Consider the following 57,671-nt stretch of genomic DNA (forward strand, 5'->3'; position numbering starts at 1 on the left):
CGTCAACATGCAAACCAGCGGCGCACTGGATGTGCAGCAGAACATCGCCGCCCGTGACCGGATCAGCTTGAGCAGCGGCGGGCAGTTGACCAACAACGGCGTCATCGAAGCTGGGGTCAATGCGGACAACACTCGCAATGCAGGGGGCGATGTCAGCCTCACCGCGCAGAATCTCAACAACAGCGGCAAGAGCGTGATCGCCAGCCGCAACCTGACGGCCAATGTGGCGCAGACCCTGAACAACCAGGGCGGGACGATCAGCGGCGCAGCCACCATAGTCACCGTCGGAACGCTGGATAACCGCAACGCCGGGCGTGTTCTGAGCGACAACAGCTTGAGCCTCAATGCCGGTAGGATCTTGAACAATAGCGGTGTCATCAGCGGCGGTAATATCGTTGGTAACGTCGGGCAGCTCATTAACAGCAATGGCGAACTCTCCAGCCGAACCGATACCGTGCTGACGGTTACGTCGCTGGATAATGTCTCAGGCTTGATGACAGCAGGGCGTCTGTTGGATCTCACCGCGTTCGACACGATCAATAACAGCAACGGCAAGCTCGGTGCAAAACAGGCGTTAGCCGTTCGGGCGCAAAAGCTCGATAACAGTCAGCAGGGTCAGATCACCAGTGAAGGGACGCTGGCCACGCGAGTCGGCTCTCAGCTCAACAATCAGAAAGGCCTGATTCAGGCCAATGGCGCGATGGACGTTCAAGCCTCTCGCTTGGATAACCGCGCCGGAAAAATTTCCAGCCTCAATACCCTGGTCATCAACAGCAGCGGTGTCGATAACCGCGAGGGACTCATTCGCGCCGATCAGGCCGCGAAGCTGTTGGTTAATGAACTGGACAACCGAGCCAAGGGCCGCATCGAAAGCAAGGCTGCATTGAGATTCGAAGGCGATACGCTGGACAACCGTAATGGGGGGCTGATCACTTCGACAGGTGCGATGAGCCTGAAGGCCAAAGATGTGGCCAACGGTGCTGGGCGGATTTCCGGCAAGGGTGATATCGAAGCGACTATCGACACGTTGACCCAACAAGGTGGCGAGCTGGTTGCTGAGGGCAATCTCGCCCTTACCGGTAAGAATCTGGATAACCGCCAGGATGGTTTGGTCGGATCGCTCAAGACGCTGACGATGAACGTCGATCAAATCGACAATCGCGGTGGCTCGCTGTCCAGCCAACTGGAGCTGCATATCCAGGGTGCTCGCCTGGACAACAGCGAAGGCGGCAAGGTGCTGTCTGACACTATGCTGGGCCTGAAGGTCGAGCAGATCATCAACGCCACCAATGGCCTGCTCTTCAGCAAAGGCGCAAGCACGCTCAGCGGCATCGGATTGAGCAATATCGGCGGTCGGATCGTCAGCCAGGGCAGCCTGGTGCTGAACTTTGATGACTTCCTCGATAACCAGCAAGGCCTGATCAGCGGTGAGCGTCAGATAACCTTGAACACCGGTCGTCTCGACAATCGTCTGGGCAAACTGTCGAGCCTTGAGGCGATGTCACTCACATCCGTCGGCTCGGTGCTTAACCAGGGCGGTCTGATCGCATCGCAAAAAGGCCTGGCGTTCAGCAGCGCCAGCCTCGACAACAGTGACCAAGGCCTGATCAGCGCGAAGGCTAATTCAACATTAACCACCGGTGAATTGAAGAACCGTCAGGGCGGTAGTCTCGCCACTGACGGCTCGTTGTTATTAACAGCGACGCATCTCGACAACTCGGGCGGGAAAGTCGGCAGCCAGCAACAGCTTCAGGTGTCAGTCACCTCGCTGGAGCAGGACGGTGGTGAGCTGTTCAGCAACGGCGATCTAACCCTGGATCTTAATCATGGTCTGCTGAACAACCAGCGCGGCAATATTCATACGCCGGGTCAATTGCTTCTGAAAAACCTCAATGAGGTGAACAACAGCGGCGGAGAGATTTCCGGCGCAAAAGCCTGGAGCATCGAGGCGCAGAGCCTGAACAACGATGGCGGAAAATTACTGAGCAATGCAAAGCTGACCTTCGTCATCGACCAGGCACTCAGCAATATAAAGGGGTTAATCGCCTCAGCAGGTCTCGACAGCCACAGCGCCACTCTGGACAACACTCACGGAGAAATTCGTAGTCGTGGAGATAGCGATCTCACTATCGCCGATTTTTTTGACAATCAGGCAGGCGTGGTTATCGCCGATAACGGTCTCACGATCAAGGCGGCCAAGTTGGATAACCGCCTGGAGGGATTGGTAGGTGCGACAAAGGCGCTGAACCTGACCGTCGGTCGTCTTGATAACCGTACCGGTGAACTGTCGAGCAAGGCCGACGTGATCCTGTCGGGTGACTGGCTTGATAACAGCGACAGCGGCTACATCCTGGCTGGCGGGAATCTGGCTTTGGCCGTGGGACAGATCATCAGCCGAAACAAGGGATTGATGTCCGGTGATACGGGGCTGACGTTAACAGGAGCTGTTCTGGAAAACGGCGGTCGGTTGATGACTCAGGGTGACCTCGCGATCAGTCTCTCCTCGGATCTCAATAACGATCAGGGCGGCCTTTTTAGCGAAGGCTCGCTAAAGATCAACGCCCAAAGCCTCAGCAACGACGGCGGCACGCTCTCCAGCGCCAAGGACTTGGTGATCGAAACCCGCGATACCGTCAGTAACCGTGCAGGCCAAATGTTGACCGATACGACCCTCACGATCAACAGCAGTGCGCTGGACAACCAACAGAAAGGCATCCTGAGCAGCAAGGACAAACTCAACATCACCACCGATGTACTGAACAATAGCCAGGGCAATATTTATTCCGGTGACCTGTTGGAAGTAAGCGCCGGTCAGGTGATTAACGCCGCTGGCAGCATAGGCGCGGCCAATTCGTTAGTGGCCACTCTCCATGGGTTGGATCAAAACACCGGAAAGTTGTTCAGCAAGGGCAACCTGAGTGTTGACTTGAACGGCGGCCAGCTAAATAACCAAAACGGCTTCATTGGCGCACCGGGCCAGTTGTTGCTGAGAAATCTGGGTGAAGTGAATAACCGTGGCGGTGAAATTTCCAGCGACCTGGCTTTCGATCTGGTCGCCAAGTCGCTGGACAACAATGGCGGCCGCTTACTCAGCAATCAGAGACTCACGCTGACCATCGACAACGCGCTGACCTCGGTCAAAGGCAAGATCGCTGCCGCTGCGCTGCAAATTCGCGCAGCGAGCCTGGATAACAGCGGTGAGGGTGTACTGCTCAGTGACACCGATCTTGGCGTGACCGTTGATGGATTGCTGGTTAACGACAGCGGCACGATCAAGGCAGCAACACAACTGAATCTCGATAGTGTCGGTCTGAACAACCAGGGTGGAACGCTGCTGGGCGGTTCGGGCATCGACATCGATCTGGGACCGACAACGGCAGATCTGAATAACCGCAATGGTTTGATCAACACCAAAGGTGTGTTGAGCATCGCCCATCTGCATGACCTGGATAACCAGGTGGGCGAAATCTCCAGCGTCAACAGCTACAACCTGACCGGCAACCGCCTGGACAACCGTGGCGGTAACCTGATCAGTAATGATCGGCTTAACCTCACCGCTGTGGAGATAAAAAACCAGGGGGGCTTGGTGTCCGGCTGGAATGGTTTGCTGGTCGGTGGCGGCGCGCTCGATAACAGTCAGGAAGGTACGGTTTCCAGTTTGCTCGGTAATCTGACTATCGACCTCAGCGGCGCGTTGATCAACCACAGCAAAGGCGGTGTGGCCGGCAAGGGCGAGCTGAGCATCACGGCGGCCAGTCTCGACAATACCAGCGGTATTGTGACCAGCGGTGGCAAACAGACGCTGACTCTCACCGGCGGAGCACTCACCAACACCTTGAGCGGCGTGATCGAAAGCGGTGACATCCTGAATATTCGTGCAGCCGGTTTGGATAATACGTCAGGCCGTATCTCCGCCAGCAAAGCGCTGACCGTCACGGGTTCCCAACTGAATAACACCAACGGCACTCTGGTGGGAGCAGATAGCATCACCCTCGACTTGCTTGGGGCCCTGACGAACGTCAACGGCGCGCTGGGCAGTACCGGCCCACTGGTCATCACGCGTTCCAGCGGAGTCGACAACCAGGGCGGCCAACTGATCAGCCAGTCCATGTTGAGCCTGCTGACCTCAGGTGATTTGAACAACAGTGGAAGTGGGACAATTTCGGCTGTCGGTCAATTGAGTCTTACCAGTGGCGGCATTGTTCACAACGATGGCGATGGCCTGATTTCCAGCCGTGACGCTGGGATGACCCTTACCGCTGCAGGGCTGAACAATGCCAAGGGCGCAGTGCAGAGCTACGGTGCGCTGAGCGTGAATGCGGGTAATGGAGCCGTCGACAACCAGGGCGGCAAAATCATCGCTCAAGCCGGCGACTTGAACCTTACCGCCGCCAGCCTCGACAGTCGGAGCGGCGTGCTGTCCAGTTTGAGAGGCCTGTTGCAAACCCGCCTGACCGGAGTGCTACGCAACGGCCAGGGCGGCAAGCTCGAAGGCAGCCGTCTCGACCTGCGGGCGTTGGGCGGTATTTACAGTGACGCCGGCCGTATTGCGGCCAACACGGGCGACATCCTGCTCGATGCCGGCGGCAACGCCCTGGACAACGGTGGCGGCGGGATCTACGCCAGAGGAAGGGTGAACGTCGCGGCCGGTTCGTTGAACAACAACGCCGGTCAAATCAGCGGCAGCACTATCGAACTCGGCGTCAATGGCAGCCTTACCAACGCTGGCGGCTTGGTAGAAAGCGCCACCACTCTCGCCGTGCGAGCCGCCAATCTCGACAACCAGGGCGGTAAGTTGCGGGCGTTAGGTAGCAGTGGCAAGACCGATTTCCAGATCGGTAGCCTGTTCGATAACCGTAACGGTCTGCTGGAATCCGCCAACACCGACCTTACCCTCGCAGCGCCGAGCTTGCTCAACGCAAGTGGATCCATCACGCACGTTGGCCAGGGTGAGTTCGATATTTCCACGACCAACGTCATGAATGCCGGTGGTTCGTTATTGACCCGCGGTGGGTTGACGCTGAATGCAGGCAGTTGGACCAACAGCAGCGTGATCCAGGCCGGGCGCCTGACGCTCAACGTCGACAACTTCACTCAGACTGCCAGTGGCCAGTTGTTGGCTGCGAACCAACTGATAGGCAAAGGCGGAAGCTGGATTAACGACGGGTTGATTGCCAGCGATGGCAGTCTGGATATCCAACTGACTGGCGGCTACAGCGGCAACGGTCGCATGAGCAGCCTGGGTAATCTGACCTTCAAGGCTGCGCAGCTCGGTTTGACGAGCGTTTCGAGCATTGGCTCGGGCGGGCTCGGCACGATCAACGTGGACGGTCTGCTGAATAACGTAGGCGGTCGCTTGACGTCCAATGGGGACTTGATGCTCAACGCCGGGGCGGTGAGCAACACCGGTACGCTCGGCGCCGCCCAGGCGCTCACGATTAACACGAACAGCCTGATCAATAACGCTGGGCTGATCTTTAGCCGCGGCAATATGAATCTGCTCGCCAACGACTTCACGAACCAGACCGGTGATATTTACAGCATCGGAAATCTGACGATCGCTGGGAGGGATGGCGGTCGGGCGAATAACGTCAACAACCTCGCCTCATCAATCAACGTCGATGGTGATTTTTCGTTGTCGGCGAATAGTTTCAACAATAAGACCGAAGGCGTGGTCGGTGAAGAGAAATTCATTTCTGGAGACATTACGTTTGACGGGGCTGCTACGTTCTACGTTAACGAAAGCTATGAGTCGACATCCACAATCTCCGGGCAACAAGCCTCTCTTAACGTAGCAGGTAACCTGATCGGAAATGTTGGGGCCTTCACTAATACTGCATCTCTGATATCCGCGGGTAAAAACATCAAGCTCGACGTCGATACTTTCGACAACTTCGGTCTTCAGTCGGGTAGCTTCATCCGCTCACGGATTTACAAGCTTGGCGGGTTACCCGGCAAGCAAACAAGCTGGATTAGTGCAGACCTACAACAATATGCAGATCGAAATTCCAAGAACCGATATGACTACATCGAAACCTGGCATGAGCCGGACAAGGGCGGAACTCATTGGGATTACACTGCGCTTAATAAACAGATGCTCAACAAAATCAACGCCAAGTTCGGCATTGGCCCTGAAGTCGCGATACCTACCCAGATTCTGGCTGGTGAACTGAAAAAAGATGACCGCATTTTCACCAACGGCGGCGGCAGCGTTTCGTCCGTCGTGCAGGCTGGACAAGCGGTAGAGATCAACGCCAAAACCACGATCAACAACGGTAACCTCAACCCTTACGCCAACTTTGATGGCACGGCCAAGGCCACGGCTGATACAGGCGTCAACAGCACCGTCAAACCGACCATCGTGTTCTTGAATCCGCAATTGCCGCCGGACTTGGCCCAACAGCAAGTCAACCCGTTGGCGCTGCCTGGTTTTTCCCTGCCGGTAGGCAACAACGGCCTGTTCCGCCTCAATGGGAAGGGCGCTAGCGAGCAGACGAATGTGCCAGGCGAAAGCCGAACCATGGGTTCGGTTACCGGCACGACCGCCGAGCGCTCTGTTGGGGATCCAGCAAGATCCGCCACCGTTCTGCAGTTCGATCAGAACGATCCGGTTGCAGTAAACACACGCGACCTGATCCTGGCCGCTAGTCCGTCGTTGAACCTTAACGACAAGGTTGCCCTGATCAATGTCAACGCAAGCGCCGGCGATGGCCCGGTGGGTGTGTTGTTACCCAACCGTGACAAGAGTGTCTTCGACGTGCCACGCGTCCAGGGGCTTCCCGACACCAGCGTGCGCTCCAATCCGCAAAAATATCTGATCGAAACCAACCCGGCGCTGACCGATCTCAAGCAGTTCATGAGTTCGGACTATCTATTGGACAAACTGGGTTACGACCCGGACACCAGTGCCAAACGTCTCGGCGACGGCCTATTCGAACAGCGCCTGATACAACAAGCGGTAGTCGCTCGTACCGGCCAGCGGTTCATTGATGGCCAAACCTCCGATGAAGCGATGTTCAAATATCTGATGAACAACGCCATAGCCAGCAAGGAGCAGCTCAACCTGTCCCTAGGTGTGACGTTGTCCTCCCAGCAAGTGGCAGCCCTGACTCATGACATCGTCTGGCTCGAAGAGCATGAAGTGAATGGGGAGAAGGTGTTGGTGCCGGTGCTGTACCTGGCCCAGGCCAATAATCGCCTGGCCCCCAACGGTGCGTTGGTTCAGGGCGGTGATGTAACCCTGATTGCCGGTGCGGATCTGAACAACGCCGGCACGTTACGTGCGTCGAACAATCTGTCGGCGGAGGCGGGCAACAACCTCACCAACAGCGGCTTGATCGAAGCCGGCCAACGCCTGACGCTCAAGGCGGGTAACAATATCGTCAACAACGCCGGCGGCATCATTGCCGGCCGCGACGTCAGTTTGACCGCCACCAAAGGCGACGTGATCAACCAGCGGGACGTATACGGTTTTGATACCAACTACGGTGGGACGCTTCAGCACCGGGATATCCTGAACAGTGCCGCGCGGATTGAGGCGGCCAATGATCTCAAGATCGATGCCGGACGCAACATCAACAATATCGGTGGGGTATTGCGAAGCGGAGAAGATCTCAAGCTGATCGCTGGCCAGGATGTGAATATTACCTCGGTCCAAGACCGTCGCACGGATTCCCGTGGCAGCAACTTCCTCAACCAGACCATTACCCAACATGGGGCTGAAGTGACTTCGGGACGGGATCTGTCGATCAGTGCCGATCGGGATGTCGCTGTTGTTGCCAGTCGGTTGGATGCCAAGCGTGATCTCGTTGTCGATTCCGGTAATGACATTGTTATCACCTCGGCCGCCAACCAGAGCGACTACGTCTCGCGCAGCAAAAGAAGGGCGAATGAAACTCACAGTGTCACCCAGCAGTCATCGGTATTAAACGCAGGCCGCGACATTGCACTGAATGCGGGCAACGATCTGGGGATCATCGCTAGTCGGATCAAGGCCACTGAAGATATCAGCCTTGATGCGGTACAGGACATCACTGTTGCGTCGGCCAAGGATGAGAGTTCTTCCTATTACTACAGGAAGAAAAAGGGGTCGTTCGGTCGAAGCAAGACGACCCAAAAAGAAAGCTATGAAAGTGAAAACGTCGCTTCGGTCATTGAGGCTGGTCATGACCTGACCGTCAATGCGTCCATAGATGACGACGGAGCCGTCAGCCTCGATGGAGGACGCAATGTTGCCATTATCGGTAGTCAATTGAATGCCGGTAATGATCTGGTGGTCGGTGCAACCCAAGACGTAGCCGTTCTATCCGCTACGGAGGAGTCTGGCAGCTACACCAAGAAGACCAAGACGGGTCGGTTTGGTATGTCGAAAAGCGGCAGTAGTCAACTACAGACATCTGTCAGCCAGATTGGAAGCGAGTTAAACGGCGGGCACGATGCGGTCGTCATTGCCGGGCGTGACGTGCGCCTGAACGCGAGTGAAATCAATGCCAATCACGACGCCGAGCTGCACGCCGGGCTGGTGGACAAAGAAGGTGATATTACCCTCTCGTCTGCGGATGACCAGGCCTACAGCCGCGCCGAGAAATACAAGAAGAAAGTGGGCATGTCGCTCAAGGACACTATCGGTGCATTCGCAGGCACGCCAGGGTTAGGGGCAGATATCACAGTCGCCGCTTCACAAAGGGGCGGTCGAGAGGTAGTCAGCTCCACCAGTATTGGCAGCCAGGTAAATGCTGGGCACGATGCAATTCTCGATGCAGCCCGTGACATCAATGTTATTGGCAGTGGGATCAGCGCTGATAACAATGCTTCGCTAAAGGCCGGTCGCGATGTCAACGTGGTCGCTTCGATCGATCAGCAGCGTAGCAATACTTGGAAGACAGATAAAAGCGTAGGTCTGAAGCAGACCATCGACAGTAATGCATTCTCAACATTTGTTGGCAGTGAAACCATCCAACACGGCGTCAACAGCAAGGGATACTCCGCCGCAGGTAGCTCCATTGATGCGGGAGTGAACCTCAGTGTAGATGCTGGTCGCGATATAAATCAGCAAGGCTCCGATCTGGCGGCCGAGAACAATATCCGCTTAAAAGCCGGTCACGATATCAACATTGATGCCAAGGAGGAGGCCAGCCAGGTCACCATTACTGACAGCATTAAACGCAACGGCCTTACGGTGACGACCGCCTACAACATTGGCAACACGATTGACGGACTCAAGGGCACCGGCAAGGGAGAGGACGGAGTTAGCAAGGGCTCAAGCGTACTCAAGGCGGTGGATACCCTTGACCAGTTCTTCAGTGGGCCAAAGTTTGACGGGCATTTTGGTGCCTCCAGTGTCAGCTCCAGTCACACTCAGAGCTCCGTGACGCAACGTCCGTCCACGCTTTTGGCGGGCGGCGATATCGCGTTAGACGCAGGAAACGACGTCAGTGTCAGCGGTAGCCAGTTCAACGCCGGTCGGGACATCAACGTCAGCGGCAAGAACATCACGTTGGATGTCGCCCATGGCTCAGACAGCAGCGAGGGGCATTCCACCCAGAGTAAAGGTGGTGTCAAGGGCGGCACCACAGGTGGCTTCAAGCTTGGAGTAGGTGTCAGCAACGCAGGCACTGGGGATAAATCGTTCCAAGGTTCCTCTTCGCCGACGCAGTTAACTGCAGGCGGCAATGTAAACCTCGACGCGAAGAATGACCTGACCCTGATCGGAACCCAGGCGAACGCGGAGCGCGACATCTCCCTCAAAGCCGGTAACGATCTGAACATTCTTTCGGCGCAAAACGCTTATAGCAGTTCTCATGATCGACGCAGTTGGGGAGCAGAGGGCGGCATTATCGCTGGTCAGGATGGATTCGGGGTCTATGGCTCAGTAAACGTCGGGATCGGTGATCTGAACCGCGAAGGCGTAAGGCAGCAAGAGGCGTATCTGTACGCCGGCAACAAACTGGGCTTCGAGAGCGGACGTGATACCAACATTGCCGGCGCTACTTTGCGCGGTGATGAAGTCATAGGTGACGTTGGCCGTAACCTCACTGTGACTTCAGTACCCAACACCGGCAAGGTCGAGGGAAAGGAGTTCGATGCCAGCCTCACCGTCGCGGTCAGTTTCGGCGCGACCGTCAGTGGCTCGTTGGGTTATGGCGAGACTAATGGCAAGACCAATTGGGTTGAAAACCAGACGGTCATTAACGGTAAGAACAAAGTCGACATTCATACCGAAAAGCACACCCAACTCGATGGTTCGGTGATCACCGCCGATAACGGTAACTTGAAGCTCGATACTGACACCCTCGGGTACCGCAATATTACGGGTAAGGACAATGAGCACGGTTACTACCTCAATGTCAGTGGCAGTTACGGTGGCGGCAATGGTTCCCAGGCAGATAAGCCAAACAAAGGCATGGAAGGCGAGAGCAAAAACAGTTGGGCAATCGAGGGTTATAACTACAAAAAGGATCGGGAGCAGATTCTCAATGCCACGGTGGGCTCGGGCCAGGTTGTCGTGCGTAACGACAAGACCGTAGGGCAAGACTCTACGGCCGGTCTTAATCGTGATGTGAACCAAGCTTACGTTGTTACCAAGGATAAAGAGCATCGTACGGATCTGTATGTGAGTAGTTCCTCGGTCGATGCGGTCAGCCATCCGGTCGAGACGGTGAAGAAGTGGGGGGACAATGTCGTCAATTTCAAGAAAAACATGGTCAAGGAGGCCCAGGCCGGGGTTGATTTTCTTACAAATCTGGATCGAGCAATTAGTGCCCAATTGGTGGATGCTAGTGATGTTCCTCAAGCGCTTATCGATAAGTTGGGCAGTGAGCGAGCGCTTGCTGTTACCAAGAACTTTGTTCGACAGGGACTTGATCCAGAACAGATCAAAATATTGCCTGTCACCGTTCTGAATGGACTGGCGGAGTTTGCAAAGCAGGCGGCTGACTATGAGAAGCTGGTAGAGAGCTGCACCGCGAACAATGCCTGCCCGAATTTGATGGCTCAGGTGCCGGGTGAGGCTGATAAGCCTGGCTCTATTGCGCTTCCGCCTGTGGAGATTTCAGGGGATCTTATTACTCACGGGCAGTTGGCCTTGAATCAGGTCTTGGATCTGATCGATCTCACCAGAGAGATGCCCACGGAGACATTCGAAGCCACCGTAATTGGCATCCAAGCGCTGATGGGGCCCATGAAGTTCCTTTTGAGTATGACCGCCAATGGGTTGCTGAACGCCGCATATGGCCCTGAAATCGATGAATTGAAAGATCTGGCGGCGATCAAGGTGGCATCGGCATTGACCGGTGAATCCGAGGAGGATCTGGCGGAAAACCACCAGACGGCCAAAAGTGAGCATGAGAAGGGAAATGACGAATACCAGTACGACGGGGATGCTAACGTTGTTGCGAGTCGTTTTCTGATCGATGCGGTATTGGGAGAGTTTAAGTCTCTTGGTATAAAGGGTGGTGAAAGGGTATTGTCGGTTGTAGGAAAAAGAGGCGGCAAGCAGACAGTCAATGAACCACCATCTATACCTGATAGAACTCCAATAAAAATTGAAAAAATGGAAGATTTCTTCAATCAGCCTGGCTTTGGAAGTGAGTTGTCAGACGGGGTAAGAAAAACATCAAAAAGAGTTCAGGGACAGCCTGTTTTCAAAGCGACAGCTAAAATAGGTGAGAATATCAAGAAAGGTGATCAGGTGTATTTGGATAATTTGCACAAGGATCATCTTGAAGTGTTTGATAAGTTTGATAATGTAAAATTTGTCTTGAACTTGGATGGTTCGATAAATGTGGATAAGACTAAAAAAGTATTGGCGGAAGGGAGGAAGTTGAGGTGAGTGATCTGAATGACTTGAGGAAGGTTATTGCTAGGGTGGTAGCGGCGAAAAGAGGGGTGTTCGATGGCGCAGAGTGGGAGGCGGATTATAGTCTGGATTGGGATGATGAGTTTTTAGAAAGATACGAAAAAGGAAGAGATAGTATCGCTAGAGCGTTGGCGGCATTAAATGCTGGTGATTCTGTTGAGTTGCAGGCAGCTTTAGTAATAGGGCGTGCAAACTTTCTTGATCTGTCGAATTTTTTTAGGGATATATATGACGATCTGGACGTTTTGGCTAGATTAGATCTATAAGAAATTTACCACCCGTCCAGCCGTGCGCAGGAAGTGCTGTTGCGCTTGCTGGAAAGTTACCGTGGGTATTTCATGGTCGACGATTACGCCGACTATAACGCGTTGGCGTTGCAGCCAGGTATGGAACGTCTGGCGTGCATGGCCCATGCACGACGCAAGTTCGTGAATGCGCAAAAAGTGCAGCTCAAGGGTAAAAACGGACGGGTCGATATCGCACTGACAATGATCAACAAGCTGTACGACATCGAACGCGAGGTCAAGGACCATCGATGAACAGCGGTTTATCGGTCGCCAGGAGAAAAGCCTGCCGATCCTGGCGCAACTGAAAATCTGGCTGGATAAAACCCGGAACTGCTCGCCAGAAAATGCCACAGTAAACCGTTGACCCAGTGTTGGGCAGGTGGGGTTTATGGATCGCATACGATCCGCCGAGGTGTCAGGTTTAGGGGCTGCTGCGCAGCCCAGCGGGAGCAAGCTCCCTCGCCACAGGATTGCTGTGTCAGGAAGCGGAATGAGTCATTCATTTGTATCGGAAGGATCACCGGTCCCGAAACGAAACATCCCACAGCTTTTTAAGGTTGCCCCTCGGAAGTGGCCTCTCTAACCTCTTAACGTCGCTGCCTAATCAGCGACCGGGTGTGGAAACCTGAACCTTTTAGTAGTGGCCTAGCTGAACATCGTGTTGCCGACGTCCTGTTTCGTCTGCAAACTGCGTTCTGGCAGCTGTGCGTGGGCAGGCTTCGGTCTGGCCGGGTCCTACTAACCGGTATTTCCACCCCGCGTACCGCTGCCACCTTATTGTCGTGTGGAAACGACATAGGGATGGCTCCAATCTTCAAGTAGGAGCATTGAATATGGACAAGTTGATTCCCGATCCGCCGTTCAACAGAACCAACCCTCTTTCCAGTTTCGACACCGTCGAAGAACTCCTTAAAGACCGCGCCGCTGCCGAGCGGGTGCTCGATCATTACCTCAACCCAAAGCCTCCAGAGCCCAGCACCGATCCGCGCATCGACAGCCTTTTCTCCGTGACCGCCAAAGCGGACGCCGACACGCTATTGACCAGCACCTGCGAAACCCTGGCTTCGGTCAAGGCCATGGCCGAGGATCTGGCCTTTGAGGTGGATGGCACGCGTCGCAGCGTGGCGCTGGGGATTCATCAACTGGTGGAGTTGTGTCAGTTGCTGGTGGACAAGGCGCTGGATCAGCTTGAGGCGCCGGCCAGTCCGGTTGAGGTGTAGCGCAGGAGCGGTTCAACGCTAACCTGTGGCGAGGGGATTTATCCCCGCTGGGCTGCGTAGCAGCCCCAAAGACAGCGACCTCAATTAATCTGACACACCGAGGTGTCAGGTTGGGGGGCTGCTGCGCAGCCCAGCGGGGATAAATCCCCTCGCCACAAAATGTGTCACTGGGCTGGATATCTCGGTCAGCCCTTTTACTGCATCAACACCTCAATCGCCCCATCCGCCGTCATGCTCACCTTGCTGGTACCCGCTTCCACTTCTGGCGTGACGGACTCGGCGTCCATGGACCCGGCTTTCATCATCATCGGTGCGCGCAGGTAGGGTTGTGGATAACCGTTACTGTTGAGGTTCAGGTTGACGATTTTGTAGCCCTTGCCACCCAGGGCTTCGGTGGCCAGTTGGGCGCGGGCCTTGAAGGCGTTGACGGCGTCCTTGAGCAGGGCGTCTTCGCTGCTCTGGCGGGTGGCGGTGGAGATGGCGAAGTCCATGCCGCCCATTTTCATGTCGGTCAGCAGCTCGCCAGTGAGTTTGGACAGGGCGGCGAAGTCGGCGCTTTCCAGGCGCAGTTCGGCGCGTTCGCGCCAGCCGGTGATTTTCTGGCCCTTGCCGTCGTAGATCGGATAGCTGTTGCGGCTGCCCTGGCGCAGGGTGATGTCCTTGACTTCCTTGGCCTGGCCGATGGCTTTGTTCAGCGTGGTGCTGACGGCGGCGGCGAGCTTGGCCGGGTCGGTGTTTTGTTCTTCGGTGTAGAGCGTGACGATCATCAGGTCACGGGCCACTTCCTGGCTGGCTTCGGCGCGCAGGGAAATCTGGTTGTAGTGCAGTTCATCGGCGGCCAGGGCCGGCAGGCTGGCGACGGTGCCGAGGCTGAGGGCGAGGAGGGCGGCGGGGCGACTGAACGTGTGCATGAAAGCTCCTTGGGATGATGTGCAGGGATAAGGTCCGGGCCTGCGTGAACGATAAGACTCTAGCGTTTGTGGTGTGGTTCGCCCAGTTACAACTTCTATACAGATGCATAAGGCCAATGAAGATCCCCTCGCTACAAGGTGATAGGTAGCGTTCAGGGGCTGTGGCGCTTTGCCGCATAGCTGCCGCTGCAACCCGCGCCTTGGTTATACTCCGTGCGATTCGCCTGGAGCGCTCATCAGGAGAGCTCATGCTCGCCCCTTTGCAAATGACTTCCGCCTCGCGCCAGAATCTCTGGCGGCTGACGTTCATCCGGATACTGGTCCTTGCGGCCCAGGCCGGGTCCGTGGGGCTCGCCTATTGGTTCCAGTTGTTGCCGCTGCCCTGGTTGCAACTGGCGATTACCCTGGTGTGCGCCTCGGTGTTGTGTGCGCTGACGGCCATTCGGCTGCGCGCCTCGTGGCCGGTGACGGAGCTGGAATACGCGGTGCAGCTGGCCTGCGACCTGTTTATCCACAGTGCCTTGCTGTATTTCTCCGGCGGTTCGACCAACCCTTTCGTGTCCTACTACCTTGTGCCGCTGACCATCGCCGCAGTGACATTGCCGTGGCGTTATTCGCTGATTCTTTCCGGTATCGCCCTGGCGCTGTACACCTTGTTGCTGGCGCGGTTCTATCCCCTGGAAACTTTCCCCATCGCTCGGGAGAACCTGCAGATCTACGGCATGTGGCTGAGTTTCGCCCTGGCCGCGTCCGTCATCACGTTTTTTGCCGCGCGCATGGCCGAGGAGCTTCGCCGCCAGGAAGAGCTGCGGGCCATCCGGCGTGAAGAGGGCCTGCGGGACGAACAGCTGCTGGCCGTGGCGACCCAGGCCGCTGGCGCCGCCCATGAGCTGGGCACGCCGCTGGCGACCATGAGCGTGCTGCTCAAGGAGATGCAACAGGATCATCCCGACCCGTTGTTGCAGGACGACCTCAGCGTGCTGCAGGATCAGGTCAAGCTCTGCAAGGAAACCCTGCAATACCTGGTGCGTGCCGCCGAGGCCAACCGCCGGCTGGCGATCGACATGCAGGACGTCACCGACTGGCTCGACGAGGCCCTGAATCGCTGGCACTTGATGCGCCCCGAAGCCAGTTACCGCTTCCAGTGCCTGGGCCATGGCCCGGTGCCACGCATGGCGCCGCCACCGGACTTGACCCAGGCCTTGCTGAACCTGTTGAACAACGCCGCCGACGCCTGCCCCGAAGGCCTGGAGGTGGCGCTGGACTGGAATGCCTACGAATTGACCATCAGCATTCGCGACCACGGCGCCGGTGTGCCGCTGGCCATCGCCGAGCAGATCGGCAAGCCGTTCTATACCACCAAGGGCAAAGGCCTGGGCCTGGGCCTGTTTTTGAGCAAAGCCAGCGTGACACGCGCGGGCGGCTCGGTGAAACTCTACCCCCATGAGAGCGGCGGCACGCTCACCGAGCTGCGCCTGCCCCATGCCGACCGAGGAGACGAACATGAGTGACGAGATCCAAGTCGACGGCGAAGAACTGCCGCACCTGTTGCTGGTGGACGATGACGCCACGTTTACCCGCGTCATGGCCCGGGCGATGTCCCGTCGCGGCTTTCGCGTGAGCACTGCCGGCTCCGCCGAGGAGGGCTTGACCATCGCCCAGGCCGACCTGCCGGACTATGCCGCCCTGGACTTGAAGATGGACGGCGATTCGGGCCTGGTGCTGCTGCCCAAGCTGCTGGAGCTGGACCCGGAGATGCGCGTGGTGATCCTCACCGGTTATTCGAGCATCGCCACGGCGGTCGAAGCCATCAAGCGCGGTGCCTGCAATTATCTGTGCAAGCCGGCGGACGCCGATGACGTGCTGGCGGCGCTGCTGTCCGAGCACGCCGACCTCGACACCCTGGTGCCGGAAAACCCCATGTCGGTGGATCGCCTGCAGTGGGAGCACATCCAGCGGGTGCTGACCGAGCACGAGGGCAACATTTCCGCCACCGCCCGTGCCCTGGGCATGCACCGGCGCACCTTGCAGCGCAAATTGCAGAAGCGGCCCGTGCGTCGCTGAACCTGTGCTGAACGGATGTTGTCCACCCCCTCGCGACACAGCGGGCCGTTGCTCTATGATCGGCCCGACTCTTTCTCTTTATTGAGCTTTAACCATGAATCAGAACGCTGAATATTCCGCGGTCAACGATGCAGTGCGCGGCCAGTTTTTCCGCCGTGTCTGGCACATGACCACGCCGTACTGGCGCAGTGAGGAGAAGGGCAAGGCCTGGACGCTGTTGATCGCCGTGATCGCGTTGTCGCTGTTCAGTGTGGCGATTTCGGTGTGGATCAACAGTTGGTACAAGGACTTCTACAACGCCCTGCAAGAGAAGAACAGCGCGGCGTTCTGGCAACTGATCCTGTATTTCTGCGGCATCGCCGCCGTGGCGATCCTGGGCGCGGTGTATCGCTTGTACCTCACGCAGATGCTCACCATCCGTTGGCGGGCCTGGTTGACCGAGCAGCATTTTGCCCGCTGGCTCAGCAACAAGAATTACTACCAGCTGGAGCAGGGCGGCTACACCGACAACCCGGACCAGCGGATTTCCGAAGACCTCAACAGCTTCACCAGCAATACCTTGGGCCTGGGGCTGGGCTTGCTGCGCAACGTGGTCAGCCTGGTGTCGTTCTCGATCATCCTGTGGGGCGTCTCGGGCAGCATCGAAGTGTTCGGCTACACGATTCCCGGCTACATGTTCTGGTGCGCGCTGGTGTACGCGGCGGTGGGCAGTTGGCTGACGCACCTGATCGGCCGTCGTCTGATCGGCCTGAACAACAACCAACAGCGCTTCGAAGCCGACCTGCGTTTCTCCATGGTGCGGGTGCGCGAGAATGCCGAAAGCATTGCACTGTACAACGGCGAGCCCAACGAAAACCGTCGCCTGAGTGGGCGTTTCGGACTGGTCTGGCATAACTTCTGGGACATCATGCGGGTGTCCAAGCGCTTGACGTTCTTCACCTCCGGCTATGGCCAGATCGCGATCATCTTCCCGTTCATGGTGGCGGCGCCGCGTTACTTCGCCGGCAAGATCCAGCTGGGCGAACTCATGCAGATCAATTCGGCGTTCGGCAACGTGCAGGAGAGTTTCAGCTGGTTCATCAGTGCCTATACCGACCTCGCCGCGTGGCGCGCCACTTGCGATCGTCTGCTGAGTTTCCGCCAGGCCATGAGCGACAACGAAGAGCGCGTACCGGCTATCGACGTGCAAAACCAGGGTAACCAACTGAAGGTGCACAATCTGGGATTGGACCTGACTGACGGGCGACATCTGCTCAGCGATGCCGACATGACCGTTGGAGCCGGGGAGCGGGTGATGCTCAGCGGCCGTTCCGGTAGCGGTAAATCCACCCTGCTGCGGGCGATGGGGCACCTGTGGCCCACCGGGCATGGACGCATTGTGCTGCCGGCGACGCGCTATCTGTTCCTGCCGCAAAAGCCTTACCTGCCGATTGGCAGCCTGCGCGAAGTGCTGAGTTATCCACAGCCCGGCGACGTCTACCCCAACGAACGTTATGCACAGGTGCTCGAAACCTGCCGCCTGCCGCACCTGATTGTGCGCCTGGATGAAAGCAATCACTGGCAGCGCATGCTGTCGCCCGGTGAACAACAACGCCTGGCCTTCGCCCGTGCGCTGCTCTACGCACCGCTGTGGCTGTACATGGACGAAGCGACATCGGCGATGGACGAGGAAGACGAAGCGACGCTGTACCAGGCGCTCATCGATCAGTTGCCGGGAGTGAGCATCGTCAGCGTCGGGCATCGAAGCAGCTTGAAACGATTCCATCCACGACATGTACGTATCGAAAATGGCCAACTGCTGGAGCCTGCCGCAGTCACCTGATCGGTAGTCGAACACTGTTGTGGCGAGGGGATTTATCCCTGTTGGGCTGCGCAGCAGCCCTCGCCACAATCAGCAATCCTTGACGAGGCCCGCAGGGATACAGTGATCATACAACCACGTTACGCTATGATAATGCGCATTCAATCGCTTGCCGAGTAAGAAGCCCCATGGAAAACCCGATCGACATACCACGCTTTCCCCGTAAGCGCCGCAGCCTGGCGCAGGAGTTGGTGACGGTGCTGACCGAGCAGATCCGTGACGGCCTGCTCAAGCGTGGCGACAAGTTGCCCACCGAGTCGGCGATCATGGAGGCCCATGGCGTCAGCCGCACCGTGGTACGCGAAGCGATTTCCCGCTTGCAGGCGGCCGGCCAGGTGGAAACCCGCCACGGCATCGGCACCTTTGTGCTGGACACCCCCAGCCCGAGCGGTTTTCGAATCGACCCGGCCACGGTGGTCACCTTGCGTGATGTGCTGGCGATCCTGGAATTGCGTATCAGCCTGGAAGTGGAGTCCGCCGGGCTCGCCGCCCAACGCCGCAGCGACGAGCAACTGGCGACGATGCGCGCCGCCCTCGACGCACTGAACGAAAGTGCGACCCACGCCACCGACGCAGTGGCCTCGGACTTCGCTTTCCATCTGGAAATCGCCCTGTCCACGGGCAACCGTTATTTCACCGATATCATGACCCACCTGGGCACCAGCATTATCCCGCGTACCCGGGTGAACTCGGCACGCCTGGCCCATGACGACCAGCAACACTACATGGACCGCCTGAGCCGCGAGCACGAGGAAATCTACGAAGCCATCGCTCGTCAGGACTCCGATGCCGCCCGTGCCGCCATGCGGCTGCACCTGACCAACAGCCGCGAGCGGCTGCGCCAGGCCCACGAAGAAGCGCAAGCACAGGGCTGATCCCCGAGACCCCCTGTGGCGAGGGGATTTAGCGAAACGTTGCACCGCCCCGTTGGGCTGCGTAGCGGCCCCAAAAGTAGCGATGCCGTCCCTCTGACGCACCGAGGTGTCAGGGTTGGGTCTGCTGCGCAGCCCAGCGGGGATAAATCCCCTCGCCACAGGGTGGTCTACGTCCATGGCGACGTACCAGCAGCATGAGCTGGAGAACCTTACTTGACCTTCAAGCGAACCGGCGCCGAAACCATATCATCGCCATAGTCATCGGACTCGCTGAAATACCGATAGCGCAGTTCGACCACCTGGCCACGATACTTTTCCAGCCTGGCCTTGGGCACGGTCAGTTCCAGTTCGGTGAGTTTCTGGGCGTTGCCCTCGTCGTCATAGGTGACCAGGGACTTTCGATCGGACCATTCAACGGGTTCCGAACCGAGTACCGGGGCGACTTCCCACTCGTATCCGATCTTGTCCAGGTCCGGGATTGTGAATTTCAACCCGCCCTCCAGACCCGCCAGATCGATGGTGACTTCGTCTGTGTCCGGGAACTGGACGAGAACAGGCGTTTTATAGGTGCTCATAGTGTCACTCCTTGAGGGATCGACCGTGGCGGTTTGGCTTTAAAGCGCCCTTTGTGGAACTCAGGTTGCGGATTCCGACGGCACGCCATCAACCTAGTCTGTCCGGTAATCGACATGCTCGACACTGCCGTCGCTGTTCAGGTGGAATTCCTTGTAGATGACTTCGTAGGCGTGGTCGCTGCCTGGAAATACCACCCGATCGCCTACGTTGACGTGCAGGTCGAATTCGGCGAAATCCAGCGTCTGTTGTTTGGCTTCGTGGGTGTAGTGGAATCGATGTTGAGTCTTCATGGTTAGCCCTCCGCGACGGTTCAGGCTTTTTTAGGGCAAAGCCTGACGAGGCGAAACTGTCAAAGTCGACAGTGCGGATGAACGGCTCGCCGGACTTTTTCCCTCTCGATGACGAAATGCAGTTGACGTTCGTATTTTAAGTTGTACGATGACCTACAACTTCTGGCCGAAGCTTATCTCTCTCATACACATTTTGCGTCCCAGGGTGTTCGAATAATGAATCCACAAGAACTGAAGTCCATCCTCTCGTCTGGCCTGCTGTCGTTCCCGGTCACCGATTTCACTGCCCAAGGCGATTTCAATCGCGACAGCTACATCAAGCGCCTCGAGTGGCTGGCCCCGTACGGCGCCTCGGCCCTGTTCGCCGCCGGTGGCACCGGTGAATTCTTCTCCCTGGCCGCCAGCGAGTACTCCCAAGTCATCAAGACGGCTGTCGACACCTGTGCCACCAGCGTGCCAATCCTCGCCGGTGTCGGCGGTGCGACTCGCCAGGCCATCGAGTACGCCCAAGAGGCTGAGCGCCTGGGTGCCAAAGGGCTGTTGCTGCTGCCGCACTACCTGACCGAAGCCAGCCAGGACGGCGTTGCCGCCCACGTTGAAGCAGTGTGCAAATCGGTGAAAATCGGCGTGGTGGTGTACAACCGCAACGTCTGCCGCCTGAACGCCGTGCAGCTCGAACAACTGGCCGAGCGTTGCCCGAACCTGATCGGCTACAAAGACGGCCTGGGCGATATCGAACTGATGGTGTCGATCCGTCGTCGCCTCGGCGATCGTTTCAGCTACCTGGGCGGCCTGCCGACCGCTGAAGTCTATGCTGCGGCCTACAAAGCCCTGGGCGTGCCGGTCTATTCCTCGGCGGTGTTCAACTTCATCCCGAAAACCGCGATGGACTTCTACAACGCCATCGCCCGCGACGATCACGCCACGGTCGGCAAGATCATCGATGACTTCTTCCTGCCGTACCTGGATATCCGCAACCGCAAGGCCGGTTATGCCGTGAGCATCGTCAAGGCAGGCGCGAAGATCGTCGGTTATGACGCCGGTCCCGTGCGCACGCCGCTGACCGATCTGCTGCCGGACGAGTACGAAGCCCTGGCCGCGCTGATCGACAAGCAAGGCAAGCAGTAACAGACCCGACGAGCCGCTGAGCAATCAGCGGCTCGTTCCCATGCTCAGCGTGGGAGCGACCTCGGAACCAGACAGGCTATTTGTAAGGAGAAGCATCCGTGGCAGATGCAAAGCGTTTCGATAACTACATCAATGGTCAGTGGGTGGCCGGTGCCGACTATTGCACCAACATCAACCCGTCTGACCTGTCCGATGTCATCGGCGAATATGCCAAGGCCGACGCAGCTCAAGTCAATGCCGCCATCGAAGCCGCCCGCGCCGCGTTCCCGGCCTGGTCGACTTCGGGCATCCAGGCTCGTCACGATGCGCTGGACAAAGTGGGCAGCGAGATCCTCGCCCGCCGTGAAGAGCTCGGCCAACTGCTGGCCCGGGAAGAGGGCAAGACCCTGCCCGAGGCCATCGGCGAAGTGACCCGCGCCGGCAACATTTTCAAGTTCTTCGCCGGTGAATGCCTGCGCCTGTCCGGCGACTATGTGCCGTCGGTGCGTCCGGGCGTCAACGTCGAAGTGACCCGTGAAGCCCTGGGTGTGGTCGGTTTGATCACGCCGTGGAACTTCCCGATCGCCATCCCTGCGTGGAAAATCGCCCCGGCCCTGGCCTACGGCAACTGCGTGGTGATCAAGCCTGCCGAGCTGGTACCGGGTTGTGCCTGGGCCCTGGCCGAGATCATTTCCCGCGCCGGTTTCCCGGCCGGTGCGTTCAACCTGGTGATGGGCAGCGGCCGCGTGGTCGGTGACCTCCTGGTCAACAGCCCGAAAGTCGACGGCATCAGCTTCACCGGTTCCGTGGGCGTGGGCCGGCAGATCGCCGTCAGCTGTGTGTCGCGCCAGGCCAAGGTGCAGTTGGAAATGGGGGGCAAGAACCCGCAGATCATCCTCGACGACGCCGACCTCAAGCAGGCTGTCGAACTGGCTGTGCAAAGTGCGTTCTACTCCACTGGCCAACGCTGCACGGCTTCGAGCCGCCTGATCGTCACCGCCGGTATCCACGACAAGTTCGTCGCGGCCATGGCCGAGCGCATGCAGTCGATCAAGGTCGGTCATGCCCTGAAGGCGGGTACGGACATCGGACCGGTGGTTTCCGAAGCCCAACTCAACCAGGACCTGAAGTACATTGACATTGGCCAGAGCGAAGGTGCGCGGCTGGTCAGTGGTGGTGGCCTGGTGACCTGCGACACCGAAGGCTATTTCCTGGCGCCGACCTTGTTCGCTGACAGCGAAGCGGCCATGCGCATCAGCCGTGAAGAAATTTTCGGCCCGGTGGCCAACGTCGTCCGCGTGGCCGACTACGAGGCTGCGCTGGCGATGGCCAACGACACCGAGTTCGGTCTGTCCGCCGGTATCGCCACCACGTCGCTCAAGTACGCCAACCACTTCAAGCGCCATTCCCAGGCGGGCATGGTGATGGTCAACCTGCCGACGGCCGGCGTGGATTACCACGTGCCGTTCGGCGGGCGTAAAGGTTCGTCCTATGGTTCGCGTGAGCAAGGTCGCTACGCGCAGGAGTTCTACACCGTGGTGAAGACCTCCTACATCGGCTCGTAACACGCAGCACCGGTCGGCGCTGAAACCGGCGCCGACCGCACAAATTGATTTCCCGTATAAAAATAAATAGTGGAAGTAGATTAAATGCAAGAAACCAAGCCGACTCGCGTCCGCTATTTGATCCTGCTCATGCTGTTTTTGGTGACGACGATCAACTACGCCGACCGCGCAACTATCGCCATCGCAGGCTCCAGCCTGCAGAAAGACCTCGGCATTGACGCCGTTACCCTCGGTTATATCTTCTCCGCTTTTGGTTGGGCCTACGTGGCCGGGCAGATTCCCGGCGGCTGGCTGCTCGATCGTTTCGGTTCGAAAAAGATCTATGCGCTGAGCATTTTCACCTGGTCGCTGTTCACCGTGCTGCAAGGCTATGTGGGTGAATTCGGCCTCTCCACCGCCGTGGTTGCGCTGTTCATGCTGCGCTTTCTGGTCGGGCTGGCTGAAGCGCCATCCTTCCCAGGCAACGCCCGCATCGTCGCGGCCTGGTTCCCCACCGCGGAACGCGGCACCGCCTCGGCGATCTTCAACTCGGCGCAATATTTCGCCACGGTGTTGTTCGCGCCGTTGATGGGCTGGATCGTCTACCGCTTCGGCTGGCAGCACGTGTTCATCGTGATGGGCGTGGTCGGCATCGTGTTCTCGCTGATCTGGCTCAAAGTGATCCACAGCCCGCGCCAGCACCCGATGATCAACGAAGCCGAGTTCAACCACATCGCCGCCAACGGTGCGATGGTCGACATGGACCAGGACAAGGGCAAGGAGAAGAAGGCCGACGGTCCGAAATGGGATTACATCCGCCAACTGCTCACCAATCGCATGATGCTCGGCGTGTACCTGGGCCAATACTGCATCAACGGTATCACCTACTTCTTCCTGACCTGGTTCCCGGTGTACCTGGTTCAGGAGCGCGGCATGACCATCCTCAAGGCTGGTTTCATCGCGTCCTTGCCGGCGATCTGCGGTTTCATCGGCGGCGTGCTGGGTGGAGTGATTTCCGATTACCTGCTGCGCAAGGGTCACTCGCTGACCTTCGCCCGCAAGGCGCCGATCATCGCCGGCCTGCTGGTGTCCAGCAGCATCGTGGCCTGCAACTATGTCGAAATCGAATGGATGGTGGTGGGCTTCATGGCCCTGGCCTTCTTCGGTAAAGGCGTGGGCGCGCTGGGCTGGGCCGTGGTGTCCGATACGTCGCCAAAACAGATCGCCGGTTTGAGCGGTGGCCTGTTCAACACCTTCGGCAACCTGGCGTCGATCACCACGCCAATCGTCATCGGCTACATCATCAGTGCCACCGGCTCGTTCAAGTGGGCGCTGGTGTTCGTCGGTTGCAACGCCTTGGTGGCGGTGTTCAGCTATCTGGTCATCGTCGGGCCGATCAAGCGTGTCGTGCTCAAGGAACCTACGGCCAAGGATGCCGACCTCGCCAGCCTGTCTGAAGTCAAATCCTGAAGGAGCGGCACCGATGCAATTGATTGAACATGCCGATTCCCCCCGTTATATCCGCCTGCACGAGCGGGACAATGTGGTGATCGTCGTCAATGACCAGGGCGTGCCGGCCGGGACCGAGTTCCCGGACGGTCTGGTCACCGTGGACTTCGTGCCCCAGAGCCACAAGGTCACGCTGCAAGACATTCCCGAGGGCGGCGAGGTGATTCGCTATGGCCAGGTGATTGGCTACGCGTTGCAACCGATCCCCCGTGGCAGCTGGGTCAAGGAAGACCAGTTGCGCATGCCCACCGCGCCACCGCTGGACAGCCTGCCACTGTCCACCGACGTACCGGCGGCCGATGCGCCGCTGGAGGGTTATACCTTCGAAGGCTACCGCAACGCCGACGGTACCGTCGGCACGCGCAATATCCTGGGTATCACCACCACGGTGCAGTGTGTGACCGGGGTGCTGGATCATGCGGTCAAGCGCATCAAGGATGAATTGCTGCCCAAGTACCCGAACGTCGACGACGTGGTAGCGCTGACCCACAGCTACGGCTGTGGCGTGGCGATCACCGCCACCGATGCATACATCCCGATCCGCACCGTGCGCAACCTGGCACGCAACCCGAACCTGGGTGGCGAGGCGCTGGTGATCAGCCTGGGTTGCGAGAAATTGCAGGCCGGCCAGGTGATGCATGAGAACGACAGCTCGGTGGATCTCAGCGAGCCATGGTTGTATCGCTTGCAGGACTCCAGCCACGGCTTCACCGAGATGATCGAGCAGATCATGGAGCTGGCTGAAACCCGCCTGAAGAAACTCGACCAGCGCCGTCGTGAGACCGTGCCGGCTTCGGAGTTGATCCTGGGTATGCAGTGCGGCGGCAGCGATGCGTTTTCCGGCATCACCGCCAATCCGGCCCTGGGCTATGCCTCGGACCTGTTGCTGCGCGCCGGGGCGACGGTGATGTTTTCCGAAGTCACGGAAGTGCGAGATGCCATCTACCTGCTGACCTCCCGGGCGCAAACCCGGGAAGTCGCCGAGGAGCTGGTGCGTGAGATGGACTGGTACGACCGTTACCTGGCCAAGGGCGAAGCGGATCGCAGCGCCAACACCACGCCGGGCAACAAGAAGGGTGGGCTGTCGAATATCGTCGAAAAATCCCTGGGCTCAATCGTCAAGTCCGGCAGCAGCGCGATCAGCGGCGTGCTCGGTCCTGGCGAGCGCTTCAAGCAAAAGGGCCTGATCTTCTGTGCCACGCCAGCCAGCGATTTTGTCTGTGGCACGCTGCAACTGGCGGCGGGGATGAACTTGCACGTGTTCACCACCGGCCGTGGCACGCCGTACGGTCTGGCGATGGCTCCGGTGGTGAAGGTCTCGACCCGTACTGAACTGGCCCAGCGCTGGCCGGACCTGATCGACATCGACGCCGGTCGGATTGCCACGGGTCGTGCCTCGATCGAGGAGCTGGGTTGGGAGCTGTTCCACTATTACCTGGACGTGGCCAGCGGCAAGAAGCAGACCTGGGCGGAACGGCACAAGCTGCACAACGACATCACCTTGTTCAACCCGGCGCCGATTACCTGATCTGACGTTGTCGTTGATCGTTCCCACGCTCTGCGTGGGAATGCAGCCAGGGACGCTCCGCGTCCCGAGAGCCGAACGCGGAGCGTCCGTTGAGGCATTTCCACGCAGAGCGTGGGAACGATCAGTGGGAAAGTGGCTTATCATTAGCCACCTAACGACACCCCTCTCAAGGTCTCCGGCATGCTGGCAATTTTCCTCGAAACCCTGAACATCACCGCGCCGGTGTTTGCCATGCTGTTTCTGGGGGCGTTGCTCAAGCGCATCGACTGGATCAACGACAACTTCATCCACATCGCCTCGTCCCTGGTGTTCAACGTCACCATGCCGGCGCTGTTGTTCCTCGGCATCCTCCATGCCGACCTGCATGCGGCGTTACAGCCGGACCTGCTGATCTATTTTTCCATCGCCACCCTGGTGAGCTTTGCCATGGCCTGGGGCTGGGCGATCTGGCGTTGCCCGCGGGAAGATCGCGGCATCTACACCCAAGGCGCGTTTCGTGGCAACAACGGGGTCATCGGCCTGGCGCTGGCGGCGAGCATGTATGGCGACTACGGGATTTCCCTGGGGGCGATCCTCGCGGCGTTGGTGATCCTGTTCTACAACACCTTGTCGACCATCGTGCTGGCGGTCTATAGCCCGGTGATCAAGTCCGACCCGTGGAGCATCTGCAAAAGCGTGTTCAGCAACCCGCTGATCATCAGCGTGATCATCGCCGCGCCGTTTGCCTATTGGCAGATCGGCCTACCAAACTGGTTCGAGACGTCAGGCAAGTACCTGGCGCAGATGACCTTGCCCCTGGCACTGATCTGCATCGGCGGTACGCTGTCGCTGGCGGCGTTGCGCAAGAGTGGCAAGATGGCCATGAGTTCGAGCCTGGTGAAGATGGTCGGCCTGCCGGTGCTGACCACCCTGGGCGCCTGGCTCTGGGGCTTTCGCGGGGCGGAATTGGGGATTCTGTTCCTGTACTTCGGCAGCCCGACTGCCGCCGCCAGCTTCGTCATGGCCCGCGCCGCCGATGGCAACCATGAACTGGCGGCGGCGATCATCGTCATCACCACGTTGATGGCGGCGATTACCACCAACCTGGGGATCTTTGTGTTGCAGTGGGGTGGGTGGATCTAGGCTTTTGTGGTGCGCTTGAGGTCCAATCGCGAGCAGGCTCGCTCCCACATTCGACCGCATTCCTTCTGAAAAACCCGATCAACTGTGGGAGCGAGCCTGCTCGCGATGGCGCCAGTCCATACAGCCCCAATCCCGCGCTTTACTCCGGCTTCTGATACGCCTCGATCACTTCCTGCGCCGCCCGAAACGCATCGATCGCCGCCGGCACCCCGGCATACACCGCGCAATGCAGCAATGCTTCGCGAATCTCCTCCACCGTGCAGCCGTTGTTCAGCGCGCCACGCACATGGCCTTTGAGCTCCTGGGGGCATTTGAGGGCAGTGAGGGCGGCGAGGGTGATCAGGCTGCGGGTTTTCAGGGGCAGACCCTCGCGGCTCCAGACGCTGCCCCAGGCATGTTCGTTGACGAAGTCCTGCAGGGGTTGGGTGAATTCGGTGGCGTTGCCCAGGGCGCGGTCGACGAACGCATCGCCCATTACCTGGCGACGCATGTCCAGGCCGGTCTTTGGGGTGTCGGTCATGGCAAATCCCTCTTGTGGTGTTGGCGGCGCCAGGCGCGCACCGAGGTGAACAGCAAGAATACGAGCAGGACCGGCAGCACGTAGAACAGCATCAGCCGCTCCAGTTGGCCAGCCAGGGGCATGCCGGTGGTGAACGACATCACATGGAGCCCATAGGCCAGGTACAAGCCCAGGAGCAACAGACCTTCGGCGCGGGTGACCCGGTACCCGGAGTAGAACACCGGCAGGCACAGCACCGCCACGCCGAGCATTACGGGCAGGTCGAAATCCAGCGCGTTCGGCGAAACCGAAAGCGGCGTCGGTGCGAGAAGGGCGGTCACCCCGAGTACCCCCAACAGGTTGAACAGGTTGCTGCCGATCACGTTGCCCACTGCGATGTCGCGCTGGCCCCGCAGAGCGGCGATCAGCGAGGTCGCAAGCTCCGGCAATGAGGTGCTGACGGCGACGATGGTCAGGCCGATGATGCGTTCCGAAAGTCCCAGGTCGGTGGCGACTTCCACCGCCGCGCCCAGCAGCAGATGTCCGGCAAAAATCAGCATTGCCAGACCCGCTGCGATCATCGACAGGCTCTTGAGCCAGGACGCTGGTGTCACCTTGACCGCTACGGCATGGGGACGCCCGGAGTGCCGTGACTGACGCAGCAACAAGCCCAGGTACACCGCCAGGGCGATCAGGAGCAGCACGCCGTCCAACCGCGTCAGCTCTTCGTTCCAGGCCAGCACGAACACCAACAGACTGGCGCCGATCATCAGGGGGATGTCCAGGCGCACCAGTTGGCGCGAGACCCGCAATGGAATGATCAGCGCCGACAGGCCGAGGGTCACGAGGATGTTGAAGATGCCGCTGCCGATCACGCTGCCGACGGCGATGTCGGCGTTCTGCGTCAGGGTCGCTTGCAGGCTGACGGCCATCTGTGGCGCGCTGCTGCCGAAGGCGACGACGCTCAGGCCGATGATCAGGGGGCGTACTTGCAAGCGCGCCGCCAGGCCGACAGCGGCCCGCACCAACAACTCGGCGCCGACGATCAGCAACAGCAGGCCACCGAACAGTTCGATCAGGCTGAACAGCGGTAAATCGGCGAGTAGGGAAATGGCCGGGCTCCGTCTATCAATCGTCGAGGGCTTGGACGCGGACCCGCGCGGTGCCGGTGCGCAACATGCCCAGTTGCTCGGCGGCTTCACGGGACACGTCGATCAGGCGGCCTCGGGTATACGGGCCGCGGTCGTTGATACGGACCACGACACTGTCATTGTTGCCCAGGTTGGTGATTTTCACCCGTGTGCCGAATGGCAACTGGCGATGGGCTGCAGTCAGGCTGTGCTGGTCGAAACGCTCGCCACTGGCGGTGCGCTTGCCGTGGTGTCGGGCGCCGTAATAGGAGGCCACGCCTGTCTGGTCGTAGCCGTGTGGATCGACCGTCCCGCTCTGGCTGGCGCAACCGGCCAGCAGGGACAGCAGGGCGCAGGCGCCGAGGAGACGCTTCATAGAAGGATTGTCCGAGACAAATGTGGGAGCGAGCCAGTGGGAGCAAAGCTTGCTCGCGATGAACGATAACGCAATCTTCTGACGGATCGAGGTGCTTTCATCGCGAGCAAGCTTTGCTCCCACAGATTCGCTCCCACAGGGGAGAATGGAGCCAGATTGAAAGACTGGCCCCATGGCCGTCAGCCCTCGAGCTTGCTTTTCAGCAGTTCGTTGACCTGTTGCGGGTTGGCCTTGCCCTTGGAGGCTTTCATGGCCTGGCCGACGAAAAAGCCGAACATCTTGCCACGCTTGGCTTCGTCCGCTGCACGGTACTGTTCGACCTGCTCGGCGTTGGCCGCGAGCATCTCATCGAGTACGGCGGAAATGGCACCGGTGTCGGTGACCTGCTTCAAGCCGCGCTTCTCGATGATCTCGTCGGCGCTGCCTTCACCATTGGCCATGGCTTCGAAGACCATCTTGGCGATCTTGCCGGAGATGGTGTTGTCCTTGATCCGCAGCAGCATGCCGCCCAGTTGCTCGGCCGACACCGGCGACTCGTCGATTTCCAGCCCCTGCTTGTTCAGCAGGCTGCCCAGTTCGACCATCACCCAGTTGGCCGCCAGCTTGGCGTCGCCGCCGATGCCGACGACTTTTTCAAAGTAATCGGCTTGTTCGCGGCTGGTGGCCAGGACGTTGGCGTCATAGCTCGACAGCCCGAACTGCGCCTGGAAGCGCTCGCGTTTCTGCGGTGGCAGTTCCGGCAGGGTGGCGCGCACGTCGTCGAGGAACGAATCTTCGATCACCACCGGCAGCAGGTCCGGGTCGGGGAAGTAACGGTAGTCGTTGGCTTCTTCCTTGCTGCGCATCGGACGGGTCTCGTCCTTGTTCGGGTCGTACAGGCGGGTCTGCTGGATGACCTTGCCGCCGTCCTCGATCAGTTCGATCTGGCGTTGGATCTCGCTGTTGATCGCCTTCTCGATGAAGCGGAACGAGTTGACGTTCTTGATCTCGCAGCGCGTGCCGAATTCCGCCTGGCCCTTGGGTCGGATCGATACGTTGCAGTCGCAGCGCAGCGAGCCTTCGGCCATGTTGCCGTCGCAGATGCCCAGGTAGCGCACCAGTGCGTGGATCGCCTTGACGTAGGCCACGGCTTCCTTGGCGCTACGCATGTCCGGTTCGGAGACGATTTCCAGCAGCGGCGTGCCGGCACGGTTCAGGTCGATGCCGGTGGCGCCGTTGAATTCTTCGTGGAGGCTCTTGCCGGCGTCTTCTTCCAGGTGCGCCCGGGTGATGCCGACACGCTTGACCGTGCCGTCTTCCAGGGCGATGTCCAGGTGGCCCTTGCCGACAATCGGCAGTTCCATCTGGCTGATCTGGTAGCCCTTGGGCAGGTCCGGGTAGAAGTAGTTCTTGCGGGCGAACACGTTGTGCTGGCCGATCTCGGCGTCAATCGCCAGGCCGAACATCACCGCCATGCGCACCGCTTCGGCGTTGAGCACCGGCAGCACGCCAGGCATGCCCAGGTCGACCAGGCTGGCCTGGGTGTTGGGCTCGGAGCCGAACGTGGTGGAACTGCCGGAAAAGATTTTCGACCGGGTGGTGAGCTGGGTGTGAATCTCCAGCCCGATCACGACTTCCCATTGCATGTGTTTCTCCTCAGAAGCCGGTTGGGGTGCGGGTGTGCCAGTCAGTGTTCAACTGATACTGGTGAGCCACGTTGAGCAGGCGGCCTTCCTGGAAGTACGGCGCGAGCAACTGCACGCCCACCGGCAGGCCATCGACGAAACCGGCCGGCATGGACAGGCCCGGCAAGCCGGCGAGGTTGGCGGTGATGGTGTAGACGTCTTCCAGGTAGGCAGCGACCGGGTCGCTGTTCTTGGCGCCGAGTTTCCAGGCCGGGTTCGGCGTGGTCGGGCCGAGGATGATGTCGACCTCGTTGAAGGCGGCCATGAAGTCGTTCTTCACCAGACGGCGGATTTTCTGCGCCTTGAGGTAGTAGGCGTCGTAATAGCCGGCGGACAGCGCGTAAGTCCCGACCATGATCCGCCGCTGCACTTCGGCGCCGAAGCCTTCGCCACGGGAGCGCTTGTACAGGTCGATCAGATTTTCCGGGTTCTCGCAGCGATAGCCGAAGCGCACGCCGTCGAAACGCGACAGGTTCGAGGAGGCTTCCGCCGGGGCGATCACGTAGTACGCGGGAATGGCGTGTTGCATGTTCGGCAGGCTGATTTCCTTGACCACGGCGCCGAGCTTTTCCAGCTCCTTGACGCTGTTGTGGATCAGGTCGGCGATGCGTGGGTCGAGGCCGGCGCCGAAGTACTCCTTCGGCACGCCGATGCGCAGGCCTTGCAGCGAGCCGCTGAGGCCGGCGCTGTAGTCTGGCACCGGTTCATCGATGCTGGTGGAGTCGTTCGGGTCGAAGCCGGCCATGCCTTGCAGCAGCAGCGCGCAGTCTTCGGCGGTGCGCGCCAATGGGCCGCCCTGGTCGAGACTGGAGGCGTAGGCAATCATGCCCCAGCGCGACACGCGACCGTAGGTGGGCTTGAGGCCGGTGAGGTTGGTGAACGCCGCGGGCTGGCGAATCGAGCCGCCGGTGTCGGTAGCGGTAGCGGCCGGCAACAGGCGCGCGGCCACGGCGGCGGCGGAACCGCCGGACGAACCGCCCGGTACGTGTTCCAGGTTCCAGGGGTTCTTCACCGGGCCGTAGTGGCTCGACTCGTTGGCCGAACCCATGGCGAATTCGTCCATGTTGGTCTTGCCCAGGGTCACGGCGCCAGCGGCTGCGAGCTTGGCGACCACGGTGGCGTCGTAGGGGGCCTTGAAGTTGTCGAGCATCTTCGAGCCGCAGCTGGTGCGCACGCCCTGGGTGCAGAACAGGTCCTTGTGGGCGATCGGCGCGCCGAGCAGGGCACCGCCTTCACCGTTGGCACGGCGGGCGTCGGCCGCCTTGGCCTGGCCCAGGGCCAGCTCTTCGGTCACGCTGATGAAGCTGTTGAGCTGCGGGTCGAGCTGGGCGATGCGTGCCAGCAGGGTTTTGGTCAGCTCTTCGGAGGAAAACTTTTTATCGGCGAGTCCGCGGGCGATCTCGGCCAGTGTCATGTGATGCATGAGAGGCTCTTTCCCTTTAGTCGATGACTTTCGGAACCAGGTACAGGCCGTTTTCGACCGCTGGCGCGATGGACTGGTAGGCCTCGCGGTTATTGGGTTCGGTCACGACGTCGGCGCGCAGGCGCTGGCTGGCTTCCAGAGGGTGGGCCAGCGGTTCGATACCGTCGGTATTGACCGCCTGCATCTCGTCGACCAGCCCCAGAATGCTGTTCAGGGCTGAAGTGATGTGTGGAAGATCGGCTTCATTGAGGCCCAGACAGGCCAGATGAGCGATTTTTTCCACGTCGGAGCGTTCAAGCGCCATGGGATTCTCCAGTGGAAAACAGAACAGACGCAGTCTGTCCGTGTGTTAGATTGTCGGAACACTACCGCATTTCTATGGTCCAGTGCCCTGTGTCATAAACAGGGCACTGGCCGCGATTGTAGGGTTTGGTGCACAGAAAAGCGGCCAATTTAACATATTGGCGCCTTGCCCAAAATCCCTGTCGTTGTTAGAGTTTGCCGCACTTTTTTACCCACGCGTTGCCTAGGGTCCCTTTCCCATGTTCAAGAAACTGCGTGGCATGTTTTCCAGCGATCTTTCCATTGACCTGGGCACTGCCAACACCCTTATTTACGTGCGCGAGCGCGGTATCGTCCTGAATGAACCCTCGGTCGTGGCCATCCGCACCCACGGTAACCAGAAAAGTGTCGTGGCTGTTGGTACCGAAGCCAAGCGCATGCTGGGCCGTACACCGGGCAACATCGCAGCCATTCGTCCGATGAAAGACGGCGTGATCGCCGACTTCAGCGTCTGCGAGAAGATGCTGCAGTACTTCATCAACAAGGTTCACGAAAACAGTTTCCTGCAGCCCAGCCCTCGCGTGCTGATCTGCGTTCCATGCAAGTCCACCCAGGTGGAGCGTCGTGCCATCCGTGAATCGGCCCTTGGAGCCGGTGCCCGTGAGGTGTTCCTGATCGAAGAACCAATGGCCGCGGCCATCGGTGCCGGCCTGCCGGTGGAAGAAGCCCGAGGCTCGATGGTCGTCGACATCGGTGGCGGCACCACCGAGATCGCGCTGATCTCCCTCAACGGTGTGGTCTATGCCGAATCCGTGCGTGTGGGCGGCGACCGTTTCGACGAAGCGATCATCACCTACGTGCGTCGCAACTACGGCAGCCTGATCGGCGAGTCCACCGCCGAGCGCATCAAGCAGGAGATCGGCACGGCCTACCCGGGCGGTGAAGTCCGTGAAGTCGACGTTCGTGGCCGTAACCTGGCCGAAGGCGTTCCTCGGGCCTTCACCCTGAACTCCAACGAAGTGCTGGAAGCGCTGCAAGAGTCCCTGGCGACCATCGTCCAGGCGGTGAAGAGCGCCCTGGAGCAGTCGCCACCGGAACTGGCATCGGACATCGCCGAGCGCGGCCTGGTGCTGACCGGTGGTGGCGCATTGTTGCGTGACCTCGACAAGTTGCTGGCCCAGGAAACCGGCCTGCCGGTGATCGTTGCCGAAGATCCGCTGACCTGCGTTGCCCGTGGCGGTGGCCGTGCCCTGGAAATGATGGACAAGCACACCATGGACCTGCTCTCCAGCGAATAAGTCTCGCCGGGTCCATGTTGTTCGCCTACGGGCAGCACTTTGCAGTGCTGCCCGTAGGCGTTTATCTTCTGTCATTCGTATCCAGGCCGGTTTGATGCCGTATGAATAAAGAGAACATTTGCCTGGGAGGAGCGGCTTATTAAACCGCTTTTTGCCAAGGGCCCCTCGTTGGGTGTGCGCCTGCTGGTGCTGGCCGTGCTATCGGTTGCGCTGATGGTGGTCGACGCCCGCTTCACACTGCTCAAGCCAGTGCGCAGCCAGATGTCGCTGGTCCTGATGGAATCCTATTGGATCACCGACCTGCCGCAACGGTTGTGGCAAGGTGTGGCCAGCCAGTTTGGCAGCCGGACCGAGCTGGTCGCCGAAAACGAAAAACTCAAGACCGAGAACCTGCTGCTGCAGGGGCGCCTGCAGAAACTGGCGGCCCTCACCGAGCAGAACGTGCGGCTGCGCGAGTTGCTCAATTCCTCTGCGCTGGTCAACGAAAAGGTCGAAGTGGCCGAGTTGATCGGCATGGACCCCAACCCGTTTACCCACCGGATCGTCATCAATAAGGGTGAGCGCGACGGTGTGGTCCTCGGCCAGCCGGTGCTCGACGCCCGCGGCCTGATGGGCCAGGTGGTGGAGTTGATGCCCTACACGTCTCGCGTGCTGCTGTTGACCGATACCACCCACAGCATCCCCGTGCAGGTCAACCGCAACGGCTTGCGGGCGATTGCCAGCGGCACCGGCAACCCGGAACGCCTGGAGCTGCGGCATGTGGCCGACACCGCCGATATCAAGGAAGGCGACCTGCTGGTCAGCTCCGGCCTCGGCCAGCGCTTCCCGGCCGGTTACCCAGTGGCGACGGTCAAGGAAGTGATCCATGACTCCGGCCAGCCATTCGCCATTGTCCGTGCGGTACCGACCGCTGCGTTGAACCGCAGCCGTTACCTGCTGCTGGTGTTCAGCGACAACCGCACACCTGAGGAGCGCGCCAACGACGCTGCCGCGGCCCAGGAAGCCCAGGACCGGCAGGGCGGCGAAGCGGCTGTCCCCGGCGCTGGCGCACCCGTGCCGGCCGCAACGCCGAATCCACCCGTGTCCACACCGGCTACGCCAGCCCCGGCAACCACGCCGGCTGCTGCGCCGACCACTACGCCTGCCAGGTCGGTTGCGCCTGCCGCGCCCGCCGCGACACCGGCCAAGCCCGCAGCGCGTGCACCGACCACTCATGCACCAGCGGCCCAACCGGCGCGCCCCGCCGCCAGAGCGCCCGCCGCCACGCCCGCCACCAGGGGAGCACGAGAAGAATGAGCAGTACCCACTCAGGTAACGGCTGGATAGTCTGGTTGACCTTCGCTCTCGGCCTGTTGCTCAGCGTTTCGCCGCTGCCGCAATTCATGGAAATCCTTCGCCCGTTGTGGCTGGCCTTGCTGCTGGCCTTCTGGGCGCTGGCGCTGCCACACAAGGTCGGCATGGTCACCGCCTGGTGCCTGGGGCTGGCTGAAGACGTGCTCTACGGGACGCTGCTGGGGCAGAACGCGTTGATCCTGACCTTGATTACCTTCCTGGTGCTGTCGTTGCAACAGCGTCTGCGGATGTTCCCGATGTGGCAACAGTGCCTGGTGATCCTGGTGATCTTCGGCCTGGCGCAATTGGTACAGCTATGGCTCAGCGCACTGACCGGCAATCGCCAACCAACCCTGGCACTGGTGCTGCCAGCCTTGGTCAGTGCTTTGCTATGGCCTTGGGTCAGCTTCGGTTTGCGTGGCCTGCGCCTGCGTTTCAAAATCAACTGATTCGCTAGGCTCTGTACGAAAGGTCTTGAGACGAAGGTCAGGCAAGGCGAAAACAGCCGAGGATACATGAGCATTCCGAGGCTGTTTTCAACGCAGCATGAACGAGTATCAAGGCTTTCCGTATAGAGCCTAGGGCTCAAGCGGGAGATGCATTGATGAAACCGCTTTACCTCGCCTCAGGCTCGCCGCGTCGGCGTGAACTGCTCACGCAGATCGGTGTGTCCTTTACCGCCATCAGCGCGGACATTGACGAAACTCCTCTGGATCACGAAACCCCGTCTGCCTATGTCGAGCGTCTGGCGCGTGGCAAGGCCGAGGCCGGGCGGCGGGCCTTGCCGATCGACGATGGTGGTTGCGTGTTGGGCGCCGACACGGCGGTGGTGCTCGACGGGCAGATTCTTGGCAAACCATTGGATCAGGACGGTTCGCGCTCGATGCTGCTGAGCCTGTCTGGTCGCGACCATGAAGTGCTGACCGCTATTGCCGTGCTGGACGGCCAGCGCTGCGAATCCCGGGTGGTTCGCAGTCGGGTGCGTTTTCGCCCTATCACCGAAGAGGAAGCAGCGGCCTACTGGGCCAGCGGTGAACCCCGGGACAAGGCCGGTGGCTATGGCATCCAGGGGTTGGGGGCGGTGTTCGTCGCCGGGCTTGAGGGCAGCTATTCTGCGGTGGTTGGCTTGCCGCTGTGCGAAACCGCGCAACTGTTGGGCCATTTCGGCATACCCTGTTGGCAAACCTTGAACGTGCGTTGAACGCCGTCTGACCAGATGCAGCCATTATCGTGAAAATGCCTGAACGAGACCCTGCCATGAGTGAAGAGATCCTGATCAACATCACGCCGATGGAATCGCGCGTGGCGGTGGTTGAAAACGGTGTGCTGCAAGAGGTTCATGTCGAGCGCACGCAAAAGCGTGGCATTGTCGGCAACATCTACAAAGGCAAGGTGGTACGGGTGTTGCCGGGCATGCAGGCAGCGTTCGTCGATATCGGCCTGGATCGCGCGGCATTCATCCATGCCTCGGAGATTTCCATGCGCGAGGGACCTGCCGTGGAGAGCATCGGCGCGCTGGTCCATGAAGGCCAGAGCCTGGTGGTGCAGGTCACCAAGGACCCCATCGGCTCCAAGGGCGCGCGCCTGACCACGCAACTGTCCATTCCGTCGCGCTACCTGGTGTACATGCCACGCACCGCCCATGTCGGCATTTCCCTGAAGATCGAAGACGAGGCCGAGCGCGAGCGGCTCAAGCAGGTGGTCAGCGATTGCGTGGAGAAAGAAGGGATCAAGGAAGCCGGTGGCTTCATCCTGCGCACCGCGGCCGAAGGTGCCGGCGCCGATGAGATTCTCATGGACATCCGTTACCTGCGCAGGCTCTGGGATCAGATCGCCGCGCAGATCAAGACCATTGCCACGCCCAGCGTGATCTACGAAGACCTGGGCCTGGCGCTGCGCACGCTGCGGGACCTGGTCAGCCCCAAGATCGAGAAAATCCGCATCGACTCCCGGGAAACCTTCCAGAAGACCACCCAGTTCGTGGCCGAGTTGATGCCGGAAATCGCCGACCGCCTCGAGCATTATCCCGGCGAACGGCCGATTTTCGACCTGTACGGTGTCGAGGACGAAATCCAGAAAGCCCTGGAGCGCAAGGTGCCGCTCAAGTCCGGCGGTTACCTGGTGGTCGATCCGGCCGAGGCCATGAGCACCATCGACGTCAATACCGGCGCGTTCGTCGGCCATCGCAACCTCGAAGAAACCATCTTCAAGACCAACCTGGAAGCCGCCACGGCGATCGCTCGCCAACTGCGCCTGCGCAACCTGGGCGGGATCATCATCATCGACTTCATCGACATGGAGGACGAAGAGCACCAGCGCCAGGTGCTGAGGACCCTGGAAAAACAACTCGAGCGCGACCACGCCAAGACCAACATCATCGGCATCACCGAGTTGGGCCTGGTGCAGATGACCCGCAAACGCACCCGCGAAAGCCTTGAGCAGGTGCTGTGCGAGCCGTGCAGCGCCTGCCAGGGCCGGGGCAAGCTCAAGACCCCGGAAACCGTGTGTTACGAAATCTTCAGGGAAATTCTTCGGGAAGCGCGCGCCTACCAGGCCACCGGTTATAGAGTGTTGGCGAACCAGAAAGTGGTGGACCGCCTGCTCGATGAGGAGTCGGGTAATGTCGCGGAGCTGGAAGCCTTTATCGGACGTACGATTCGCTTCCAGGTGGAAACCATGTACTCCCAGGAACAATACGACGTTGTGCTGCTCTGAAATGGCTCCTGAAGCGGTGGTCTCGCCGATTTGAATATCTTTGCCTGGGGAGTCCACTGACATGGAGCGTTTGACCCGCATTCTGGCCGCACTGACCCGCTGGGGCTTGGGTCTGTGCGCGCTGCTGCTGGTGCTGCTGGCGCTGTATGTCAGCCTCGGACGAGAACTGGCGCCGCTGGTTGCCGAATATCGCACCGAAGTCGAGAACCGGGCCACCGAAGCGCTGGGCCTGCCGTTTCACCTTGGCAGCCTGGAGGGCAGGTGGAGCGGCCTGGCGCCGATTCTGCTGGCTCGCGACGTGATGATCGGCGAAGGGGCCAATGCCATGCACCTGGATGAGGTGCGTGCCGTGCCCGATCTGTGGGGCAGCCTGCTGGCCCGCCAGGTGCGCATTGCCCACCTGACGCTCGGCGGCCTGAAAATCAGCCTAAAGGAAGGCGCCGACGGCAAATGGGCCCTGGAAGGCCTGCCGGTCAAGGACGATCAGCCGTTCGACCCGCAGCAATTGTTTGATCGCATGCAGGTGGTATCGAGGCTCTCGATCCTGGACAGCCAGGTGACCTTGCAGCCGCTGGACCAGGCGCCACTGAGCCTGACCTATGTCGGCCTGAGTCTCAGGACCGGCGTCAGCCGCCAGCGCCTGGATGCGCGCCTGACCCTGCCCGACGGGCAACCGGTGGCAATCAACCTGCGTACCCGCATTCGCGCCGCCGACTGGAAGAACGGCCAGGCCGATGCCTATCTGAGCCTGCCGCAGAGCGACTGGTCGAAATGGCTGCCGAAGCGCCTGACTCGGGAATGGAATTTCTCCCAGGCCAAGGCCGGCGGCGAGTTCTGGCTGAGTTGGGGCAACGGCATGCTGCAAAGCGCCGCCGTGCGCCTGAATGCGCCGGACATCACCGGCGCCTACGCAGACCGCAAGCCGGTACAGATCCGCAACCTGGCGCTCAACGGGTATTTCCAGCGCGAAAGCGAGGGGATCACCGCGACGTTCGACTCCCTGGCGATGAGCCTGGGTGAAACCCGCTGGGAGTCGCGCCTGCAATTGCAGCAGAGCGTTGCCACCGAGAAGACTGAAGAACGCTGGCATTTGCAGGCCGATCGCCTCGACCTGACCCCGCTTACACCGCTGCTCAACGCCTTGGCGCCTTTGCCCGCAGGCGTGGCAACGGCCATCGACCGTCTCAGGTTCACGGGTGCCCTGCGCAATGCGTGGGTGGATTACCGGCCGCAGAATAGCGGCGACCAGAAGGTCAGCTTCGCCACGAACCTGGATACGGTGGGCTTCGATGCCTATCACGGCGCCCCGGCGGCGCGGAACGTCTCGGGCAGCCTCAGCGGCGACCTCGGTGGCGGCGAGCTGCGCATGGACAGCAAGGATTTTTCCCTGCACCTGGACCCGATCTTCGCCAAGCCCTGGCAATACCTGCAAGCCAATGCGCGACTGACCTGGAAGCTCGACCATCAAGGTTTCACCCTGATTGCGCCGTACTTGAAGGTACTGGGGGAGGAGGGCCGAATTGCCGGCGATTTCCTGATCCGCCTGCATTTCGACCACAGCCAGGAAGACTACATGGACCTGCGGGTCGGCCTGGTGGATGGCGATGGCCGCTACACTGCCAAGTATTTGCCGGCGGTGCTGAGCCCGGCCCTGGATGAGTGGTTGCGCACGGCTATCGTCAAGGGCGCTGTGGATGAAGGTTTTTTCCAGTACCAGGGGTCGCTGAACCACGGTGCCGAGGATGCTGCCCGCAGCATCAGCCTGTTCTTCAAGGTGCATGACGCCGAGCTGGCCTTCCAGCCAGGCTGGCCTTCGGTCGCCAAGGTCAGTGGCGACGTCTTCGTCGAAGACAGCGGTGTGCGCATCTTCGCCAGTCAGGGGCAGTTGCTGGACACCCAGGTCAAAGACGTGGCGGTGAACATTCCCCATGTCCCCAGCGGGCAGCCTTCCCACCTGCTGCTGGAGGGTGGGTTCGCCGGGGGATTGGGGGACGGGCTGAAAATCCTGCAGACGGCACCGATCGGTACGGCCGAGACGTTCGCCGGCTGGGAAGGCGAAGGCGGCCTGCAAGGTTCTGTGAAACTCGATATCCCATTGGCCAAGGGGGATCCACCGAAGATCCTGGTGGACTTCAGCACCGCCGACGCCCGGCTCAAACTCAGCGACCCGGTGTTGGAGTTGACCCAGCTCAAGGGCGAATTCCGCTTCGACAGCAGCAAGGGGTTGAGTGGCAAGAACATCGCGGCCCGGGCGTTCGATCGACCTTTGACCGCGCAGATCTTTGCCGATGGCCGTGCCGGTGCGCTCAATACCCGGGTGGTTGCGTCCGGACGGCTGGAGGTCAAGAAACTCACCGACTGGTTGAACGTTACCCAGCCATTGCCCGTTTCCGGGGTCATTCCGTACCAGTTGCAGGTGATTCTCGACGGGGCCGACAGCCAGTTATCGGTCAGCTCCAACCTCAAGGGCGTGGCGGTTGACCTGCCGGCGCCTTTCGGCATGACGGCCGAGACCGGTCGCGACACCGTGTTCCGCATGACATTGCAGGGGCCGGAGCGACGTTACTGGGTCAATTACGGCGACCTCGCCAACTTCACGTATGCAGCGCCGGGCGGGAAGCCGGCCGACGGTCGCGGTGAGCTGTTGCTGGGCGGCGGCGATGCGGTCTTGCCTGGGGCCAAAGGGTTGCGACTGCGTGGGACGTTGTCGGAACTGGATGTCGGGCCGTGGCAGGACCTGATGAACAAATATGCCGGGCAGGACCCGAGCGGCAGCGCCAAGCAATTGCTCAGTGGCGTCGACCTGAAGGTGGGCAAGCTCACGGCCATGGGGACGACCCTGGACCAGGCATCGGTGCAGTTGGACCGCAAGCCGGACGCCTGGGCCTTGCGGCTCGACAGCCAGCAGGCCGAGGGCGGCGCCAGCCTGCCGGATGCGAAGACCGCTCCGATCGGGATCAAGCTTGACTATGTTCGCCTGCCGGCCGCGGACCCGACGGTGCAGGCCGATGAAAACGCGCCGGACCCCTTGGCATCGGTGGACCCCACACGGATCCCGGCGATGGATATCGCGATCGACCAGTTGTTCCAGGGACCGGATCTGATCGGAGCCTGGTCGTTGAAGGTGCGTCCGACCAGCAAAGGCATCGCGTTGAACAATCTGGACATGGGCCTCAAGGGCATGCTGCTGCAAGGCAGTGGTGGCTGGGAAGGCGTGCCCGGTTCCACCCGCAGCTGGTACAAGGGGCGTATCGGCGGCAAGAACCTGGCCGATGTGCTCAAGGGCTGGGGATTCGCCCCAAGCGTGACCAGCCAGGAATTCCACATGGACGTCGATGGCAACTGGCCCGGCTCACCGGCGTGGGTCGCGACCAAGCGCTTTTCCGGCAGTCTCGACGCTTCGCTGAGCAAAGGCCAGTTCGTCGAGGTCGAGGGCAGCGCCCAGGCGTTGCGGGTGTTCGGCCTGTTGAACTTCAACTCCATTGGCCGGCGGCTGCGCCTGGACTTCTCCGACCTGTTCGGCAAAGGCTTGAGCTACGATCGGGTCAAGGGGCTGCTGGTGGCAAGCAATGGTGTCTACGTGACCCGTGAGCCCATTACCCTGACGGGGCCTTCGAGCAACCTGGAACTCAACGGGACATTGGACATGGTGGCCGACCGGGTCGATGCCAAGCTGCAGGTGACATTGCCGGTGACCAATAACCTGCCGATTGCCGCGCTGATTGTCGGCGCGCCAGCGGTAGGCGGCGCGCTGTTTCTGATCGACAAGTTGATCGGCGACCGCGTGGCGCGTTTTGCCAGCGTAAGATATGACGTCAAGGGACCCTGGAAAGAGCCGAAGATCACCTTCGACAAGCCGTTCTGATGGACAACGCCAATCCCCCTGTGGGAGCGAGCCTGTGGGAGCAAAGCTTGCTCGCGATGAACGATGACGCGGGTTTACGGTTGGACCGAGTCGTTCGTATCGCGAGCAAGCTTTGCTCCCACAACCCTCGTGGCGAGGATAAGGACAGGAGGAAAGCACCATGCCAGTCGCAGTGATTCAAATGGTCAGCCAAAGCGATGTACTCGCCAACCTGGCGCGTGCCCGTGTGCTGCTGGAGCAGGCCGCCGCTGGCGGTGCGCGGCTGGCGGTGCTGCCGGAAAATTTCGCGGCGATGGGGCGACAGGACGTGGCCGACATCGGTCGTGCCGAAGCCTTTGGTCAGGGACCGATCCTGCCCTGGTTGAAACAGGTCGCCCGTGACCTCAGGTTATGGATAGTGGCTGGCACCTTGCCTCTGCCGCCGGTGGACCGGCCCGAGGCCAAGGCCCATGCCTGCTCGCTGCTGGTGGACGATCAGGGCCAGATCGTGGCGCGGTACGACAAGCTGCACCTGTTCGACGTTGATGTGGCCGACAATCGTGGGCGCTACCGCGAGTCTGATGACTATGCTTATGGCGGCAACGTGGTGGTCGCCGATACGCCGGTGGGCAGGGTGGGCCTGACGGTCTGCTACGACTTGCGTTTTCCGGAGCTGTACAGCGAGCTGCGGGCTGCCGGCGCCGAATTGATCACGGCACCCTCGGCGTTCACCGCCGTCACCGGTGCGGCTCATTGGGAGGTGCTGATTCGCGCCCGAGCCATCGAAACCCAGTGCTATGTGCTGGCGGCCGCCCAAGGGGGCGTGCATCCCGGGCCTCGGGAGACCTTTGGCCATGCGGCCATTGTCGACCCTTGGGGGCGAGTGCTGGCGCAACAGGATCAAGGCGAAGCCGTGCTGCTGGCCGAGCGTGACAGCAGCGAACAGGCGTCCATCCGGGCGCGCATGCCGGTGGCCAGCCATCGGCGCTTTTTCTCGCAGGGCGCTCGACAGCGACCTGTCCAAGACGACGAATTCAAGGCGTAAAACATATGAGCGGGTTGTTGTCCTCAGTCAGTGAACACCTTCTAGCCCCCGGCGGCGTGACCCTCGAAAGCCTGCAAGGCGTGCTGGGCGACCTGGCCGGGCCGGGTATCGATGCGGCCGACCTGTATTTCCAGGGCCAGATCTCCGAGTCCTGGTCGCTGGAAGACGGCATCGTCAAGGAAGGCAGTTTCAACCTTGACCAGGGCGTGGGCGTGCGTGCCCAGTCCGGCGAGAAAACCGGATTTGCCTACAGCAATGCCATTACCCTCGAAGCCCTGGGGGCTGCGGCCCGTGCGGCGCGTTCGATTTCCCGGGCCGGGCAGAATGGCACGGTCCAGGCCTTCAGCAGCCAGGACGTCGCGCAGTTGTATGCGCCGGATAATCCGCTGGAGGTCATGAGCCGGGCCGAGAAGGTCGAACTGCTCAAGCGCATCGATGTCGCGACCCGGGCCCTCGACCCGCGCATCCAGCAGGTGTCGGTGAGCATGGCCGGCGTCTGGGAGCGCATCCTGGTGGCGTCCACCGACGGCGGTCTGGCGGCGGATGTGCGGCCGCTGGTACGTTTCAATGTCAGTGTGATCGTCGAGCAGAACGGTCGCCGCGAGCGCGGTGGGCATGGAGGCGGTGGGCGCACCGACTACCGCTATTTCCTCAGCGAAGACCGCGCCATGGGCTACGCCCGGGAGGCCCTGCGCCAGGCGCTGGTCAACCTGGAGGCCATTCCTGCGCCGGCTGGCACGTTGCCGGTGGTGCTGGGGTCCGGTTGGTCCGGTGTACTGCTGCACGAAGCGGTGGGGCATGGCCTGGAGGGCGATTTCAACCGCAAGGGCAGTTCAGCCTATAGCGGGCGCATGGGCGAAATGGTCGCTTCGAAACTCTGCACCATTGTCGACGATGGCACTTTGGCTGGGCGGCGCGGCTCGCTGAGCGTCGACGACGAGGGCACCCCGACCGAGTGCACCACGCTGATCGAGAATGGCGTCCTCAAAGGCTACATGCAGGACAAGCTCAACGCCCGGTTGATGGGCGTGGCCCGCACCGGCAACGGCCGCCGTGAGTCTTATGCGCACCTGCCGATGCCACGCATGACCAACACCTACATGCTGGGTGGTCAAAGCGATCCGGCGGAAATCATCGCGTCGGTGAAAAAAGGCATCTACTGCGCCAATCTCGGCGGCGGCCAGGTGGACATCACCAGCGGCAAATTCGTGTTCTCCACCAGCGAGGCCTACCTGATCGAGGACGGCAAGATCACCGCGCCGGTCAAGGGTGCGACGCTGATCGGTAACGGACCGGAGGCCATGAGCAAGGTGTCGATGGTCGGCAACGATCTGGCGCTGGACAGCGGTGTAGGGACGTGCGGCAAGGACGGGCAGTCGGTGCCGGTGGGTGTCGGTCAGCCGACCCTGAAGATCGATGCGATTACCGTGGGTGGCACGGGGGCATGACAGGAGCAGCGGGTGGAGTACGAGCCTCCACCCGCGGACATCACTCAGCGCAGGCCGCGTTGAGTCTCGTCCAGCTCACGGATGTACTTGAAGATTTTACGGCTCGAAGCCGGTGGCTTGTTCTGCGCCACTTCGTGCTGGGCCTGACGGATCAGGGAGCGCAACTGCTGGCGATCGGCCTCCGGGTAGTCGACGACGAATTTTTCCAGGGTGCCGTCGTCGCCTGCGATCAAGCGATCGCGCCAGCGTTCCAGGTTATGGAAGCGTTCGTTGTACTGCCGGGTGGAGGCGTCGAGTTGATCGAGCAGCACCAGGATGGCGTCAGTGTCCTGATCGCGCATCAGTTTGCCGATGAATTGCAGGTGCCGTTTACGCGCGATGTTCGCGGTGTGCTTGGGCGCATCGGCCAGGGCCCGGCGCAAGGCGTCGGTCAGGGGCAGTTTGGCCAGCAAGTCCGGCTTGAGTGTTGTCAGGCGCTCGCCGAGGTCAACCAGAGCATGCAGCTCGCGTTTGACCTGGGATTTGCTTTTTTCACCCTCGTAGAGGGAGTCGTCGTAAGAATCAACCATGGGGGCAGTCCGCAAAGAAACGCCGCCATGATAACCAGTCGGGGGCCGCTTGTCCGGCCCGGTCGCTCGAAGGCCTTACCGAAAGCAGAATTTGAGTGGAGAAAGCCATGAGTGCAGTTCAGAGCGTCGGCCCGCAGGCATTGCCGGCACTGCAGGAGCAGGTCGAGCAGATCCTTGCCGAAGCCAAGCGACAGGGCGCCAGCGCCTGTGAGGTGGCGGTGTCCCTGGAGCAGGGCCTGTCGACGTCGGTACGCCAGCGTGAGGTGGAAACCGTCGAGTTCAATCGCGACCAGGGTTTTGGCATCACCTTGTACGTCGGCCAGCGCAAGGGCTCGGCCAGCACATCGGCCAGCGGCCCGGACGCCATTCGCGAAACCGTCGCCGCGGCACTGGCGATTGCCCAGCACACCTCCGAAGACGAAGCCTCGGGCTTGGCCGATGCGGCCCTGATGTGCAAGGAAGCGCGGGATTTCGATCTGTTCCACGCCTGGGACATCACTCCCGAGCAGGCCATCGAGCAGGCGTTGCGCTGTGAAGCGGCAGCATTCGATACCGATCCGCGGATCAAGAACGCCGACGGCACGACGCTCAATACCCACCAGGGCTGCCGGGTGTATGGCAACAGCCACGGTTTCATCGGCGGCTACGCCTCGACCCGTCACAGCCTCAGCTGCGTGATGATTGCCGAAGCCAATGGCCAGATGCAGCGTGATTACTGGTACGACGTGAACCGCCAGGGCAATCTGCTGATGGACCCGCTGGTGATCGGCCAGAAAGCCGCGCAACGGGCGGCCAGTCGCCTGGGCGCACGACCGGTGCCGACCTGTGAAGTGCCGGTGCTTTTTGCTGCCGAGCTGGCCGGCGGATTGTTCGGCAGCTTCCTGTCGGCAGTGTCCGGCGGCAACCTGTATCGCAAGTCCTCGTTCCTCGAAGGCGCCCTGGGCCAGAAACTGTTCCCGGAATGGATGACCATCGACGAACGCCCGCACCTGATGCAAGCCATGGGCAGTTCGGCTTTCGACGGTGATGGCCTGGCCACGTATGCCAAGCCGTTCGTGGAGAGGGGGGAGCTGGTGTCCTACATCCTCGGCACGTATTCGGGCCGTAAACTTGGCATGCCGAGCACCGCCAATGCCGGCGGCGTGCACAACCTGTTCGTGACCCATGGCGAAGAGGACCAGGCGGCCTTGCTGCGGCGGATGGGAAGAGGGTTGCTGGTGACCGAGCTGATGGGGCATGGCCTGAACATGGTGACCGGCGATTACTCCCGGGGTGCGGCCGGCTTCTGGGTCGAAAATGGCGAGATTCAATTCCCGGTTCAGGAAGTGACCATTGCCGGCAACATGCGCGACATGTTCAAGCAGATCGTGGCGGTGGGGAATGATCTGGAGCTGCGCAGCAACATCCGCACCGGTTCGGTGTTGATCGAGCGGATGACCGTAGCGGGCAGCTGATCTGTAATCGCAATAAAGATGGCGCGTCATCCTAGCGGGTGACGCGCCTTTTTTGTGTCCGCTTGGCCCTGTTTCGATTCAGGACATGGACACCCTGTGGCGAGGGGATTTATCCCCGCTGGGGTGCGAAGCGCCCCCAAAAAAGGTCCATGCAATCAACCCAAGACACCGCGAGAGTAGGTTTTGGGGCTGCTTCGCATCCCAGCGGGGATAAATCCCCTCGCCACAATGGCGCTCTCCTGCGCTTGTGTTGAATCTCATTATCATCTAATAATGAATCTCATTACCTGATTGAGCCCCGGTCATGAGTTCTGCCTTGCACGAGCAACCCTACCTTGAAAGCTGGCGCTGGATGAGTCGCCGGATCCGTTGTGCCATGAGCCCGGACGAGCCGCGGCTGATCGAGCAATACCTGGCCGAGGGCCGCTATCTGGCCCGCTGCACCGCGACTTCGCCGTGGATGATTTGCGAAACGGCCTTTCGCCTGTTGCTCGACACCGCCTCGGACGTCGCGCTGCCCTGGCATTGGCGCACGCTCTGCCTCGACCAGGCCTGGCGCCCATTGCGTGACCTCGAACGCCAATCACTGTGTCGCTGCCGCCTCACACGCTGGCAGCGCCATGCCTGGGCGCTGGCGACCTGCGTCCTGGAACCCTCGATTTGTCTCAATGAACCGGTACAAGGATTTCCCGATGAGTAACACCCGTATCGAACGCGACAGCATGGGCGAGCTTCACGTCCCGGTAGATGCCCTTTATGGCGCCCAGACCCAGCGTGCCGTGGAGAATTTTCCCGTCAGCGGCCAACGCATGCCGACGCAGTTCATCCGTGCGCTGATCCTGGCCAAGGCAGCCGCGGCCCAGGCCAACGTGGAGCTGGAACAGATCAGCGTGGCCCAAGGCAAAGCCATCGTCGATGCGGCCCAGGGGCTGCTCGAAGGGCAGTTCATGGATCATTTCCCGGTGGATATTTTCCAGACCGGCTCTGGCACCAGCTCCAACATGAACGCCAACGAAGTGATCGCCACCCTCGCCAGCCGCTTGCTGGGGGAGACGATCAACCCGAACGACCACGTCAACTGCGGCCAGAGCAGCAATGACATCATTCCTACCTGCATTCACGTCAGTGCCGCGCTGGCCCTGCATGAACAGCTGCTGCCGGCGTTGAGGCACCTGGTGCAGGTGATCGAGCACAAGGCCGTGGAGGTTCATCCGTTCATCAAGACCGGTCGTACCCACTTGATGGATGCCATGCCGGTCCGTATGAGCCAGGTGCTCGAGGGGTGGGCGCAGCAGTTGAAAGCCAACCTCGATCATTTGCAGGACTTGCTACCAAGCCTGCAATCCCTGGCCCAGGGCGGTACGGCAGTCGGCACCGGGGTCAATGCGCACCCGCGATTCGCCGAGCTGTTCAGTCAGCAACTGACCCGGCTGACCCATGTGCAGTTCACCCCAGGCAAGAACCTGTTCGCGCTGATCGGTTCCCAGGACACCGCTGTGGCGGTTTCCGGGCAGCTCAAGACCACCGCGGTGTCGTTGATGAAAATCGCCAACGACCTGCGCTGGATGAATTCCGGACCTCTGGCCGGCCTGGGCGAGATCGAGCTTGAGGGCTTGCAGCCAGGCTCCTCGATCATGCCCGGCAAGGTCAACCCGGTGATTCCCGAGGCCACCGCGATGGTCGCGACCCAGGTGATCGGCAATGACACGGTGATCACCGTGGCCGGTCAATCGGGCAATTTCGAATTGAACGTGATGCTGCCGATCATCGCCCAGAACCTGCTGAGCAGCATTGCCTTGATGTCCAGTGTCAGCCGGCTGCTGGCGGACAAGGCCATCGCCACGTTCAAGGTCAACGAGGCCGGGCTCAAGCAGGCGCTGTCACGCAACCCGATCCTGGTTACTGCATTGAACCCGATCATCGGTTACCAGAAAGCCGCTGAAATCGCCAAGAAGGCCTATCAGCAAGGCCGTCCAGTCATCGATGTCGCCTTGGAACACACCGACCTGTCGCGCAGCGAACTGGAGGTCCTGCTGGATCCCGAGAAGCTCACCGCCGGTGGGGTGTAGTGCCGACACCTGCGTGGAGGATTCATCATGGAGCACTGGAAACGCACGACCGAAAGGGCCAATCGTCATTTCATCCTGGGCGAGCTGGTGGACGCCCGCGAGGCCTACCTGCAAGCCCTGGCCCTGGCACAGGTGTTGTTCGAACGCTGGGCTGATGCCGATGAAGCCGTGGCTGCCTGCGTTGTGTCCCATCACAACCTGGCGGATCTGCACCTGCGGCTGAACCAGCCGGAGGAAAGCGCCGAATACCTGTGCGCCATCCACCAACGGCTGCTGCAGACCCTGCAGGACGAGCGCATGCCTTCGGCCTTGCGTGCCGCCGCGATGCGCCAGAGCCACAAGACCTATGTCGAACTGCTGGGTTTCATCAGTGAACACGGCGAGTACCCACGCACCCAACGGCTGCTCCGCAGCAACGACACGTCATGCCTGCACCGCGATATCCCCCTTCATCATGGAGTTCATTGAAAATGGCTTTTACCTTGCCCGCGCTGCCCTACGCCTACGCTGCCCTGGAACCGCATATCGATGCGCAAACCATGGAAATCCATTACACAAAACACCATCAGACCTATATCAATAACCTCAACGCGGCCGTGGAGGGCACCGAGTACGCCCAATGGCCCATCGAAAAGCTGGTGGCCAGCGTGGAGCAATTGCCACAGGACTTGCGGGCCGCGGTGATCAACCAGGGAGGCGGCCATGCCAATCATTCCTTGTTCTGGGACGTGATGTCCCCTGAGGGGGGAGGGCAGCCTGATGGTGCGCTTGCCGCGGCGATCGAGGCGCAACTGGGCGGCCTGGAGCGGTTCAAGGAAGCGTTCACCAAGGCGGCGTTGAGCCGTTTCGGCAGCGGCTGGGCCTGGTTGAGCGTAACCCCGCAAAAGCGGCTGGTGGTGGAGAGCAGCGCTAACCAGGACAGCCCGCTGATGGCCGGTCATACACCCATCCTCGGTCTGGATGTGTGGGAGCACGCCTATTACCTGCGGTACCAGAACCGCCGGCCGGAATACATCAACGCGTTCTACAACGTGGTCAACTGGCCTGCAGTCGCTCGGCGTTACCAGGCTGCGCTTGCCTGAGCTGTTCATCAAACAATCCAAGGCTGACTATGGACACTGAAACTCTGGCGCCGAGGAGCGGGCGGATGTTCCGCTACGCCTTGGGGTCGCTATTACTGTTGGCCGGGATGACATTGCTGGCGGCCGAAGGCCTGGCGTGGCTGGGCCTTGAGCCAAGACTGCTGCGTGCATTGCAAGGCGGTGGGCTTTGCGCCTTGGGAACGGCTTTGGGGGCTGTACCGGTGCTGGTCATCCGGCGAATGCCTCAGGCCGTGAGCGATTCGCTGCTGGGTTTCGGCGCGGGAGTGATGCTGGCCGCTACGGCGTTTTCGCTGATCGTGCCGGGTATCGCTGCGGCCGAGCAATTGGGGCTTACGCCCTGGCTGGCCAGCGGCCTGGTCAGTTTCGGCATCTTGGCCGGTGCATTTGGCTTGTACCTGGTGGAGCGAAAGGTGTCCGCCCGTCCTGAACAGCTGGTTGGTGCACCCGGGCATCCGGTCATTGCGCCGCGGATCTGGTTGTTCGTGTTTGCCATCGTGGCCCACAACATTCCGGAAGGAATGGCCGTCGGCGTGTCGGCGGGCGGTGGCATGCCCGATGCCGACAGCCTGGCGATGGGCATCGCCTTGCAGGATGTACCTGAGGGGCTGGTCATTGCTCTGGTACTGGCCGCGGCCGGAATGTCCAGGTTCAAGGCATTCCTGATCGGCGCGGCCTCGGGACTGGTGGAACCCCTGTTCGCGCTATTGTGCGCATGGCTGGTGAGCCTGGCCGGGATGTTGCTGCCGCTGGGCCTGGCACTGGCGGCCGGGGCCATGTTGCTGGTGGTGACCCACGAGGTCATTCCCGAAGCCCGCCGCAACGGTCACGAGAAGCTGGCGAGCCTGGGATTGCTGATGGGGTTCTGTCTGATGATGGTGATGGATACCGCGCTGGCGTGACAGGGAGAATCTGTGATCTATTTGTGGCGAGGGGATTTATCCCCGCTGGGCTGCGAAGCAGCCCCAAAAAGAGCTTAGTCGACCTGATGCTCGGCGGTGACAGATATCAGGGCTGCTTCGCAGCCCAGCGGGGATAAATCCCCTCGCCACAGGGGGTTATTCGCCTTCGTCGAAGTAGCGGTTAATCAGGTCCACCAGGGCGTCCATCGCCTCCTGCGCTTGTTCACCTTGGGTTTCCAGATAGATCGTGGTGCCCTTGCCCGCTGCAAGCATCATCATGGCCATGATGCTTTTGCCGTCGATCGTGGATTCAGGCGTCCGACCGACGCGGATGGTCGTTTCCTTGAACTGGCCAGCCACGCCGACAAACTTGGCTGAAGCCCGGGCGTGCAAGCCCAGCTTGTTGATGATTTCAATTTCCTGAGCAGGCATCGCGATGTGAATCCTTTAGCTGAGGTCGCGGTGGCGAACCTGGACGTTCTTCAGGGATTGTTGCAGGAGCTGACCCAGGCGTTCAGTCAGGTAGACGGAGCGGTGATGACCGCCGGTACAGCCGATGGCAATCGTGACATAGGCTCGGTTGCTTGCGGCAAACCGGGGCAGCCATTTAAGCAGGTAGCCGGAGATGTCCTGGAACATTTCCTCGACATCCGGTTGGGCCGCCAGGTAGTCGATCACCGGTTGGTCGAGCCCGGATTGCTCGCGCAGCTCCGGTTTCCAATAAGGGTTGGGCAGGCAACGCACATCGAACACCAGATCGGCGTCTACCGGCATGCCACGCTTGAAACCGAACGACTCCACCAGGAACGCCGTGCCTGGCTCCGGCTGGTTCAGTAGGCGCAACTTGATGGTGTCGCGTAACTGATACAGGTTCAGGTTCGTGGTGTCGACCTTCAGGTCCGCCAGGTCGGCGATCGGTCCAAGCAACTGGCTTTCGTCTTCAATGGCTTCGGCCAGCGAGCGGTTGGCATTGCTCAGCGGGTGGCGTCGCCGGGTCTCGGAAAAGCGCTTGAGCAGGGTTTCGTCATCGGCATCCAGGTACAGCACATCGCACTGGATATGCCGGTTGCGCACTTCCTCGAGCAGTTCGGGGAAACGCGACAGGTGGCTCGGCAGGTTGCGTGCGTCGACGGAAACCGCCACCAGCGGTTGCGCCAGCTCGGTGTGGATCAGCGCCCGTTCGGCCAGCTCCGGCAGCAGGCCGGCTGGAAGGTTGTCGATGCAATAGTAGCCGCTGTCCTCAAGCACGTTGAGCGCCGTGCTTTTACCGGAGCCGGAGCGACCGCTGACGATGATCAGGCGCATGATTAATGACCGTTCTGCTCGTCCAGGACTACCTGATACAAGGCTTGGTTGCTCGGTGCGCTGCGCAGTTTTTCGCGCACTTCCTTGCGGTCCAGCATGCTGGCGATCTGGCGCAGCAGCTCAAGATGCGCATCGGTCGCCGCTTCCGGAACCAGCAATACGAACAGCAGGTCGACCGGTGCGCCGTCGATGGCGTCGAAATCAATGGCGGCTTCAAGGTGCAGCAGTGCGCTGATGGGCGTGATGCATCCCTTGAGGCGGCAGTGGGGAATGGCGATGCCGTTGCCAAAACCGGTGGAACCGAGTTTTTCACGGGCAACCAGGGCCTCGAAGACGTCCTGCATTTCCAGATCCGGCACTTCGCGGTGGATCAGGTTGGCAATTTGTTCGAGGGCTTTCTTTTTACTGCCGCCCGGCGCGTTCACCATGGAACGGCCGGGGGTCAGGATGGTTTCTAGTCGGATCATGGATTGGGGGGATTAACGACCGGTAGCGCCCTGGAGGAGGCTTTGGGTCTTTTCCTTATGCTTTTTGAGTTGGCGATCCAGCTTGTCGGTCAGCAGGTCAATCGCGGCATACATGTCTGTGTGCTCCGCATTGGCAACCACCTCTCCGCCGGGAATATGCAACGTGGCTTCGATTTTCTGCAGCAGCTTCTCGACGTTCATCGTGACCTGCACATTGGTGATCTTGTCGAAATGCCTTTCCAATCGGTCGAGTTTTTCGCCGATGTAGGTACGCAGGGGTTCGGTCACTTCCAGTTGGTGTCCACTGATGTTGACTTGCATACAGCTTCTCCTTCGTTGCCAGTGCATAAAGCGGCAGGCAGAAATGCCTGCCACTGGAACGCTGTGGCGTGGCCTGTTACATCAACCGCTTGCGTTCGCTCGAAGGCGCGATCCCGAGGGATTCGCGATACTTGGCGACGGTACGGCGGGCCACCTGAATGCCTTGTGCCTCCAGTAAACCAGCGATCTTGCTGTCACTCAACGGCTTTTTCTGATTTTCCGCAGCCACCAGTTTCTTGATGATCGCGCGGATGGCTGTGGACGAGCATTCGCCGCCTTCGGAGGTGCTGACGTGGCTTGAGAAAAAATATTTCAATTCGTAGATACCCCGTGGGGTATGCATGAATTTCTGCGTGGTCACCCGGGAAATTGTCGATTCGTGCATGCCCACCGCCTCGGCGATGTCGTGCAGGACCAACGGCTTCATCGCTTCGTCGCCGTAGTCCAGGAAGCCGCGTTGATGCTCGACGATCTGGGTTGCAACCTTCATCAGGGTTTCGTTGCGGCTCTGCAGGCTCTTGATGAACCAGCGGGCTTCCTGCAACTGGTTGCGCATGAAGGTGTTGTCGGCGCTGGTATCGGCGCGTCTTACAAAGCCAGCGTACTGGGCGTTGACCCGTAGCTTGGGGACCGATTCCTGGTTCAGCTCCACCAGCCAGCGATCGTTGTGCTTGCGCACGATCACATCGGGAACCACGTATTCGGGCTCGGTGGCCTCGATCTGTGAGCCCGGGCGTGGGTTGAGGCTCTGGACCAGTTCGATCACCTGGCGCAGCTCATCTTCCTTGAGCTTCATGCGCCGCATCAGCTGGCTGTAGTCGCGGCCGCCCAGCAGGTCGATATAGTCGGTGACCAGTCGCTTGGCCTCGGCCAGCCACGGCGTCTTGGCGGGCAGCTGGCGCAGTTGCAGCAGCAGGCACTCACCCAGGTTGCGGGCGCCGATGCCGGCCGGTTCGAATTGTTGGATCCGATGCAGGACGGCTTCGATCTCGTCCAGCTCGATGTCCAGCTCCGGATCGAAAGCTTCGAGAATTTCTTCGAGGGTCTCGTCCAGGTAGCCCTGATTGTTGATGCAGTCGATCAGGGTCACGGCGATCAGGCGATCGGTGTCGGACATCGGCGCCAGGTTCAGTTGCCACAGCAGGTGGCTTTGCAGGCTTTCGCCGGCAGAGGTGCGGGTGGTGAAGTCCCACTCGTCATCATCGCTGCTTGGCAGGCTGCTGGCGCTGGTCTGGTAGACGTCCTCCCAGGCCGTGTCCACGGGCAGGTCGTTGGGGATGCGTTCGTTCCACTCGCCATCCTCGAGGTTATCCACCGTCGGGGCGGCTTCCTCCTGGTAGGACGGCTCCTGGATCTCGGTATTGGATTTTTGCTCGACGTTGTCGGCCAGCGGATCAGTGTTGTCGAAGTCGTCGCCTTCTTCCTGGCGTTCGAGCATCGGATTGGATTCCAGGGCCTCCTGGATTTCCTGTTGCAGGTCCAGGGTCGACAATTGGAGCAGGCGGATGGCCTGTTGCAGCTGCGGTGTCATCGTCAGCTGCTGGCCCATTCTCAAGACTAGCGATGGTTTCATGGCAGGGGCTTAACACCTTATTCGCCGGCGCACATGCGCCATCCACTACAAGGGCGCCGAAGCGCCAAACCTTAAGCAAATTATATGCCTGAAACTGAAGTGTTTGCCTAGAGGGAGTACTCAATTAGTTTCCCGATGAGGGGATTCATTGAGCCTCTCCCGAGGCGCTGCCTGGTAAAACCGACGGCGCCGGAACAGTTGCCAGACACTTCGCGCTTACAGGCGGAACTCATGGCCCAGATACACTTCCTTGACCAATTCGTTGGCCAGGATGGTGGCGGAGTCACCTTCGGCGATCAATTGTCCATCATTGACGATGTAGGCGGTCTCGCAGATGTCCAGCGTCTCGCGCACGTTGTGGTCGGTGATCAGCACGCCGATCCCCTTGGCCTTGAGATGGTGGATGATCTGCTTGATGTCGCCCACCGAAATCGGGTCCACGCCGGCGAACGGTTCGTCGAGCAGGATGAATTTCGGTGCGGTGGCCAGGGCGCGGGCAATTTCCACCCGGCGCCGTTCGCCGCCGGACAGGCTCATGCCCAGGTTGTCGCGGATATGGCTGATGTGAAATTCCTGCAGCAGGCTTTCCAGCTCCTGGCGACGACCCGCCTTGTCGAGCTCCTTGCGGGTTTCGAGAATCGCCATGATGTTGTCGGCGACCGACAACTTGCGGAAGATCGACGCTTCTTGTGGCAGATAGCCGATGCCGGCCTTGGCCCGGCCGTGCATTGGCTGATGGCTGACGTCCAGGTCGTCGATCAGGACGCGGCCCTGATCGGCCTGGACCAGGCCGACGATCATGTAGAAACAGGTGGTCTTGCCCGCGCCGTTGGGGCCGAGCAGGCCGACGATCTGCCCGCTGTCGATGGACAGGCTGACATCTCGCACGACTTGACGGCCCTTGTAGCTCTTGGCCAGGTGCTGAGCTTTCAGAGTTGCCATTACTGGGGCCTTTGCTCGGTTTTCTTTTTCGGCTGGATGACCATGTCGATCCGTGGGCGCTGCTCGGTCACCTTGTTGCCGGTGGCGCGGCCGGCGCTGGCGAGTTTCTTGTTGGTGTCGTAGACGATTTTCTCGCCCTGGGTGACGTTGTTGTCCTTGTCGATGACCTTGGCCCGATCGATCAGCACGACGCGGTCCTGGGACGCGTGATACTGGATGGTCACGCCGTAACCCTGCACGGGCTTGGTGTCGCCAGCCGTTTGCAATTGCTCGAAATAAGCCAGGTTGCCCACCGAAGTCACCACGTCGATATCGCCGGACTGAGTACGGGTAATGGTCACGGTGTTGCCGGTGACCTTCATCGAGCCCTGGGTGATGATCACGTCGCCCTTATAGGTGGCGATACCGTTCTTGTCGTCCAGTTGGGCGTCGTCGGCCTGGATGCGGATAGGCTGGTCACGGTCATTGGGAAGAGACCAGGCGCTCGCGCTTCCCAGTGCTGCGCCCAGACTGAGCAAAATAGGGAGGGTTTTAGCGAGCTTCATACTGTCCTCTTACGTTCGATAGCAGGTGTATCCTGCTTTCCTTCAGATACGCCTTCATTCCCGTGCCGGTCGATACACCGCCGGCGCCGTCGATTCTAACGGGTTGCTCGGTCTGCGCATATTGTTGCTGCGGGAACACGGTCATGCGAGTGCTGGTGATGATGGTCGTGCGGTTTTTCTCATCGGTTCGCGCAACGCGTACCGAGTCGATCAGTTCCACTTCGGTGCCGCCGGGATTCACTTCGGCGCGTTTGCTCTGCACGTGCCACGGAAACTCGGTGCCGCGGAACATGTTCAGGTCCGGATTGGCGACCAGGGTAATGTCGGTGGCCTTGACGTGATCGACCTTGTCGGACGTCATTTCGTACTGCACCTTGCCGTCAGGCAGGTATTGCAGTGTATGCGTGTTGGTCGCATACCAATCGATATCGTTTTCCTCGACCTGGACGGCGGGGCGGTCGAGAAAGCGTTCGGGGCTGATGTTCCAGTAGCCCACCGCCGCGAAAATCGCCGCGATGCACGCGAACAGCAGGATGGTGCGAATCTTCTTGCTCAGCATAAATGGCTCACAGGTACGCGGCGTTCGCCGCTTCGAGGCGGCCCTGGGCGCGCAGGATCAGTTCGCAGAATTCACGGGCCGCGCCTTCGCCGCCTCGCGCGGTGGTGACGCCGTGGGCGTGCTCGCGTACGAAGCCGGCCGCATTGGCCACCGCCATGCCCAGGCCAACCCGACGGATCACCGGCAGGTCCGGCAGGTCGTCACCCAGGTAGGCGACCTGTTCATAGGTTAGGTTGAGTTGGCCCAGAAGCTCGTCCAGGACCACCAGTTTATCCTCGCGACCCTGATAAAGGTGGGGAATGCCGAGGTTCTTCGCGCGTCGCTCGACCACCGGGGTCTTGCGGCCGCTGATGATAGCTGTCTGCACGCCAGCGGACATCAGCATCTTGATGCCCTGGCCGTCCAGGGTATTGAACGTCTTGAACTCGCTGCCGTCCTCGAGGAAATACAGGCGTCCGTCGGTCAGCACGCCGTCCACGTCGAACACGGCCAGCTTGATGGTTTTACCGCGTAGCAGCAGGTCTGCGTTCATTTACATGACTCCCGCACGCAGCAAGTCGTGCATGTTCAGGGCGCCCACCGGGCGGTCTTCGGCATCGACCACCACCAGGGCGCTGATCTTGTGGTCTTCCATGATTTTCAGGGCTTCGGCGGCGAGCATTTCTGCGCGGGCAGTCTTGCCGTGGGGTGTCATGACCTGTTCGATGGTGGCGCTGTGCACATCGATGGTGCGGTCCAGGGTGCGACGCAGGTCGCCGTCGGTGAAGATCCCGGCGAGCTTGCCGTCGGCCTCGAGGATCACCGTCATGCCCAGGCCCTTGCGGGTCATCTCCATGAGTGCGTCCTTGAGCAGCGTGCCGCGTTGCACCTGAGGCAACTCTTCGCCGGCGTGCATCACGTTTTCGACCTTCAGCAGCAGGCGGCGGCCCAGTGCGCCACCGGGGTGGGAGAAGGCGAAATCTTCCGCGGTGAACCCCCTGGCTTCCAGCAGGGCCACGGCCAGGGCATCGCCCATGACCAGGGCGGCCGTGGTGGACGAGGTCGGTGCCAGGTTCAGCGGACAGGCTTCGTGCTCGACGTGGACATTGAGGTTGACTTCGGCGGCCTTGGCCAGCGGCGAGTCCGGGTTGCCGGTGAGGCTGATCAGCCGGATGCCCAGGCGCTTGATCAGCGGCAGCAGGGTAATGATTTCATTGGTGGAACCGGAATTGGACAGCGCCAGGATGATGTCGTCCCGGGTGATCATGCCCATGTCACCATGGCTGGCTTCGGCCGGGTGGACGAAGAATGCCGTGGTGCCCGTGCTGGCCAGGGTTGCGGCGATCTTGTTGCCGATGTGCCCGGACTTGCCCATGCCGACCACGACGACGCGGCCTTTGCTGGTCAGAATCATCTCGCAGGCGTGTACGAAATCAGCGTCGATGCGGGGCAGCAAGCCTTGCACGGCTTCGAGCTCGAGGCGGATGGTACGTTGTGCCGATTGAATCAGATCGCTGGATTGGCTCATGTCAGAAATCGTATAGCCCGATGAAAAGGCGGCGATTATAGCGGCAATGAACAATTCCCTCACGCTAGTTCGTCATGCTTCGTGCAAACACCCCGCCTGATTTGAAATAAAATGCATCCATTTAGCTTAAGCGAGGCTTAACCGGTCAGGGGTGGGCCTTGGGCGCGTGGCCGTTGCAGTGATATAGTTCGCCGCCGGTCCGGATGCCCGGCGGTACCGATGTTGATCGGCTGGCTGGGGCATTCGGATGTGAGGCTGCATCGCAAGGAGTTTAGATGAGTGCCGACAACGCCTACGCGGTCGAGCTGAAGGGGCTGTCCTTCAAGCGAGGGACGCGCAGCATTTTCAATGACATCGATATTCGCATCCCACGGGGCAAGGTGACCGGCATCATGGGCCCTTCCGGGTGTGGCAAGACCACGCTGCTGCGCCTGATGGGCGCACAGTTGCGTCCCAATGCCGGTGAAGTCTGGGTCAATGGCCAGAATCTTCCCAAGTTGTCGCGCAGCGACCTGTTCGATGCGCGCAAGCACATGGGCGTGCTGTTCCAG

General features: G+C 60.4%; 47 protein-coding genes and 1 pseudogene (1 of these 48 running past the window's edge). 28 read left to right on the forward strand and 20 right to left on the reverse strand.

Annotation, left to right across the window (positions count from 1 at the left end; genetic code table 11):
* Window positions 1-31 precede the first annotated feature (31 nt).
* From FGE05_RS13750 to FGE05_RS13760, 4 genes and pseudogenes are all read left to right on the forward strand, one after another.
* On the forward strand, window positions 32-11,830 hold the full coding sequence (locus tag FGE05_RS13750; RefSeq protein ID WP_257225652.1) for a hemagglutinin repeat-containing protein: 11,799 nt from the start codon (window positions 32-34) through the stop codon (window positions 11,828-11,830).
* Window positions 11,827-12,123 (forward strand): hypothetical protein, encoded by a 297-nt coding sequence (locus FGE05_RS29865; RefSeq protein ID WP_176563011.1) that lies wholly within the window; start codon window positions 11,827-11,829, stop codon window positions 12,121-12,123. Before FGE05_RS13750 ends, FGE05_RS29865 begins: the two co-directional genes overlap by 4 nt.
* Window positions 12,124-12,132: 9 nt before the next feature.
* Window positions 12,133-12,475: pseudogene (locus FGE05_RS13755) on the forward strand (transposase); the annotation flags it as partial.
* A 502-nt stretch (window positions 12,476-12,977) separates the two neighbouring features.
* A complete protein-coding gene (locus tag FGE05_RS13760) occupies window positions 12,978-13,364 on the forward strand; it encodes a DUF6124 family protein (protein ID WP_139645728.1) in 387 nt (128 codons plus the stop codon).
* 194 nt (window positions 13,365-13,558) lie between these two features.
* On the opposite strand, the gene FGE05_RS13765 is transcribed toward FGE05_RS13760, so the two are convergent.
* The gene (locus FGE05_RS13765; RefSeq protein WP_139645730.1) at window positions 13,559-14,275 is read right to left on the reverse strand and encodes an SIMPL domain-containing protein; all 717 of its coding nucleotides are present in this window, start codon (window positions 14,273-14,275) and stop codon (window positions 13,559-13,561) included.
* A gap of 248 nt (window positions 14,276-14,523) precedes the next feature.
* Here FGE05_RS13765 and FGE05_RS13770 point away from each other — a divergent pair, with 248 nt between their 5' ends.
* The 4 genes from FGE05_RS13770 (at window position 14,524) to FGE05_RS13785 (ending at window position 19,075) form a co-directional block, all read left to right on the forward strand.
* A complete protein-coding gene (locus FGE05_RS13770; protein ID WP_139645732.1) occupies window positions 14,524-15,786 on the forward strand; it encodes an ATP-binding protein in 1,263 nt (420 codons plus the stop codon).
* On the forward strand, window positions 15,779-16,339 hold the full coding sequence (locus FGE05_RS13775) for a response regulator transcription factor (RefSeq protein WP_003177957.1): 561 nt from the start codon (window positions 15,779-15,781) through the stop codon (window positions 16,337-16,339). The genes FGE05_RS13770 and FGE05_RS13775 overlap by 8 nt, the downstream gene beginning before the upstream one ends.
* A 94-nt stretch (window positions 16,340-16,433) precedes the next feature.
* On the forward strand, window positions 16,434-18,161 hold the full coding sequence (locus FGE05_RS13780) for an ABC transporter ATP-binding protein/permease (RefSeq protein WP_139645734.1): 1,728 nt from the start codon (window positions 16,434-16,436) through the stop codon (window positions 18,159-18,161).
* A 167-nt stretch (window positions 18,162-18,328) separates the two neighbouring features.
* The gene (locus FGE05_RS13785; protein ID WP_139645737.1) at window positions 18,329-19,075 is read left to right on the forward strand and encodes a FadR/GntR family transcriptional regulator; all 747 of its coding nucleotides are present in this window, start codon (window positions 18,329-18,331) and stop codon (window positions 19,073-19,075) included.
* A gap of 209 nt (window positions 19,076-19,284) precedes the next feature.
* Here the strand turns inward: FGE05_RS13785 and FGE05_RS13790 are convergent, their stop codons facing one another.
* Both FGE05_RS13790 and FGE05_RS13795 read right to left on the reverse strand, forming a co-directional pair.
* A complete protein-coding gene (locus FGE05_RS13790; RefSeq protein ID WP_139645738.1) occupies window positions 19,285-19,650 on the reverse strand; it encodes a hypothetical protein in 366 nt (121 codons plus the stop codon).
* A gap of 93 nt (window positions 19,651-19,743) precedes the next feature.
* A complete protein-coding gene (locus FGE05_RS13795; protein WP_139645740.1) occupies window positions 19,744-19,941 on the reverse strand; it encodes a hypothetical protein in 198 nt (65 codons plus the stop codon).
* A gap of 216 nt (window positions 19,942-20,157) precedes the next feature.
* On the opposite strand from FGE05_RS13795, the gene kdgD reads away from it, so the two are divergent.
* From kdgD to FGE05_RS13820, 5 genes are all read left to right on the forward strand, one after another.
* Window positions 20,158-21,069, forward strand: coding sequence for a 5-dehydro-4-deoxyglucarate dehydratase (gene kdgD / locus FGE05_RS13800; RefSeq protein ID WP_041022062.1), 912 nt, complete (start codon window positions 20,158-20,160; stop codon window positions 21,067-21,069).
* A gap of 98 nt (window positions 21,070-21,167) precedes the next feature.
* Complete coding sequence (locus FGE05_RS13805) at window positions 21,168-22,613, forward strand: aldehyde dehydrogenase family protein (protein WP_139645742.1); 1,446 nt, start codon at window positions 21,168-21,170, stop codon at window positions 22,611-22,613.
* Window positions 22,614-22,697: 84 nt separating this feature from the next.
* Complete coding sequence (locus FGE05_RS13810) at window positions 22,698-24,062, forward strand: MFS transporter (RefSeq protein ID WP_139645744.1); 1,365 nt, start codon at window positions 22,698-22,700, stop codon at window positions 24,060-24,062.
* Window positions 24,063-24,075: 13 nt separating this feature from the next.
* Complete coding sequence (garD, locus tag FGE05_RS13815) at window positions 24,076-25,629, forward strand: galactarate dehydratase (protein ID WP_139645746.1); 1,554 nt, start codon at window positions 24,076-24,078, stop codon at window positions 25,627-25,629.
* Window positions 25,630-25,809: 180 nt separating this feature from the next.
* On the forward strand, window positions 25,810-26,751 hold the full coding sequence (locus FGE05_RS13820; RefSeq protein WP_139645747.1) for an AEC family transporter: 942 nt from the start codon (window positions 25,810-25,812) through the stop codon (window positions 26,749-26,751).
* Between the two features lie 139 nt (window positions 26,752-26,890).
* On the opposite strand, the gene FGE05_RS13825 is transcribed toward FGE05_RS13820, so the two are convergent.
* The 6 genes from FGE05_RS13825 to gatC form a co-directional block, all read right to left on the reverse strand.
* Window positions 26,891-27,271, reverse strand: a complete 381-nt coding sequence (locus FGE05_RS13825) for a carboxymuconolactone decarboxylase family protein (protein WP_041024440.1) — start codon at window positions 27,269-27,271, stop codon at window positions 26,891-26,893.
* Window positions 27,268-28,329 carry a calcium/sodium antiporter gene (locus tag FGE05_RS13830; protein WP_139646125.1) on the reverse strand — a complete coding sequence of 354 codons (1,062 nt, stop codon included), beginning with the start codon at window positions 28,327-28,329 and terminating at the stop codon, window positions 27,268-27,270. Before FGE05_RS13830 ends, FGE05_RS13825 begins: the two co-directional genes overlap by 4 nt.
* Window positions 28,330-28,378: 49 nt before the next feature.
* The gene (locus tag FGE05_RS13835) at window positions 28,379-28,756 is read right to left on the reverse strand and encodes a septal ring lytic transglycosylase RlpA family protein (protein WP_047699503.1); all 378 of its coding nucleotides are present in this window, start codon (window positions 28,754-28,756) and stop codon (window positions 28,379-28,381) included.
* Between the two features lie 179 nt (window positions 28,757-28,935).
* The gene (gatB, locus tag FGE05_RS13840) at window positions 28,936-30,381 is read right to left on the reverse strand and encodes an Asp-tRNA(Asn)/Glu-tRNA(Gln) amidotransferase subunit GatB (RefSeq protein ID WP_041024438.1); all 1,446 of its coding nucleotides are present in this window, start codon (window positions 30,379-30,381) and stop codon (window positions 28,936-28,938) included.
* A gap of 10 nt (window positions 30,382-30,391) precedes the next feature.
* Entirely contained in the window at window positions 30,392-31,843 is a 1,452-nt protein-coding gene (gene gatA / locus FGE05_RS13845) for an Asp-tRNA(Asn)/Glu-tRNA(Gln) amidotransferase subunit GatA (protein ID WP_139645750.1), read from the reverse strand.
* 16 nt (window positions 31,844-31,859) lie between these two features.
* The gene (gene gatC / locus FGE05_RS13850; RefSeq protein WP_053152244.1) at window positions 31,860-32,147 is read right to left on the reverse strand and encodes an Asp-tRNA(Asn)/Glu-tRNA(Gln) amidotransferase subunit GatC; all 288 of its coding nucleotides are present in this window, start codon (window positions 32,145-32,147) and stop codon (window positions 31,860-31,862) included.
* A 238-nt stretch (window positions 32,148-32,385) separates the two neighbouring features.
* Between gatC and mreB the strand changes: the two genes are divergently transcribed.
* From mreB to tldD, 8 genes are all read left to right on the forward strand, one after another.
* Complete coding sequence (mreB, locus tag FGE05_RS13855) at window positions 32,386-33,423, forward strand: rod shape-determining protein MreB (protein ID WP_002555108.1); 1,038 nt, start codon at window positions 32,386-32,388, stop codon at window positions 33,421-33,423.
* Between the two features lie 138 nt (window positions 33,424-33,561).
* Window positions 33,562-34,719, forward strand: coding sequence for a rod shape-determining protein MreC (mreC, locus tag FGE05_RS13860; protein WP_139645752.1), 1,158 nt, complete (start codon window positions 33,562-33,564; stop codon window positions 34,717-34,719).
* Window positions 34,716-35,204, forward strand: a complete 489-nt coding sequence (gene mreD, locus FGE05_RS13865; protein ID WP_041024434.1) for a rod shape-determining protein MreD — start codon at window positions 34,716-34,718, stop codon at window positions 35,202-35,204. The genes mreC and mreD overlap by 4 nt, the downstream gene beginning before the upstream one ends.
* 155 nt (window positions 35,205-35,359) lie before the next feature.
* The gene (locus FGE05_RS13870; protein ID WP_139645754.1) at window positions 35,360-35,956 is read left to right on the forward strand and encodes a nucleoside triphosphate pyrophosphatase; all 597 of its coding nucleotides are present in this window, start codon (window positions 35,360-35,362) and stop codon (window positions 35,954-35,956) included.
* A 56-nt stretch (window positions 35,957-36,012) separates the two neighbouring features.
* On the forward strand, window positions 36,013-37,470 hold the full coding sequence (rng, locus tag FGE05_RS13875; RefSeq protein WP_041024433.1) for a ribonuclease G: 1,458 nt from the start codon (window positions 36,013-36,015) through the stop codon (window positions 37,468-37,470).
* A gap of 61 nt (window positions 37,471-37,531) precedes the next feature.
* Window positions 37,532-41,335 (forward strand): YhdP family protein, encoded by a 3,804-nt coding sequence (locus tag FGE05_RS13880; RefSeq protein ID WP_139645756.1) that lies wholly within the window; start codon window positions 37,532-37,534, stop codon window positions 41,333-41,335.
* Window positions 41,336-41,495: 160 nt separating this feature from the next.
* Entirely contained in the window at window positions 41,496-42,359 is an 864-nt protein-coding gene (locus FGE05_RS13885) for a carbon-nitrogen hydrolase family protein (protein WP_139645757.1), read from the forward strand.
* A 5-nt stretch (window positions 42,360-42,364) separates the two neighbouring features.
* Window positions 42,365-43,807: a metalloprotease TldD gene (tldD, locus tag FGE05_RS13890; protein WP_003197828.1), complete on the forward strand. Its 1,443-nt coding sequence runs from the start codon at window positions 42,365-42,367 to the stop codon at window positions 43,805-43,807.
* A 44-nt stretch (window positions 43,808-43,851) separates the two neighbouring features.
* Here the strand turns inward: tldD and yjgA are convergent, their stop codons facing one another.
* The gene (gene yjgA / locus FGE05_RS13895) at window positions 43,852-44,376 is read right to left on the reverse strand and encodes a ribosome biogenesis factor YjgA (RefSeq protein WP_041020876.1); all 525 of its coding nucleotides are present in this window, start codon (window positions 44,374-44,376) and stop codon (window positions 43,852-43,854) included.
* A gap of 107 nt (window positions 44,377-44,483) precedes the next feature.
* Between yjgA and pmbA the strand changes: the two genes are divergently transcribed.
* From pmbA to FGE05_RS13925, 6 genes are all read left to right on the forward strand, one after another.
* Entirely contained in the window at window positions 44,484-45,830 is a 1,347-nt protein-coding gene (gene pmbA / locus FGE05_RS13900) for a metalloprotease PmbA (protein ID WP_139645759.1), read from the forward strand.
* Between the two features lie 304 nt (window positions 45,831-46,134).
* Entirely contained in the window at window positions 46,135-46,530 is a 396-nt protein-coding gene (locus tag FGE05_RS13905; protein WP_139645762.1) for a FagA protein, read from the forward strand.
* On the forward strand, window positions 46,523-47,899 hold the full coding sequence (locus tag FGE05_RS13910; RefSeq protein WP_139645764.1) for an aspartate ammonia-lyase: 1,377 nt from the start codon (window positions 46,523-46,525) through the stop codon (window positions 47,897-47,899). Before FGE05_RS13905 ends, FGE05_RS13910 begins: the two co-directional genes overlap by 8 nt.
* Before the next feature lie 27 nt (window positions 47,900-47,926).
* Window positions 47,927-48,367, forward strand: a complete 441-nt coding sequence (locus tag FGE05_RS13915; protein ID WP_139645766.1) for a hypothetical protein — start codon at window positions 47,927-47,929, stop codon at window positions 48,365-48,367.
* 2 nt (window positions 48,368-48,369) lie between these two features.
* Window positions 48,370-48,981, forward strand: a complete 612-nt coding sequence (locus tag FGE05_RS13920) for a superoxide dismutase (protein ID WP_139645768.1) — start codon at window positions 48,370-48,372, stop codon at window positions 48,979-48,981.
* A 29-nt stretch (window positions 48,982-49,010) separates the two neighbouring features.
* On the forward strand, window positions 49,011-49,901 hold the full coding sequence (locus tag FGE05_RS13925; RefSeq protein WP_139645770.1) for a ZIP family metal transporter: 891 nt from the start codon (window positions 49,011-49,013) through the stop codon (window positions 49,899-49,901).
* A 156-nt stretch (window positions 49,902-50,057) separates the two neighbouring features.
* Here the strand turns inward: FGE05_RS13925 and FGE05_RS13930 are convergent, their stop codons facing one another.
* The 10 genes from FGE05_RS13930 to FGE05_RS13975 all read right to left on the reverse strand — a co-directional run bounded on the left by FGE05_RS13930 (window position 50,058) and on the right by FGE05_RS13975 (window position 57,120).
* Window positions 50,058-50,333, reverse strand: coding sequence for an HPr family phosphocarrier protein (locus FGE05_RS13930; RefSeq protein WP_139645772.1), 276 nt, complete (start codon window positions 50,331-50,333; stop codon window positions 50,058-50,060).
* Window positions 50,334-50,348: 15 nt separating this feature from the next.
* Window positions 50,349-51,206, reverse strand: coding sequence for an RNase adapter RapZ (rapZ, locus tag FGE05_RS13935; protein WP_139645774.1), 858 nt, complete (start codon window positions 51,204-51,206; stop codon window positions 50,349-50,351).
* A gap of 2 nt (window positions 51,207-51,208) precedes the next feature.
* The gene (gene ptsN / locus FGE05_RS13940) at window positions 51,209-51,673 is read right to left on the reverse strand and encodes a PTS IIA-like nitrogen regulatory protein PtsN (protein ID WP_024777484.1); all 465 of its coding nucleotides are present in this window, start codon (window positions 51,671-51,673) and stop codon (window positions 51,209-51,211) included.
* Between the two features lie 12 nt (window positions 51,674-51,685).
* Entirely contained in the window at window positions 51,686-51,994 is a 309-nt protein-coding gene (hpf, locus tag FGE05_RS13945; RefSeq protein ID WP_003178005.1) for a ribosome hibernation-promoting factor, HPF/YfiA family, read from the reverse strand.
* Between the two features lie 76 nt (window positions 51,995-52,070).
* Entirely contained in the window at window positions 52,071-53,567 is a 1,497-nt protein-coding gene (locus FGE05_RS13950) for an RNA polymerase factor sigma-54 (RefSeq protein WP_139645776.1), read from the reverse strand.
* Between the two features lie 216 nt (window positions 53,568-53,783).
* The gene (gene lptB, locus FGE05_RS13955) at window positions 53,784-54,509 is read right to left on the reverse strand and encodes an LPS export ABC transporter ATP-binding protein (protein ID WP_041020870.1); all 726 of its coding nucleotides are present in this window, start codon (window positions 54,507-54,509) and stop codon (window positions 53,784-53,786) included.
* Window positions 54,509-55,054: a lipopolysaccharide transport periplasmic protein LptA gene (gene lptA, locus FGE05_RS13960; RefSeq protein WP_041020869.1), complete on the reverse strand. Its 546-nt coding sequence runs from the start codon at window positions 55,052-55,054 to the stop codon at window positions 54,509-54,511. Before lptA ends, lptB begins: the two co-directional genes overlap by 1 nt.
* Window positions 55,041-55,613, reverse strand: coding sequence for an LPS export ABC transporter periplasmic protein LptC (lptC, locus tag FGE05_RS13965; protein ID WP_139645778.1), 573 nt, complete (start codon window positions 55,611-55,613; stop codon window positions 55,041-55,043). Before lptC ends, lptA begins: the two co-directional genes overlap by 14 nt.
* A gap of 7 nt (window positions 55,614-55,620) precedes the next feature.
* Window positions 55,621-56,145: an HAD family hydrolase gene (locus tag FGE05_RS13970; protein ID WP_139645780.1), complete on the reverse strand. Its 525-nt coding sequence runs from the start codon at window positions 56,143-56,145 to the stop codon at window positions 55,621-55,623.
* Window positions 56,146-57,120: a KpsF/GutQ family sugar-phosphate isomerase gene (locus FGE05_RS13975; protein WP_139645782.1), complete on the reverse strand. Its 975-nt coding sequence runs from the start codon at window positions 57,118-57,120 to the stop codon at window positions 56,146-56,148. It abuts the gene before it with no gap.
* A gap of 275 nt (window positions 57,121-57,395) precedes the next feature.
* Here FGE05_RS13975 and FGE05_RS13980 point away from each other — a divergent pair, with 275 nt between their 5' ends.
* Window positions 57,396-57,671, forward strand: the start of a protein-coding gene (locus FGE05_RS13980; protein ID WP_139645784.1) for an ATP-binding cassette domain-containing protein. 534 nt of this gene lie beyond the right edge of the window; only the first 276 of its 810 coding nucleotides appear in the window; its start codon is at window positions 57,396-57,398; the stop codon falls past the right edge of the window.

The sequence above is a fragment of the Pseudomonas sp. ICMP22404 genome (assembly GCF_006227205.1).
Lineage (GTDB): Bacteria > Pseudomonadota > Gammaproteobacteria > Pseudomonadales > Pseudomonadaceae > Aquipseudomonas.

What these genes read in the sequence shown, in the direction of transcription:
- FGE05_RS13835 (WP_047699503.1), bottom strand. Translation starts at nt 28,756, where the DNA reads ATGAAGCGTCTCCTCGGCGCCTGCGCCCTGCTGTCCCTGCTGGCCGGT.
- FGE05_RS13915 (WP_139645766.1), top strand. Translation starts at nt 47,927, where the DNA reads ATGGAGCACTGGAAACGCACGACCGAAAGGGCCAATCGTCATTTCATC.
- FGE05_RS13950 (WP_139645776.1), bottom strand. Translation starts at nt 53,567, where the DNA reads ATGAAACCATCGCTAGTCTTGAGAATGGGCCAGCAGCTGACGATGACA.
- gatC (WP_053152244.1), bottom strand. Translation starts at nt 32,147, where the DNA reads ATGGCGCTTGAACGCTCCGACGTGGAAAAAATCGCTCATCTGGCCTGT.
- FGE05_RS13780 (WP_139645734.1), top strand. Translation starts at nt 16,434, where the DNA reads ATGAATCAGAACGCTGAATATTCCGCGGTCAACGATGCAGTGCGCGGC.
- tldD (WP_003197828.1), top strand. Translation starts at nt 42,365, where the DNA reads ATGAGCGGGTTGTTGTCCTCAGTCAGTGAACACCTTCTAGCCCCCGGC.
- mreD (WP_041024434.1), top strand. Translation starts at nt 34,716, where the DNA reads ATGAGCAGTACCCACTCAGGTAACGGCTGGATAGTCTGGTTGACCTTC.
- lptA (WP_041020869.1), bottom strand. Translation starts at nt 55,054, where the DNA reads ATGAAGCTCGCTAAAACCCTCCCTATTTTGCTCAGTCTGGGCGCAGCA.
- garD (WP_139645746.1), top strand. Translation starts at nt 24,076, where the DNA reads ATGCAATTGATTGAACATGCCGATTCCCCCCGTTATATCCGCCTGCAC.
- FGE05_RS13930 (WP_139645772.1), bottom strand. Translation starts at nt 50,333, where the DNA reads ATGCCTGCTCAGGAAATTGAAATCATCAACAAGCTGGGCTTGCACGCC.
- kdgD (WP_041022062.1), top strand. Translation starts at nt 20,158, where the DNA reads ATGAATCCACAAGAACTGAAGTCCATCCTCTCGTCTGGCCTGCTGTCG.
- FGE05_RS13970 (WP_139645780.1), bottom strand. Translation starts at nt 56,145, where the DNA reads ATGAACGCAGACCTGCTGCTACGCGGTAAAACCATCAAGCTGGCCGTG.
- FGE05_RS13905 (WP_139645762.1), top strand. Translation starts at nt 46,135, where the DNA reads ATGAGTTCTGCCTTGCACGAGCAACCCTACCTTGAAAGCTGGCGCTGG.
- gatA (WP_139645750.1), bottom strand. Translation starts at nt 31,843, where the DNA reads ATGCATCACATGACACTGGCCGAGATCGCCCGCGGACTCGCCGATAAA.
- FGE05_RS13820 (WP_139645747.1), top strand. Translation starts at nt 25,810, where the DNA reads ATGCTGGCAATTTTCCTCGAAACCCTGAACATCACCGCGCCGGTGTTT.
- FGE05_RS13775 (WP_003177957.1), top strand. Translation starts at nt 15,779, where the DNA reads ATGAGTGACGAGATCCAAGTCGACGGCGAAGAACTGCCGCACCTGTTG.
- yjgA (WP_041020876.1), bottom strand. Translation starts at nt 44,376, where the DNA reads ATGGTTGATTCTTACGACGACTCCCTCTACGAGGGTGAAAAAAGCAAA.
- FGE05_RS13825 (WP_041024440.1), bottom strand. Translation starts at nt 27,271, where the DNA reads ATGACCGACACCCCAAAGACCGGCCTGGACATGCGTCGCCAGGTAATG.
- pmbA (WP_139645759.1), top strand. Translation starts at nt 44,484, where the DNA reads ATGAGTGCAGTTCAGAGCGTCGGCCCGCAGGCATTGCCGGCACTGCAG.
- FGE05_RS13785 (WP_139645737.1), top strand. Translation starts at nt 18,329, where the DNA reads ATGGAAAACCCGATCGACATACCACGCTTTCCCCGTAAGCGCCGCAGC.
- mreB (WP_002555108.1), top strand. Translation starts at nt 32,386, where the DNA reads ATGTTCAAGAAACTGCGTGGCATGTTTTCCAGCGATCTTTCCATTGAC.
- FGE05_RS13910 (WP_139645764.1), top strand. Translation starts at nt 46,523, where the DNA reads ATGAGTAACACCCGTATCGAACGCGACAGCATGGGCGAGCTTCACGTC.
- FGE05_RS13920 (WP_139645768.1), top strand. Translation starts at nt 48,370, where the DNA reads ATGGCTTTTACCTTGCCCGCGCTGCCCTACGCCTACGCTGCCCTGGAA.
- FGE05_RS13925 (WP_139645770.1), top strand. Translation starts at nt 49,011, where the DNA reads ATGGACACTGAAACTCTGGCGCCGAGGAGCGGGCGGATGTTCCGCTAC.
- FGE05_RS13810 (WP_139645744.1), top strand. Translation starts at nt 22,698, where the DNA reads ATGCAAGAAACCAAGCCGACTCGCGTCCGCTATTTGATCCTGCTCATG.
- lptC (WP_139645778.1), bottom strand. Translation starts at nt 55,613, where the DNA reads ATGCTGAGCAAGAAGATTCGCACCATCCTGCTGTTCGCGTGCATCGCG.
- rapZ (WP_139645774.1), bottom strand. Translation starts at nt 51,206, where the DNA reads ATGCGCCTGATCATCGTCAGCGGTCGCTCCGGCTCCGGTAAAAGCACG.
- FGE05_RS13870 (WP_139645754.1), top strand. Translation starts at nt 35,360, where the DNA reads ATGAAACCGCTTTACCTCGCCTCAGGCTCGCCGCGTCGGCGTGAACTG.
- FGE05_RS13880 (WP_139645756.1), top strand. Translation starts at nt 37,532, where the DNA reads ATGGAGCGTTTGACCCGCATTCTGGCCGCACTGACCCGCTGGGGCTTG.
- lptB (WP_041020870.1), bottom strand. Translation starts at nt 54,509, where the DNA reads ATGGCAACTCTGAAAGCTCAGCACCTGGCCAAGAGCTACAAGGGCCGT.
- FGE05_RS13885 (WP_139645757.1), top strand. Translation starts at nt 41,496, where the DNA reads ATGCCAGTCGCAGTGATTCAAATGGTCAGCCAAAGCGATGTACTCGCC.
- rng (WP_041024433.1), top strand. Translation starts at nt 36,013, where the DNA reads ATGAGTGAAGAGATCCTGATCAACATCACGCCGATGGAATCGCGCGTG.
- FGE05_RS13795 (WP_139645740.1), bottom strand. Translation starts at nt 19,941, where the DNA reads ATGAAGACTCAACATCGATTCCACTACACCCACGAAGCCAAACAACAG.
- FGE05_RS13790 (WP_139645738.1), bottom strand. Translation starts at nt 19,650, where the DNA reads ATGAGCACCTATAAAACGCCTGTTCTCGTCCAGTTCCCGGACACAGAC.
- gatB (WP_041024438.1), bottom strand. Translation starts at nt 30,381, where the DNA reads ATGCAATGGGAAGTCGTGATCGGGCTGGAGATTCACACCCAGCTCACC.
- FGE05_RS13770 (WP_139645732.1), top strand. Translation starts at nt 14,524, where the DNA reads ATGCTCGCCCCTTTGCAAATGACTTCCGCCTCGCGCCAGAATCTCTGG.
- hpf (WP_003178005.1), bottom strand. Translation starts at nt 51,994, where the DNA reads ATGCAAGTCAACATCAGTGGACACCAACTGGAAGTGACCGAACCCCTG.
- FGE05_RS13975 (WP_139645782.1), bottom strand. Translation starts at nt 57,120, where the DNA reads ATGAGCCAATCCAGCGATCTGATTCAATCGGCACAACGTACCATCCGC.
- FGE05_RS13765 (WP_139645730.1), bottom strand. Translation starts at nt 14,275, where the DNA reads ATGCACACGTTCAGTCGCCCCGCCGCCCTCCTCGCCCTCAGCCTCGGC.
- FGE05_RS13760 (WP_139645728.1), top strand. Translation starts at nt 12,978, where the DNA reads ATGGACAAGTTGATTCCCGATCCGCCGTTCAACAGAACCAACCCTCTT.
- ptsN (WP_024777484.1), bottom strand. Translation starts at nt 51,673, where the DNA reads ATGATCCGACTAGAAACCATCCTGACCCCCGGCCGTTCCATGGTGAAC.